Below are 56,311 nucleotides of genomic sequence, written 5' to 3'. Positions count from 1 at the left end.
TCTCGCGCGATGCCTCATAGGCATCCGTGGCGGCATTGGAGAGATAGTGCAGGCCGCGATGCACATTGGCATATTCGTGGCTATAGGCATGCGAGATGGCATCGATCACCACCTGCGGCTTCTGCGCCGAGGCGCCGTTGTCGAGATAGACCAGCGGCTTGCCGTGCACCTTCTCCGCCAGGATCGGAAAATCCCGGCGGATGGCTTCGACGTCGTATGGCGCGGCCGGTACGATCTTGTCCATTGCTATATCCGATCAGGCGTGCTTTTCGAGCCAGGCCGAAATCACGCCTTCCAGCGCCTCGACCAGAGCCTCGTCTTCCAGTTCCTCGATGATCTCGGCGACGAAGGCGTTGACCAGCATCGCCCGCGCCTTGTTCTCCGGAATGCCGCGCGCCATCATGTAATAGAGATGATTGGCGTCGATATCGGTCACCGTCGCCCCGTGGCCGCACTGGACATCGTCGGCAAAGATCTCGAGCTCTGGCTTGACCGAGAATTCGGCATCGTCGGACATCAGCAGCGTGTTGCAGGCCATCTTGGCGTCGGTCTTCTGCGCATCGGGCGCCACCCGGATCATGCCCTGGAAGACCCCCTTGGCGCGGTCGAAGACGACGTTGCGGATCACTTCGGTCGAGCCGGTGTGCGGCACGTCGTGGCCAAGCATCATCGTCACGTCGGTATGGCTCTCACCGCCGAGCAGGTTGATGCCGCGCACCGTCAGGTCGGCGCCCTCGCCCGTCACCTTGATATGCAGTTCCTGGCGCACCAGCCTGCCACCGGCATTGATGACGAACAGGCGAAGCCTGGCGTCCGTGCCGAGATCGATGCGGATCTGGCCGAGATGCGTATCGTCTGCCCCATGCTGCTGCAGGATGATCCAGGTTAGCTCGGCGCCCTCGCCGACAGTGATGTCACTGACATGGGACACGAGTGCCGCATCGCTGGTCACTGCAAGGTGACGTTCGATGACGGTTGCCTTGACACCGGCGCCGAAGGCAACGGGAAGGCGTGTATGTGCCTGCCCGCCGGCATGGACAAACTGGATTTCGAGCGGATCTTCAAGCTCGGTATCGGCAGGCACGTCGACGACATAGCCGTCGCGCACGAAGCTGCCGTTGATGCGGCCGACCGCGTCGTCGCTGCCAAGCGCATCGAGCCCGTCTGCGGCGGAACCGTCGAGCAGATGTTCGCTATAGGCTGAAACGCCAAGACCGTCGGCCGCAGCCTTCTGGTTGGCGTGGCCCTGGATCACCGCCAGCACCGTCGAGCCGGCAACCAGAGGCTCAAGCGCATCGGAGCCGGCATCACCGACCTGCGGCGGCAAGGCGCGCAGCAGGTTTTTCAGATCGGTATAGTGCCAGGCCTCGATGCGGCGCGTCGGCAGGCCGGCCTTCTTCAGGTCGTCGAGAAGCCGGTCGCGTAGCGCCGTCACCGCGCCGTTGCCCGGCAGGTCGCCGATCTGATGGTTGAATGCCTCGATCAACGCCGTTTCGGCCACGGTCAGGCGGCTCGTCGTCTGCATATTCATGGACGTCGTCCTTTCCACCCGAACTCAGGCCGCCGCGCCGATGATGTCGGCATAGCCGTTGGCTTCCAGCTCATACGCCAGCGTCTTGTCGCCCGACTTGATCACCTGGCCTTTGTAGAGCACGTGGACGGTATCCGGCACGATGTAGTCGAGCAGGCGCTGGTAATGGGTGATGACCACGACGGCGCGGTCCGGCGAACGCAGCGCGTTGACGCCGTCGGCGACGATCTTCAGCGCGTCTATGTCGAGGCCGGAATCGGTTTCGTCAAGCACGCAGAGCTTCGGCTCCAGCAGCGCCATCTGCAGGATCTCGGCCCGCTTCTTCTCACCGCCGGAGAAGCCGACATTCAGCGGCCGCTTCAGCATCTCGGTATTGATCTGCAGTTTGCCGGCGGCATCCTTGACGCGACGCATGAAATCCGGCGTCGTCAGCTCGTCTTCGCCGCGCGCCTTACGCTGCTCGTTCAACGCCACCTTCAGGAATTGCATGGTGGCGACACCCGGGATTTCGACCGGATACTGGAAGGCAAGAAAGATGCCCTTGGTGGCGCGTTCTGCCGGATCGAGCTCGAGAATGCTCTCGCCGTTATAGAGAATGTCGCCCTCGGTGACTTCGTAATCGCTGCGGCCGGACAGCACATAGGAGAGCGTCGACTTGCCGGAGCCGTTCGGCCCCATGATCGCGGCAACTTCGCCGGCCTTCACCGTCAGGTTCAGGCCACGAATGATCTCAGTGCCGTCTTCGGCGATGCGGGCATGAAGGTTTCTGATTTCAAGCATCTTTGGTTCCTGCGTTTTCTCTGCGTAGCTCATTAGAGCCTCGCGTAATTTCTAAGGGCGTCGACGTGTTATGCTCGGCGCTATCGCGCCAAAAAACGAATGACACGGAAAACCGTGAGCGTTACGAGCCAAAGCCATTCGAGAATCTGAATAAACTTTCCTGGTTTTTCCATACGCTGCTGGAGAAACACGTAAGGCTGCTCTGGCGGCTTTTCTGTCTCGTATCTGCTTTCGCGGGGGCGAATTTTCGCCAATATTTCCCCTCGCATATTTTCCAGACGTTCAAGAATGCGCTTCTTGTCCGTCTCGTTCATGTCAGCCTACAGAGCCTTCCAGCGAAATGCTGATCAGCTTCTGCGCCTCGATGGCAAACTCCATCGGCAGTTCCTGCAGCACTTCTTTGACGAAGCCGTTGACGATCAGGGCGATCGCCGCTTCTGTGGGGATGCCGCGCTGCAGGCAGTAGAACAGCTGGTCCTCGGAGATCTTCGAGGTCGTCGCTTCATGCTCGAACTGCGCCGTCGAATTCTTCGCCTCGATGTAAGGCACCGTATGGGCGCCGCACTTGTCGCCGATCAGCAGCGAATCGCACTGGGTGAAATTGCGCGCATTCGAAGCCTTGCGGTGGGCCGAGACCTGGCCGCGATAGGTGTTGTTGGAGACGCCTGCGGCGATGCCCTTGGAGACGATGCGGCTCGACGTGTTCTTGCCGAGATGGATCATCTTGGTGCCGCTGTCGATCTGCTGATGGCCATTGGAGACGGCGATCGAATAGAACTCGCCGCGACTGTCATCGCCGCGCAGGATGCAGGACGGATATTTCCAGGTGATCGCCGATCCGGTTTCGACCTGCGTCCAGGAGATCTTCGAGCGGTCGCCGCGGCAATCGCCACGCTTGGTGACGAAGTTGTAGATGCCGCCTTTGCCGTTCTTGTCGCCGGGATACCAGTTCTGCACCGTCGAATATTTGATCTCGGCATCGTCGAGCGCCACGAGCTCGACCACCGCGGCATGCAGCTGGTTTTCGTCGCGCTGCGGCGCCGTGCAGCCTTCGAGATAGGAGACGTAGGCGCCCTCTTCCGCGATGATCAGCGTGCGCTCGAACTGGCCGGTGCCCTTCTCGTTGATGCGGAAATAGGTGGAAAGCTCCATCGGGCAGCGAACGCCCTTCGGTACGAAGACGAACGAACCGTCGGTGAAGACCGCCGAATTCAGCGTCGCGTAATAATTGTCCGTCGTCGGCACGACCGAGCCGAGATATTTCCGGACGAGATCGGGATATTCGCGGATCGCTTCCGAGATCGACATGAAGATCACGCCGGCCTTCTTCAGCTCTGCCTTGAAGGTGGTGACGACCGAGACGCTGTCGAAAACCGCGTCGACGGCGATCTTCGGCTTCTCGACGCCAGCCAGGATCTCCTGCTCACGCAGCGGGATGCCGAGCTTCTCATAAACCTTCAGCAGCTCCGGATCGACCTCGTCCAGCGACTTCGGACCCGGCGTGCTTTTCGGCGCCGCGTAATAATAAATGTCGTTGAAATCGATCTTCGGATAATCGACGCGCGCCCAGGTCGGCTCTTCCAGCGTCAGCCAGCGGCGATAGGCCTCGAGACGCCATTCCAGCATCCACTCCGGCTCCTGCTTCTTGGCCGAAATGAAGCGGATGATATCCTCGGACAGGCCTTTCGGCGCCTTATCCATTTCGATGACGGTTTCGAAACCGTATTTGTACTGGTCGACATCGATCAGGCGGACCTGGTCGATCGTTTCCTGGACGGCAGCCATTTCGTTCTCCAATCTCGCCGGATACAAGGTCCGGCAGCTTGTAGCGCATGGGCAATTCTCTTGCCCTGATGTAGGTGGCCAAAAGGGACTTTTCAGCCCGATTGGCAAGCGAAAATTTGCGTTTCCGCAAGTTTATGACGCGGTCAAGCCGCCTCGCCGGCCGACCTTCGCCGGCAGGCGATCTTCGCAAAAGCCGCAATCGCCCGGTCGATATCCTCTTCCGTCGTCGCAAAACCGAGCGAGATGCGCAGCGCTCCGAGCTTGGCGTCACGGCCCATCGCCGTCAGCACATGGCTTTCGCCGAGCCGACCGGATGAGCAGGCCGAGCCTGCCGAAAGCGCCACACCTTCGAGATCGAAGGCGATCTGCCCGGTCTCGGCCTTCAGCCCCGGCAGGGTGAAGAAGATCGTATTGACGACACGCTCGCCACCCTCGCCGTGGATCATCACATCGGCAGCCGCCTCACGCATGCCGGCTTCCAGCCGCTCGCGCAGCGCGCCGATTTCCACATTACGCGCCTCGAGTTCGTCGGCCGCGGCTTCTGCCGCCGCACCGAAGCCGATCAGCGCCAGTGAGTTCTGTGTGCCGGAGCGGTGACCCCGCTCCTGTCCGCCGCCCTGGATCAGCGGCCGCGGCATCAGCGCCTCGCCGCGGGCAATTAGCGCGCCGGCGCCCTTCGGCCCGCCGATCTTGTGCGAGGAAATGATCATGAAATCGGCACCGATCTTGCCGATATCGAGCCCGATGCGGCCAGCCGCCTGAACGGCGTCGACGACAAAGAGCCCGCCATGGGCGTGGACGATCTTTGCCGCCGCCTCGACCGGCTGGACGATGCCGGTCTCGTTGTTGACGAGCATGATGGCGACCATCGGCAGGCCGGCGGCCTTGTCATGTGCAGCAAGCAGCAGGCCCAGCGCATCGAGATCGACGATGCCGGCCTCCGTCACCGGGACCTCGGTCATCTTCTCCCTGGCAAAGCGGCCGCCTTCGCGCACAGCCGGATGCTCGATTGCCGAAAAGTAGAGGCGGCCGAGCTGAAGCGGCGTGCGGCCCATGCGGAAATCCGGGGTCAGCACCAGATTGGCGGCCTCGGTGGCGCCGCTGGTAAAGACCACATTGCCGGCGTCGGTGCCGACCAGTGCCGCCACTTTGCGCCGCGCGCCTTCGATTGCAGCGCGGGCGGCACGGCCTTCGCCGTGAACGGAATTTGGATTGCCGAAAATGTCGATGGCGCGCATGATCGCCGCGCGTGCTGCGGGGTGCAGCGGCGCTGTGGCATTCCAGTCGAGATAAAGGCGTGGCGGCGCCATGATCTTCAGTCCTGCGCTTGACGACCTTGCTTCAGCACCCGCGGTTCATTTTTCTTGAAATTTCCGCCGGGCTTGCCTTATGACACATTCCACGATGCGTGGATCGCCATGCAAGTTTCGAATTGTTCTAAACTGCGTTTTAGAAAACCTGACAACACTAGTCAAGTCATGTTGTCGTCCAAACGCAGCGCGAACGCGAAATAAAACCCGGAGTACCAATGCCCGAAGTCATTTTCAACGGCCCAGCCGGCCGTCTTGAAGGCCGCTATCAGCCCTCCAAGGAAAAAAGTGCGCCCATCGCCCTGATTCTGCATCCGCATCCGCAATTCGGCGGCACGATGAACAATCAGATCGTTTACCAGCTCTTCTATATGTTCCAGAAGCGTGGGTTCACGACGCTGCGCTTCAATTTCCGGGGCATCGGCCGCAGCCAGGGCGAATTCGACCACGGCGCCGGCGAACTTTCGGATGCCGCCTCGGCGCTCGACTGGGTGCAAAGCCTTCATCCCGATTCGAAGACCTGTTGGGTCGCCGGTTATTCCTTCGGCTCCTGGATCGGCATGCAGCTGCTGATGCGTCGGCCGGAGATCGAAGGCTTCATGTCGATTTCCCCACAGCCGAATACCTACGACTTCTCCTTCCTGGCGCCCTGCCCCTCCTCCGGCCTGATCATCAACGGCGAGGCCGACAAGGTGGCGCCGGAAAAGGACGTCAACGGCCTTGTCGAGAAGCTGAAAACCCAGAAGGGCATTCTCATTACCCATCGCACCGTTTCCAACGCCAACCATTTCTTCAACGGCCAGGTGGAAACGCTGATGGGCGAATGCGAGGACTATCTCGACCGCCGCCTCAACGGCGAACTGGTGCCGGAGCCGGCGGCCAAGCGGATCCGCTAACGCCATAGCCAGAGCCGGTCATCCCCAAGCGGAGCCGGTCCGGGACGCCACCGGCCCCTTTGTGCCGGAACAGATCGCCTACCGTGTTGCAATCTATATTGCAGTGCGGTAGGTTCCTCGCGATCCTAACTAAAGCGAGGTCCGCAATGACCAAGTCGTTCGGGGAAGTCCTGGATAAGTATAGGGGTATCGGTCCGGGGTTCGATTTTCTTCGAATTGGGCTCGCCTTTTCTATCGTATTGACCCATTCCTTTTTGCTGACAAGGAATGATGCCTTCATCAGGGGGTCGGTATTCTGGTTTGCTGAATACGCTCTTGTTCCGATGTTTTTCGCGTTGAGCGGATTTCTGATCGCCGGCAGCGCCCAGCGACTGAGCCTCCGGAACTTCCTGATCAATCGTGGCTTGCGCATCGTCCCGGCACTTGCCGTCGATATCGTCGTTTGTTCGCTGATCATCGGGCCGATCATAACAATCGTCTATCACTCCGAATATTTTACCGATCCGCGATTTTTCAAATACTTCCTGAATATCGTCGGCTGGATCCATTACGAGTTGCCTGGCGTTTTCCAGGATAATCCGAGCCAACGTGTCAACGGCGCGCTCTGGACGGTTCCCTGGGAGATATTCTGCTACATCATCATGTCGTTCCTGATGGTCACCGCCATCGTGAAGACCCGCTACAAGCTGCTTGCCGTGACGGCCGCCTATATCGTCATCGGCCTCATCGTGCAGAAGATGCCCTATCTGTTCCCGGGCTCGATCAAGCCGATCGCGCGCTTCCTGTTCATGAGCCGGGGCTCCCAGCTGATTACGGCGTTCATGATGGGCATCGCCGTCTTTCAGTTTAAAGCGGTCATTCCGTATTCCCGATGGCTATTCGCCGCCGCCTGCCTGGTTTGCATCGTCGCCATTCTCACCCTCGACAGCCGGGCTGTGGAGTCAGTGATCAACCGGCCGATCGTCATCACCTCGCTGGTTTACATGACAGTCTTCCTCGGCCTGTCGGAGGTGCCCATTCCGGCCTTTTTCAGGAAAGGCGACTATTCCTACGGCGTCTACCTCTACCATGACCCGTTCTTGCAGATCTGGATCAGCTCGTTCCCCACGGTCTTTCTCTACCCGAAATACGGTGCGCTGGCGCTCTATCTCGTCGGCTTGCCCTCGGCTCTCGCCGTCGCGGTGCTGTCCTGGCATTTCATCGAGAAACCGATCCTCGGCCTTCGCAAGAAGTTTTCGTTCATCGCCCAGGTCAGGGGCGTCGAGGATGGCAATCAGGCGGGGCGCAAATCCAATGTCCGGCCGATTGCCGTAAAGAGTTAGATCTTTGCCGGCCGCGTGTCAGCGGTGAGTTAGAAAGCCGTGCATGACGACACTGAGCCGCGGCGTCGTGAGGATGATCCTCACGCTCATGGCCTTGCCAGCACCCCGCCGCTGACGGGAGCGGCGACCCCCGTCGTGCCTGGAAATGTCAATGGCAGCCCATCCAGCGAGCGCACGGCGAGATAGGCCCAGGCCTCGGCCTCCATCGCGTCGCCGTCGAAGCCGGCCTCTTCGGCGGTCAATACCTTCGACCCCAGCGCTTCGGCCATGGCCGAAAGTTCCGCCATCAAGGTGCCGTTCAGCCGCCCGCCGCCGCAGACGATATAGGTCGACGGGGTCTCCGGCAGGAAACCGGCGGATTTGACAATCGACGCGGCGGCGACGTGCGCCAGCGTCCGGGCGCCGTCCTCAAGGCTCGCCTCCCCAACCCGAAGCGGTGCGAAATCGCCGCGATCGAGCGAACGCCGGATATTGCCGCGAAAAAACGGGCTTTCCAGATATCGCTCCGCGAGAGCGGCCACCACCTTGCCGCGTCCGCCGATCTCGCCGCCGGGATCAAAGGTTTTGCCGGTCTGCATCTCCACCCACTGGTCGATCAGCGTATTGCCCGGGCCGCTATCGAAGGCCGATATCCGCCCGTCCGTGCCGATGAAGGTCAGATTGGAGATCCCGCCGATATTGACGAAACAGACAGCCTGCCCGGCCTGCTGGAATTTTCCCGCGAGCGCTGCGTGATAGGCAGGCACCAGCGGTGCGCCCTGGCCGCCGTGAACCATATCGTTGGCCCGCATGTCATAGACCAACGATATGCCGGTTCGGCGCGCCAGTTCCTGGCCGTCGCCGATCTGGATCGTCAGCCCCTCGTCGGGTCGATGAAGCACCGTCTGCCCATGGAAGCCGAGAACATCGATATCACCGGCAGCGAACCCGAAACGCGCCAGGAATGCCGTCACGGCAATTGCATGCCGTTGGGTCAACTCGCGCTCGATGTCGCCAAGCTCAGTGGGCCGCTCGTTCCTGTCGGTCAGCGGCCGCGCCAGTTCCAGCGCCCGTTTCAGCCGCTCGCGAAAATCGGCGTCATAGGGTACCCCCATGAACGGGCCACGCTCGATGAAGCCGCGGCCGTCGGTCCTGAGCAGCGCCACATCGATTCCATCCATCGACGTGCCGCTCATCAGGCCGATCGCGGTTCTGATGACATCCATGCGGCTTGCCTCCCATGCGATTCCCGGATGCACTTTTATAAAAACAGTGCTAAACGCGCCGCGATAGATCAACAACAACGAACTTGCGTGAAGCCATATGGGTCAAACGCAGACACCAAGAGACGAAAGCCATGTCCGAGTTCAAGTCCGATTTCCTCCGCACGCTGAAAGAGCGCGGCTTCATTCATCAGGTCTCCGATGAACGCGGCCTCGACGACCTGTTCGCCAAGGAAACCGTGACGGCTTATATTGGCTTCGATCCGACGGCGCCCAGCCTGCACGCCGGCTCGCTGATCCAGATCATGATGCTGCATTGGATGCAGAAGACCGGTCATCGGGCCATTTCGCTAATGGGCGGCGGCACCGGTATGGTCGGCGACCCCTCCTTCAAGGAAGAGGCGCGGCAGCTCATGACCGTGGATACGATCGAAGGCAACATCGCCTCGATCAAGCGCGCCTTCTCCAATTATCTGAATTACGGCGACGGTCCGAAGGACGCGCTGATGATCAACAATGCCGAATGGCTGCGCTCGCTGAACTACCTCGAATTCCTGCGCGATGTCGGCAAGCACTTCTCCGTCAATCGCATGCTGTCCTTCGACAGCGTGAAGACGCGCCTTGACCGCGAACAGTCGCTGTCCTTCCTGGAATTCAACTACATGATCCTCCAGGCCTACGACTTCGTCGAGATCGCCAAGCGCTATGGCTGCCGTCTGCAGATGGGCGGTTCGGATCAGTGGGGTAATATCGTCAACGGTATCGATCTCGGTCACCGCATGGGGACACCGCAGCTTTATGCACTGACATCGCCGCTGCTGACGACGTCGTCGGGCGCCAAGATGGGCAAGTCGGCGACGGGCGCTATCTGGCTGAACGCCGACATGCTCTCGGCCTACGATTTCTGGCAGTACTGGCGCAACACCGAGGACGCCGACGTCTCGCGCTTCCTGAAGCTCTACACGACGCTGCCGATGGATGAAATCGCCCGTCTCTCGGCGCTCGGCGGTTCGGAGATCAACGAGGTCAAGAAGATCCTCGCGACTGAGGTAACGGCGATCCTGCACGGCCGAGAATTCGCCGATCAGGCCGCCGAAACGGCGCGCAAGACCTTCGAGGAAGGCCGCGTCGCCGAAAACCTGCCTTCGGTCGACATCCCTGGCACCGAACTCGACGGCGGCATCGGCCTGCTGTCGCTGATGGTCCGCGCTGGTCTTGCCGGCTCGAATGGCGAGGCTCGCCGTCACATCCAGGGCGGCGCGGTGCGCATCAACGACGAGGCCGTCAGCGACGAGCGCCGGCTGATCGGCAGCAACGAAATCACCGCCGACGGCGTCATCAAGCTCTCGCTCGGCAAAAAGAAGCACATCCTGATCCGCCGCGCGGCGTAAGCGGCTTCAATTGCGAACAAATCAAAGCCGGCGCTCGCGCCGGCTTTTTCTTTGCCCAACTCATGCGTTGGCGCGCACCCCTCACTCAACTCCGGGCCGAGATGCCGCGTCCGTTCGTTCGGCCTCCCGGAATACATAGGGTGGTGGATTGACGTCTGGCGCGTGCGTCACGCGGGACCACCAGCTGATCGAGAAGATCGGCGGTGTCACCGTCGCATCGAGAGGAACCGCCAGTACATGGGCGGAACGGATGAGCTCCGGCGGTTTCAGCCGCTCGCTCTTCTCTGCAGAGTATGACGCATGGTGGCCGGCTGCAGCAGCGGCCACCGCGACCGATAGGAACGAGACTGTCCGAGCGCACTGCATGGCATCCTCCGACATTGCGCCGACCGTTTTGCGGGCCGGGATTCACATTACATCAGAGTTACCTAAAATAGGCAAAGCATCAATGTCGGACTTGTCAGTATAAGTCGGAATTAGCGAACAAGCCGCACGACAATCAGCGCTTTATCGGAACCTTTTCCGCCCGCCGGGATTTGCGACCAGATTGGATTGGAGCGCCGGCATGATCAACGACCTCTGGTATAAAAACGCCGTCATCTACTGCCTGTCGGTCGAGACCTTCATGGATGCAAACGGTGACGGCGTCGGCGATTTTCAGGGGCTGATGCGGCGCCTCGACTATCTCTCCGGCCTCGGCGTGACGGCAATCTGGCTGATGCCCTTCCAGGCTTCACCCGGTCGCGACGACGGTTACGACGTCTCGGATTATTACAATGTCGACCCACGCTACGGCACGCTCGGCGACTTCGTCGAATTCACCCACGGCGCCAAGCAGCGCGGTATCCGCGTGTTGATCGATCTGGTGATCAATCACACATCCAAGGATCATCCCTGGTTCCAGGAGGCCAGGAGCGATCCGCAGTCACGCTATCGCGATTGGTACGTCTGGTCTGAGAAAAAGCCGGCGAATGCCGATCAGGGCATGGTCTTCCCCGGCGTCCAGAAGACCACATGGACCCATGACGAGAAGGCCAAGGCCTATTATTTCCACCGTTTCTACGATCATCAGCCCGATCTCAACACGTCCAATCCCGAGGTGCAGGCCGAAATCCTCAAGATCATGGGCTTCTGGATCCAGCTCGGCGTCTCCGGCTTTCGGATGGATGCCGCCCCCTTCATCATCGCTAGGAAAGGCGCCGATGTCAGCAAGCCGGTCGAGCAGTTCGACATGTTGAGAAAATTTCGCGAATTCCTGCAGTGGCGGCTCGGCGATTCCATCATCCTCGCCGAAGCCAACATCCTGCCGAAGGACAATTTCGAATATTTCGGCGACGATGGCGACCGCATGCAGATGATGTTCAATTTCCAGGTCAATCAGGCGCTGTTTTATGCTCTTGCCAGCGCCGATACGCGACCACTAAAGAAGGCGATGGAGACGACGAAACCGCGCCCGGCAACCGCGCAATGGGGCCTGTTTCTCCGCAACCACGACGAACTGGATCTCGGCCGGCTGTCGGAAAAGCAGCGCGACGCCGTCTTTGCCGCCTTCGGGCCTGAAAAGGACATGCAGCTCTATAACAGGGGCATTCGCCGTCGCCTGGCGCCGATGCTCGGCGGCGACCGCCACAGGATCGAGATGGCCTACAGCCTGCTGTTTTCGCTGCCCGGAACGCCGGTCATCCGTTACGGCGACGAGATCGGCATGGGCGACGATCTCGCTCTGCCAGAACGCAATTGCGCCCGCACGCCGATGCAGTGGTCGACCGAACCGGAAGGCGGTTTCACCAAAAGTCGAAAGCCTGTCTCGCCTGTCATCAAGGACGGCCCCTACGGCTTCCAGCATGTCAACGTCGCCGAGCAGCGGCGCGATGCCAATTCATTGCTGAACTGGACCGAACGAATGATCCGGATGCGCAAGGAAGCTCCTGAGATCGGCTGGGGCGATTTCGCTGTGGTCGACACCGGAAACGACGGCGTGCTAGCGCTTCGTTACGACTGGCGCGGCAATTCCGTGTTGATCCTGCACAATCTGCATGCGCAGCCGGCAGAAGTCACCTTCGATCCGGACAGAGGCAAAGACGGGCGACAGTTGATCGATATCGCCGACGGCGCGAGCAGCGAAGCGGACGAGAAAGGCTGCCACACCGTCGTGCTCGACGCCTATGGCTATCGCTGGTACCGCGTCGGTGGCCTCGACTATCTCCTCAGGCGCAAGGAAATTTAATGCATGTCGACCGGAAGTGTGCAGCGGTTCCGGGAAAACGACATGCATAAAAACAAAGAACTAAAGCGCGCCGCATGATTCAAATTTGATGCGACGCGCTTTAGGTTCCGCGCCCTACTGGAATTCGAAGATCTGCCGGAAGACACCCGGTGCGATGATCGACAGCGGGTTGATCTGCAGGTTTGGCTGGTCGAACTTGCCGGTGAGCTTGAAGGTGATGCCGATCAGGCCGCGGTCGCTGCCGTTGCCGAGGATGACGCCGATCAGCGGCAGTTCGGCAAACAGCCGGTTTAGGCCGTAGGCCGGCATGAAGGTGCCGGTCATGTCCATATTGCCCTTGCGGTCGCGCACCACGCCCTGGAAGGTCGCGCCGATCTGGTCGCCGCGCAGCACGCCATTCTCGATGCCGACCATGCCATCGCGCGAGACGACGCGGGCAAAGCCGCGCTGAAAGCGTTGCGACGAGGTATCGATCTCGCGCTTGACGGCTTCGTTGAGGCTGCGCTGCTCGTTGCCGACAGGCGTCGAGACGATCGAGCGCAGCCGTTGTTCGTTGACGATCGAGAACCGGCGCACGTCGAGCGAACCGTCCCAGCCGCCCTGTGCCGAAAGCCTGATTGCCAGATTGAGCAGGCCGCCCTGCATGTGCTTGTAGAGATCGGCAAAACGCGAGACCGCGCCGGCATCGCCGCTGGTGATGTTGATGACGCCACCGTCCTTCATCTGGCTGACCACGGCTTCACCGCTGTCGGTAACGGCGGAAAAGTTCAGCGCTTGCAGCTTGTCGCCGCGAAGTGACACCTGCGCCTGGAAATTGCCGATCTTCTCATCGTTGAAGCCGATGACGTTTTTCAGCCTGGCGCGCACCGATACGCCGGTGTCGCCGGCATCCCCGTCACCATCGCCATCGCCCGAGCCCGATTTCAGCCGCGCGATAACTGGCCGCGCATCGGCGCTGTCGCCGGAGACCGAGACGTCGAAATTGCCCTTGCTGCGCTTCACCGACAGGGCGAAATCGTCCAGCGAGGAGAGTTTGACGCTGTCGAAATCGGCTGAGATCAGCCCATTTTTGCCGATGTTCATCGATCCGTTGGCGCCGAAACCGTCGCCCTTCAGCCGGAAGTTCTTGATCTGGGTATTGTCGGCCGGGCCGGAGGTTTCGAATTCGGCCGAAGCTGCAATGCCGCTGCCCTTCGACCAGCCGATCCACGGCAGGTCGAGTTGCGACCGGGTAAGCTCGAGCTGAACGTCCTGCCGGTCGTCGTCGATCCGCGTCAGCACCATCTTCACGCTGCCGCCGACGATTCCGGAAAGGCCGGGGATCAGCTTGTTGCGCTGCTCCTCGGAAAGCGTCGCGGTGATCACCCGCTGCCGCTTCGCACTGTCGGATGCCTCGACCGGTTCGGTAAGATCGATATCGGCGGGGACGCCATCGATCTGGGCCTTGGCGTCGAGCGTGATCTGTTTCGGATTGCCGTTCAGCGTACCGTTGAGATTGCTGATCGTGCGGCCGGAAAACGGCTTGCCAAGATCGACATCGGTGAGCTTCATGGCCGCCGTCCATTCGGCCGGCGGCGGGTTCTGCGAGGCGAGCAGGCCGAAATGCGCCTTCACGTTCGCCTCGATCCGCCCCTTGAAATCGTCGGGCGTAAAGCCGGCGCGCTGCAGCACCCGGATCGGTCTGTAGGTCAGAAGCTCGCCGACGGCATCCGCTGCCCCGGAGACCGTAAGATCGATATCCGCCATCAGCGGCTTGTCGTAGGTGGCGGGCATGATGAAGGTTCCCTGCCCGAGACCGACGGATCGGCCGGAGGGGAAAAACGACGTGCCGCTTTTGATCGCGATCGTCGCAACCGGGCCGGCCAGGTCGAAATGGGCCGAGGTGTCACGGATCGGCGGAATGTCGCCGGCAACGTTCATCCGCGCTCCCGTGATGTCGAAGCCGATGCGGATCTGGTTGGCGTCGAGCTTCAACCCCTTGCCGCCGGCTGCCTCGTCCAGCCTGCCGAAGGGAATGAACACGGAGATCGCAGCGTTGGTGACGGTGCCGCCGAAGAGGTTGCCCTGTACCCAGGTGCGCACCTTGGGCGCCATCCAGAATGGCCACATTTGCTTGATCGCCGTCGTCTGCAGTTGTGCCGACTGGCCGGCAAAGCTGATCTCCGGCGATTTGCCCCCGAGCTTGACGTGCAGTGCCCCGTAAAGCGCGCCGAGCGAGCTGGAGACGGCCATATTGGGAAACTGGAATTCCCGCCCGGCGACAAGGTAGCGCCCGGTCGCCTGGATATCGAAAGAGAGCGGCTGCTCGCCGGAGCCGCTGGGGGCTGCCATGCCGCCGCTGACCAGCAGATCGATGCCGAAGCCCTTGCCGGCCTGCGGGTCGAGCTTGTCGAGATCGATCAGCGCGCCGTTGATCGGAAGCGTGGTCGCGCCGAACCGGGCATTCGACCGGGCGATCTCGAGCGTCTGCTTGGCGAAATCATAGACGAGGTTGATCTGCCCGCCCGATAGCTCCTGCGGATCGCCATCCGCATAGATCAGGCCGGGATCGATGTCGATCGTCGCCGCAAGCGCCGGCTCCACGCCATCGCGCCCCCTGGTGGCCGACACCGTCAGGTCGGCAAACGCGCTGAGCCCCTGCCGGATCACGCCTTGATCGTTGCGTTTGAGCGAAAAGGGCGTGAGGTCGGCATGCCTGAGCGTCGCCACCACCTTCGATACGTGGCCGTCTTCCTTCTCGGCCAGTACGTCGAGCTTCGCCACCTCGCCGTTCAGCGCCACCTCGCCGCTCAATTGCAGCGAGGATGGGCCGGCATGGGCAAAGACGAGGTTGTCGACGACCAGCGACAGCGGGCCGTTGGCGGTATCGGCAAGCTTGATAGTTATGCCGGAGATCCGTACCGAATTGGTTGAGCCCCGGGTCACGACGCTGTCGAACATGTCGAATTGCGAGAAGATCTTCTCCGTCGCCGCCGGCATGGCGTCGATGCGCAGATCGTCGAGCGTCAGAGGATTGCCGGAGGGCAAAAGCGCGGTATCGAGCGCGATATCCTCCGCTTCGATGTCGGTGACGGCGATGCGGCCGCGGAAAAGCTGCAGCGGATCGAGCCCCAGGCGCACCGAACCCGTCGTCGACAGGTGCTGGCCGCTCTGCTCATCGATCATATTGACGTTGCGCGCTTCCAGCGCCAGCCGGAAATCCGAGGTGAAACGGATGACGGTGGAGCCGACCTCGGCGTGGTAACGCGGTCCGGCCACGCCGTTCAACGCCCCCTGCGCCTGCTGCGACAGCGGCTTGTCGAACATGCCGTTCTCGACGGTAAAGACGATCGCCGCGAGAACAAGGAGGATCAGGCCCAGAAATCCCGCGGTCAGCTTCGCTGTCCGGCGCATCGGCGAACGCGGCGGCGGGCAATGGACGATGATCGGATCCTCGGCCTGAGCGGACGGCAAGCGGTCCAGCGCAACGATATCCTTCTTGCGAAACGTGACCTTTTCGCCGCGGATGGCTGACATGCGCCTTCGGGCTCTCCCTTTAAATGAAGAATTGAACCCGGCCATGCTGGACGGGTTTCCGTCCACTATATAATTCGGGGAGAGAAAGTGTCATCCACAAACCCGGCAAAAGAAAGGTTTTCCCAATGGCGGTTCCAGGCATCGGCGCCACGGCTCCTGATTTCAACCTTCCCCGCGACGGCGGCGGCCGCGTCTCGCTGGCCGAATTCCAGGGCAGGCCACTCGTCCTGTTCTTCTATCCCAAGGACGATACGACAGGCTGCACCGCCGAATCACTGGCCTTCACCGCGCTGGCAGGCGAGTTCGAGGCAGCGGGTGTGGCCGTCATCGGCATGTCGCCCGATTCGGCCGCCTGCCATGACAAATTCGTCAGGAAACACCGTCTTTCGGTGGCGCTTGCCTCGGACGAGGAAAAGACCACGTTGCAGGCCTATGGCGTCTGGAAGGAAAAGAGCATGTACGGCCGCAATTTCATGGGCGTCGAGCGCACCACTTTCCTCATCCGCCAGGACGGCACGATCGCCACCATCTGGCAGAAGGTGAAGGTGCAGGGCCATGCCGAAACCGTGCTCGAGGCGGTGCGGAATCTGGCCGCGTGACCGGAGATCTTGCGATAACGTCGCTGCGCGGCGGCGCAATCGATGCCATCTGCTCCGCCGATCTCGACCGCAAGACTGCGCTGGCGCAGGAAAGCGCCACCCGCTGGTTTGCCCGCCGGGTGTCGTTGCGCTCGCCGCTCGATGCCGCTTTGCCGGACAGGCCCGGCCGTCCTGACAGACCGCTGCTGACGCCGCCGACCCAGGTGGAAAAGCGCTCGCTGCATACGTTGAAAGGCCGGATCGCCCTGCTGCATGCCATCGCCCACATCGAGCTCAATGCCGTCGATCTGGCGCTCGATATCGTCGCGCGATTCGCAACCGAGCAGGTGCCGAACTCCTTTTTCGACGGCTGGATGCAGGTTGCCTTCGAGGAGGCGAAGCATTTCCGCATGGTGCGCGCCCGCCTCAACGATCTCGGCGCCGATTATGGCGATCTGCCCGCCCATGACGGGCTCTGGCAGGCCGCCCATTCGACGCGCAACGATCTGACGGCAAGGCTCGCCGTCGTGCCGCTGATTCTCGAAGCCCGCGGCCTCGACGTCACGCCGTCGCTGCAGGCAAAGATGCGCCAGACCGGCGATCTCGAAAGTGCCGCGGTCCTCGACGTCATCTACAACGACGAGAAAGGCCACGTCGCCGTCGGCGCCAAATGGTTCCGCTTCCTATGCGCCCGGGAGAAGCGCGACCCGGCAAAAGCCTTCCAGGAGCTGGTGCGCGCCAATTTCCGCGGACCGTTGAAGCCGCCCTTCAACGATCTTGCCCGCGCCGAGGCCGGCCTGACGCCATCCTTCTACCGCGCGCTCGCATCGATCAGCCACGCCTGAAATAGCTGGTATTTCTGGCGCGGGCGGCGACAAAGAAAGCATTCGTTAACCATAAGAGTGTCTAATTTTCCGAAAGAGGCGTAGCGCATCAATCGGGAGAGCCTGCGTGGACAGCGGACATCAGCACCGGGTATTCGGCAGGCGGGCGCAGGAGCATATCCTGATCCTCGCAAGCGGCGATAAGGTCCGCCACATGACGGTCCGGCCGTGGATGGCAGCCCTTGCTGTCTGCCTCGTCGGCGCCTTTTCGATCGGCTATCTCCTAGCCACCTCCTATCTCGTGCTGCGCGACGATCTGATCGGCGCCACCATGGCGCGGCAAACCCGCATGCAGCACGATTATGAAGACCGCATCGCCGCCCTTCGCGCGCAAGTCGACCGCATCACCTCCCGACAGCTCCTCGACCAGCAGGTGGTCGAGGACAAGGTCGACAAGCTGATGGAGCAGCAGATGGCGCTGACCTCGCGCCATGGCAAGCTCGACAATCTGCTCGACCGGGCGGAAAGCTCCGGCCTGACGGAAAAGGACGGCGCTCTCGCTGCCCCCTCTTCGCCCGTTCAGTCCTATGCCCCTGATATCAAGGACAAGCGCGCTTCGCTGACCGGTGGCGGCATCCAGGCGATCGAGAAACAGCTGGCGAGCGGCGCCCCCGCCGATGCGACACCCGACAATTCCACGCTTGCCTATGTGCCGGCCGCCGAGACGGTCGGCGACCGTGCCGACCGCATCTTCTCCAACGTGACGCTGTCGCTGAAGGGTGTCGAACAGGACCAGCGCAACCGCGTCGAGCAGCTGACGAGCGACGCCGGCAATGCCGCCAATGTCATCGGCACCGTGCTGACCCGCTTCAAGATTCCGGTGCCGGAGGAGACTGCGGCGAGGCAAGACGACGATGCCGTCGGCGGCCCCTATGTCGAGCCTGAAAGCAACGACGACTTCAACAATTCGCTGGCAGCGCTCGACGGCGCGCTGACCCGGCTGGAGTCCGTGCGCAGCACCGCCGAATCCCTGCCCTTCCGCAATCCCGCGCTCGGCAAGGACGTGACCAGCCCCTTCGGCAATCGCCGCGACCCTTTCCTCGGCCGGCTCGCGCTGCATTCCGGCATCGATTTCCGCTTCACGCCGGGCGAGAAGATCCGCCCGTCGGCGCCTGGCAAGGTCATCGCCGCCGGCTGGACCGGCGGTTACGGCAACATGGTCGAGGTCGATCACGGCAACGGCATATCGACGCGCTACGGCCATATGTCGCAAGTGCTGGTCAAGGTCGGCGACACGGTCGACCGCAGCGACGTCATCGGCCTTGCCGGCAGCACCGGCCGCTCGACGGGAACGCATCTGCACTATGAGGTGCGCCAGGACGGCCACGCGGTCGATCCAGTATATTTCATGAATGCCGGCCTTAAACTCGCCACCTATATCAAGTAACAGCCGTGAGGTAACCATCGCTTCACTCTGTACCGGGTGCGGCCTCTCTAATTCTTGACTTGCCGGCCATTCGGGGCTATGTCGCGCTGCATTGCGGCATGCAATCCCGCCGACTCGTTCAGAGCTCGGCCGAACCGAAACGGAAACAGTTTTCCCTTTGACGACATTCGCTGACCTTGGCTTGAGCCAAAAAGTGCTATCCGCTGTTACCGACGCGGGCTACACGATCCCCACGCCTATTCAGGCGGGAGCCATTCCCTTTGCGCTCGAGCGCCGCGATATTTGCGGCATCGCGCAGACGGGCACTGGCAAGACGGCATCCTTCGTTCTGCCGATGCTGTCGCTTCTGGAAAAGGGGCGCGCCCGCGCCCGCATGCCCCGTACGCTGATTCTCGAGCCGACGCGCGAACTCGCCGCCCAGGTCGCCGAGAATTTTGAAAAATACGGCAAGAACCACCGTCTCAACGTCGCCCTGCTGATCGGCGGCGTTTCCTTCGAGGACCAGGATCGCAAGCTCGAGCGCGGCGCCGACGTGCTGATTTGCACGCCAGGCCGCCTGCTCGACCATTTCGAGCGCGGCAAGCTTTTGATGAGCGGCGTCGAGATCCTCGTCATCGACGAGGCCGACCGCATGCTCGACATGGGCTTCATCCCCGATATCGAGCGCATCGCCAAGATGATCCCATTCACCCGCCAGACGCTGTTTTTCTCGGCAACCATGCCGTCGGAGATCCAGAAGCTTGCCGATCGCTTCCTGCAAAATCCCGAGCGCATCGAAGTGGCAAAGCCGGCGTCGGCCGCAGAGACCGTGACGCAGCGCTTCGTCGCCTCGCACGGTAAGGACTACGAGAAGCGCGCGGTTCTGCGCGAACTCGTTCGCGCCCAGACCGAACTCAAGAACGCCATCGTCTTCTGCAACCGCAAGAAGGATGTTGCCGATCTCTTCCGGTCGCTGGAGCGCCACGGCTTCTCCGTCGGTGCCCTACATGGGGATATGGATCAGCGCTCCCGCACGATGACGCTGCAGAGCTTCCGTGACGGCAATCTCCAGCTGCTGGTTGCCTCCGACGTCGCCGCCCGCGGCCTCGACATTCCCGATGTCAGCCACGTCTTCAATTTCGACGTGCCGATCCACTCCGAGGATTACGTCCACCGCATCGGCCGCACCGGCCGTGCCGGCCGCTCGGGTGCCTCCTTCACGCTCGTCACCAAGCGCGACACCAAATTCGTCGATGCGATCGAAAAGCTGATCGGCCAAAAGGTCGAGTGGCTGAGCGGCGATGTGAATTCCTTGCCGCCGGCAGAAGAAAGCGCCGAAAGCGAGCGCCCGCGGCGCAACAGCCGCGAGCGTGGCGCAAAGAGTGAACGGGGTGAGAGGGATCGTGGGCGCGGACGCGGCAATCGCAGCGCCTCGGTTCATAAATCTGATAACGACATCCAGGATAATGGCGTAGACGTGATCCAAGCAGCACCAGTAAAGGCCGACATCGTGAAGAACGAGCGCAAAGCAGAGCAGAAGCCGCAAAACAATGCGCGCAACAGCCGGCCTTATCCGGCAAACGATGACAGCCGCGACCGCCGCCGCCATCGCGACCACGACGACGGCCCGACCCCGGTCGGCTTCGGCGACGATATCCCGGCCTTCATGCTGATCGCCGGCAGCGCCAAGATCTGAACGTCCAATGGGTAAGCCCGGTCTCGATTTTCCGGGCTTCGGCGTCGGCCTGGTGATTCTGCGCGACGCCAAGGTACTCCTGTATAAACGCCTGCGTCCACCGGAAGCCGGCTATTGGAATATCGTCGGCGGCAAGGTCGACCACATGGAGCCGGCCGAGCAGGCTGCGCGCCGCGAGGCCGAGGAAGAAACCGGCCTCAAGATCGGTCGGATCGAGAAAATCGGCATGACCGAACAGATCATCGATACCGACCGCCAGCACTGGATTTCGCTTCTCTATCTCGCCTGCGACGTCGAAGGCGAGCCGCAACTGACGGAACCGGACAAGCTTTCGGATTTCGGCTGGTTTCCCCTGACTGATTTACCCTCGCCGTTGTCGGCCTTCACCAAGGCTGCGATCGCAGCGCTGCCCTCAGCCGAACGCGGTCAGCTATCGGCGCGCAGCGACGCCTCATAGGCAAGCCGCACCCATTTCGCCATCAGATCGGGATCGTCGTAAGCCTCGTCGGGGATCGACCAGTAGGGCATCTTCACCGGCTTGCCCTTCTTGCCCTCGTAGCTCCACTGCGTGGCGCCGGCGGCGGCAAATTCAGGGGCGCTCGTCTCGTCGGCCTTCAGCAACATCTCGTCCCGCACTTCGAGCGCGATGATGCGCCCGAGATGATAGATGCCCTTGCCGCCGAACATGCGCTTGACCGTGACGGGACCGAGCCCCTGAAACATTTCCTCGATGCCGGCAGTGTCCATTCTAATCCCTCGAGATCCTGAAAATCACAGCGCGTGATAATCCCGGTTCATATAGACGAGCGCCGCGTGCTTTTCGCTGAAGCGCACGGCCGCGACCTCGCCGAAGATGACATTGTGCGTCGGCATTTCCTTGATGTCGGTCACCCGGCAATCGAAGGCTGCGAGCGCATCGGCGAGCACAGGCGCGCCGGTGACCAGCGTCTCAAAACGAGCGCTGGCGAAACGCTCGCTATCGGCAAGCGACGTCCGTCCGGAAAAGGCGTCGGCAACGCCCTGATGATGAGCGCCGAGCGTGTTCAGCACGAAGACGCCGCTACGGAAAAAGATCTCGTTCTTCGGATTGGTGTTGTTGAGGCAGATCAGCACCGAGGCTGGATTGTCCGAGACCGAGCAGGCGGCGGTGATGGTGACGCCGCGGCGCAACTCGCCCATCGCCGTCGTCACGAGTTGCACATGGCCGGCATAACGGCTCATGGCGTCTCGATAAAGACCGGGGTCGATATGCTGCCTGTTCAACACCTGCTTCTCCCGTGCTTTTCTGCATGGATCGACTTGTTATCGCGCCAATATGGCGAGCATCAGTTACCTTTTCTACAATAGGACCGGTGAAAAGCACTGCTTCACGCTTGTTTTTCTTTGACGATCGCGGCCTTGCGGATAAAAGGGCATGGACGATGGCTTAGGGATCTCCGCCTTTCATGATCAACCTGCGTGGCATAGCAGCCTTTCTGGCGCTGCTGGGAGCGGCGGCGCAAGGCCATGCGGCCGGCGTGACGATCGGCGTCGTCGCCCCTCAAAACGGCCCGCTCGCTTTGCTCGGCGCCCAGATTGCCGCCGGCGCCGGTTTCGAGATCCAGCAGTCCGGCAATACCCTCGTCGCCATCAACGAGACCTGCGAGGACAATAGTGGCGCTGCGATTGCCGATGCGCTGGTTGCAGCCAAGGTGCAGGTCGCGGTCGGCTTTCTCTGTAGCGAGACGCTGGAAGGCGCGCTGCCGAAGCTGAAGGACGCCAACATTCCTGCGATGACCGTCTCGGCGCGCTCCCGCATCCTGATGGAGGATGCGCTGAAAAACGGCTGGCCGCTGTTTCGCCTGGCGCCCGCCGATGGCGCCGAAGCCGCAAAGATCAACGAAGTGATCCTGAAGGACTGGGCCGCAGATCCGATCGCACTGATCGAGGACGGCACCATCCATGGCCGCGAACTGACGGAAGCGGTGCGCAATGCGCTGGAGCAGAACGGCCTGAAGCCGGTCTTTACCGATACCTACCGGCCAGGACAGGAGCAGCAGATCGCTCTCGTGCGCCGCCTGAAACGGGCCGGTGCGAGCAGGGTTTTCATCGGCGGCGATCGCAACGATGTCGCCATCATCGCCCGCGACGCCAAGGCGGAAAACATCCCGCTGTCCATTCTCGGCGGCGATGCCACGCGCGCCGCCGACCAGCCGCTGCCGCTCAATGCCGGCGTACGCGCCGTCGCCCTGCCCGAATACGCCGCTCTGCCGGAAGGCACGGCTGCAGCCGACGCGCTGCGTACCAAAGGCATCGAGCCGGAAGGCTATGTCCTGCCGTCGCTGGCAGCGGCACTGATTGCCGGCCAGGCCGCGGAAGCCGCCGCTGCGGCCGGCAAGCCTTTCCAGGAGGCACTGATGGGCACGACATTCCAGACGCCGGTCGGCGCCATCGTCTTCACCGCCGCGCATGAACTTTCGCAAAACCCGTACCGCCTGCTCGAATGGCGGGGCAACGGCTTTTTTACACCGGCCGCGCCGCCGCAATGAGCAGCGGCGCACCAGCCTTGAATTCGGGCGCCACGGTCAAATGGCGGCCCATACGGAGTGAGATCTGATGACGCTGCCCATTCGCATTGCCCCCTCGATCCTCGCGGCGGATTTCGCCAGGCTCGGCGAGGAGGTGCGCAACGTCACGGCCGCCGGCGCCGACTGGATCCATCTCGACGTGATGGACGGGCATTTCGTGCCGAACATCTCCTTCGGCGCCGATGTCATCAAGTCGCTACGCTCTTATACCTCAGCCACCTTCGACTGCCATCTGATGATCTCGCCGGTCGACGACTATCTCGAAGCCTTCGCCAAGGCCGGCTGCGACCGGATTACCGTCCATGCCGAAGCCGGGCCGCATCTGCACCGCTCGCTGCAGACCATCCGCAATCTCGGCAAGAAGGTCGGGGTGACGATCAATCCGGCAACCCCGCTCAGCGCCATCGAAAACGTGCTCGACGATGTCGACCTCATCCTGATCATGTCGGTCAATCCCGGCTTTGGCGGGCAGAAGTTCATTCCGGCAATGGCTGCCAAGATCGCGGCGGCGAAGTCACTGATCGGTGATCGGCCGATCGAACTCGAGGTCGATGGCGGCGTCACGATGGAAACGGCGCCGGCGATCGCCCGCGCCGGCGGCAACGTCCTCGTCGCCGGCTCGGCAATTTTCAAGGGCGGTACGGTCGAGAACTATCGCCGGACCGTCGCCGATCTGCGTCAGGCAGCCGAAGGGGCACGAACATGACAAAGAGTCTGATCATCGGTGGCCTGTTTGCCGCCGCATTGGCCGGCCTGCCCGGCCTGTCCCTTGCCGGCGACATCGCCAATATCCAGCCGATCGGCTTTTCCGCCGACGGCAAGGTCTTCGGATTTCAGGAATTCGGCATCGAGGAGAGTGGCGGCGTCCCCTACTCCAACACCTATTTCGTCGATACCGACAGCGGCCAGTATCTCGAGGGCACGCCCTTCCACACCGAGATGACCGACAAGGACGCCAATCTTTCCAAGGCGCGGCGGCAGAACCTGACGGCGGCGCGCAGCCAGATGGACAAATACGATCTGCTCACCAATCCCGGCCTGATCGCCGCCTTCAATCCGCCGACCGAACTCGGTTCTCCCTCGAAGACCATCCGCTACACGACGCTTGCGACCGACGGCCCGCCGAAATCGCCCTATACGCTTTCGCTCGGTGAGATGCCGGTGCCGACGCCGAAGGATTGCGCGGCTGTCGACAAGCGGGTCCTCGGCTTCAGCCTGCAGATGATCGAGAAGCAAGGCGCTCCGAACCGCCAGGCGGCGCGGCAGGCGACCGCGGTTCCGGCCGATCGCGCCTGTTCGGTCGAATACCGGATCGGCGGCGCGATGGTCTATCAGCCGGAGGCCGGAAACCAGGTTCACATCGCCCTTATCCTGGCCTTCGACGCCGACAGGAACGGACGCTGGATCGCCGTTCCGGTTCATCCCTGAGCCCGGAGATCGCCCAAGGATGGATGGCTCGAGCCCGGATCGCCCCAGGACAGATCGCCCGAGGATGGATCGTCTAAGAGCTGCACGGCCGCCCTACCCCGATCTGATAGCCGGCGCATTGTTTTGGGGCACGCAGATGCTCGCCTCCGCCATGCTTGGCCTTTACCTGCGCAACGGCCTGCAGACGAGCCGGCTTGCCGAGGTCGCCGCGCTCTATTTCGCCGGCGGCCTGTTCGCCTGGCCCTTCGCCCTGCCGGTCGCCCGCTTCTTCGCCTATGGCAAGCAGCCGGAAGCGCGTTTTGCCGCCTTCTTCGTGACGCTGACGGCAGCGACGATCGCAATGACCGCCTTCCTCTTCGCCATGGAATACCGGCTCTTCTATTCGCGCTGGCACGCGCCCTTCGGCAGTTTCGTCTGGGCTTTTCAGTTCGTCTTCACCAGCGTCAGCGCCGTCTACCAGTTCCTGGTGATCGGTCTTCGCCTTTTCCTGCCGCTCGGCCTCGTCTGCCTTGTCGCCAGCAGCTATCATCTTGCCAAACGCATGCGTTGAGATTGCCGCCCGTCTTTGCTACACGAGCGCTAACCTCGATGAAGCAAACCTCTTGAAGTGAAGGCAGCCGCCCATGATCCCGCGTTATTCCCGCCCCGAAATGGTCGCCATCTGGTCTCCCGAAACCAAGTTCCGCATCTGGTTCGAGATCGAAGCGCATGCCTGCGACGCGCTGGCCGAACTCGGCGTCATCCCCCAATCGGCGGCAAAAACGATCTGGGAAAAAGGCGGTGCGGCAACCTTCGATGTCGACCGCATCGACGAGATCGAGGCCGTCACCAAGCATGACGTTATCGCCTTCCTGACCCATCTTGCCGAGATCGTCGGCCCGGATGCACGCTTCGTCCACCAGGGCATGACCTCATCCGACGTGCTCGACACCTGCTTCAACGTCCAGTTGGTGCGCGCCACCGATATCCTCATCGCCGACATCGACCGGCTGCTCGAGGCGCTCAAAACCCGCGCCTTCGAACACAAGGACACCGTCACCATCGGCCGGTCGCACGGCATTCACGCCGAGCCCACCACCTTCGGCGTCAAGCTGGCGCTCGCCTATGCCGAATTCGAGCGCTGCCGCCAGCGCCTCGTCGCCGCCCGCGAGGAAGTCGCGACCTGCGCCATCTCGGGCGCCGTCGGCACCTTCGCCAATATCGATCCGCGCGTCGAGGAACATGTCGCCGAGGCGCTTGGCCTGAAGGCGGAGCCGGTCTCGACCCAGGTCATCCCTCGCGACCGCCACGCCATGTATTTCGCCACCCTCGGCGTCGTTGCCTCCTCGATCGAGCGCCTGGCGACCGAAATCCGCCACCTGCAGCGCACCGAAGTGCTGGAAGTGGAAGAATATTTCTCGCCCGGCCAGAAGGGCTCCTCGGCCATGCCGCACAAGCGCAATCCGGTGCTGACCGAAAACCTCACCGGCCTCGCCCGCATGGTCCGCTCCTACGCCATGCCGGCCATGGAAAACGTCGCCCTCTGGCACGAGCGCGATATATCCCACTCCTCGGTCGAACGCATGATCGGCCCGGATGCGACCGTCACTCTCGACTTCGCCCTCTCGCGTCTCGCCGGCGTCATCGAAAAGCTGCTGGTCTACCCCGAGAACATGGAGAAGAACCTCAACAAATTCCGCGGCCTCGTCCACTCCCAACGCGTCCTCCTGGCTCTGACCCAAGCCGGCGCCTCCCGCGAGGACGCCTACCGCCTGGTGCAGCGCAACGCCATGAAGGTCTGGGAACAGGGCAAGGATTTTTTGGAGGAGCTGCTCGCCGATGGTGAGGTGCGCGCTGCTCTCTCAGAAGAAGATATCCGGGAGAAGTTCGATCTCGGCTACCATACCAAACATGTGGACACGATCTTTCGCCGTGTGTTTGGGAACGCATGAGCGACTAACCGCAATGATACGGCGGCGCCCTTGCAGGCGCCGTCCTAGGGCGTCTGAAACACGTGCGATTGTGGTGATTAATTTTTCTCAAGCGGCCGTTGTTTCTGCTTCGCCGGCTTGGCTGAGGCTCGTCGCTTACGCAGCACCTCCTTTTTCGGCACCACCACATTGGCGGCCTCCGATATCCGGCAAGCCTCCGTCTCGCCCCTGCCCTTGGCAGCCTTGGCGACAAGTCGGTCGAGATGCTTCAACTCATCCTCGTCGAGATTTTCGATGCCGATGAAGCGGTTCTCGGCATGGCTCGTCAGGATGATTTCGTTGAGTTTGGCCTGGATCGCCCTTGTGTCGCGCGTCTGAGCGTTCTGCAACACGAAAACCATCAGGAAGGTGATGATCGTCGTGCCGGTGTTGATGACCAGCTGCCAAGTTTCCGAATAATCGAAGAAGGGGCCGAGTAACGCCCAGATCACGACGGCGATGAGCGCCAGAATGAAGATGACGGGTTTGCCCGCCCATTCCGATATCTTGGTTGCGAAGCGGGCGAACAGATGCTGCATCGTCACCTCCGAAATCCTCCCACAAGCCGGTCACACACAACGCGGCGAGAGGTCTCGAGGTTCCGGGAACGGGCGAAGCTTTGAATTCCGGGGATCACGATAATTCGAGATCCCCGGAAACCTTCGATTACACGCCTTCGCGCGCAATCAGCTTGCGATAAAGATGCCAGGTCGCATGGCCAAGAATCGGAATAACCAGCGCCAGTCCGGCAAAGACCGGGATCGTGCCGATCACGAGCAGTGCCGCAACGATCAGGCCCCAGAGCAGCACTGGCACCGGATTGGCAATCGTCGCCCGGATCGAGGCGAGGACGGCGGCCACCGCTCCGACATCGCGGTCGAGCAACAGCGGAAAGGTAATCACGGATATCGACAGCACGACGAGCGCAAAGACGAAGCCGATCAGATTGCCCCAGATGATCAGCTGCATGCCCTCGGCCGTGCCGAAGACCTGGCGGAAGAAATCCGCCATGCTGCGCGGAAACACTTCACCGAGCAGGTTGCTGTAGAGCGTCTGCGCCGTCACCAGCCAGACGACGAAAAGCGCACAAAGCATCAGCCCGACTGCGACGATCGACGGCAGCGCCGGCGAATGGCGTACGTCGAGCGCATGCGTCCATGACGTGTCGAGGCCGGCCTCGCGCCGGCGGCTGATCTCGTAAAGGCCGATCGCTGCGATCGGGCCGATCAGCACGAAACCTGCCATCAGCGGAAAGACCATCGGCAAAAGATTGGCGCCCGATGACCAGAGCGTCAGGAAGACGCCGGCAATCGGGTACATCAGGCACAGGAACACATAATGCGACGGTTTCTCCATGAAATCGTCGTACCCGCGCTTCAGCGCGTCGAAGACGTCGGCGATACTGATGCGATTGACAACGGGCCGCGCTAAGCTTTCGCCTGCACCCGTCATGACATGAAATGCCGCCATGGCTTTCTCCTCCTCAGCCGAGACCTGGTCGGCGGCGGACACGCAATCGGCGGGCAAGCCGACACGAAATCCGCAACCGGCACTGGAGCAATATAGCAAACCAAAACGCCCGTGTCGCTCTCTCCCTTCACGTCCCCTCTTGACATCTTGGCCGAGCTTTCTCACATCGGCGGCACTATGAAAGCCTCAGACGCAGATATCCTCATCATTCCCGGCTACACCAACTCAGGGCCGAGCCACTGGCAGAGCCGCTGGGAGGCAAAGCTCAGCACGGCGCGGCGCGTCGAACAGGCCGAATGGACAAAGCCCGTCCGCGAGGACTGGATCGCCCGTATCGCCGAGGAAGTGAACGCCTCGACCCGTCCGGTCATCCTCGTTGCCCATTCGCTCGGCGTGGCCTCGGCGATCCACGCCATCCCGCATTTCCGCAAGCCGGTGGCGGGCGCCTTCCTCGTCGCCCCACCCGATGTCGCCAATCCCGACATCCGCCCGAAGCACCTGATGACCTTCGGCCCCTACCCGCGTGATCCGCTGCCCTTCCCGTCGATCACGGTGGCGAGCCGCAACGATCCGTTCGGCAGCTACGAACATGCCGACGATATCGCCGGCAGCTGGGGCTCCTTCATCGTCGATGCCGGCGAGGCAGGCCATATCAATGCCGATTCCGGTCACGGCCCCTGGCCCGAGGGCACGATGGTCTTCGCCCAGTTCCTAAGCAAGCTCTCCGCCTGATTGAGAAAAACAGGCTGCCCCGCTAGTTGCGCAAGTGCTTTCTAAGTCTTTCTTAATGGAATGACAGCAGACTGCACCGAGGTGAATTAAGCGAGACTGCCTGTGAAGAAAGCCCATCCAGAGGCCGATGATCCGCATAACGAGGCCTTAGCGGCCGAGGCAGGCGTCGGCAACGGGGCAGACGATGATTCCGACCTAGCGGAGCGGGAGAGCCGGTGGAACCATGCGCTCGTCGGCTCCGGCCTTGGCGTATGGGATCACAACTACCGTCTTGATCGCAAATATTACTCGCAGACGTGGAAGACCATGCGCGGCATGGCGCCCGACGAGGAAGCCGCTGGCGATTACGACACCTGGCTGCAGCTCGTCCATCCCGATGACCGCGATTTCGTCATCCACGCCATCGACCGGCAAAACGCCGGCGACCCGGATTACCAGGTCTTCGAATATCGCGAGCGCCACAGGGACGGTCACTGGATGTGGATCGACTGCCGCGGCGCCTGCGTCGAATGGAACGAGAGCGGCGTACCGTCGCGGATCGTCGGCACCGATACCGATATCACCGCCCGCAAGGAGGCCGAGGAGACGCTGTCGCGTTTGTCGCGCCGGCTCGATCTGGCGCTGGAGATTTCCCGCATCGGCGTCTTCGAGGCGGATATCGAGAATGAGACCGTCGAATGGGATGAGCGTCTCATCGCCATATACGGGCTGCAGGGCGCCCCACGCCAAATCGCCAGCGACGCCTGGGCGAAAAGCCTGCATCCCGATGACCGCGAGCGCGTGCTGGGCTTGTCCGACCGCAGCGTCGAAAGCGGAAGTGACTTCCAGCAGGAATACCGCATCATTCGCGGCGACGGCGCCGAACGCGTTATCCGCGCCCGCTCGGCCTTCTTCGTCGACGGCAACGGCCACCGCAAGCTGATCGGCGCCAATTGGGACGTCACCGGGGAGGTCGCGCTCCGAAACGAGCTGCAGCGCGCCAAGGATCTGGCCGAGGCCCGCAACCGCGAACTCGAAGCCGCCAAGGAGAGCATCGAGCACCTGGCGCTGCACGATTATCTCACCAGCCTGCCGAACCGCCGTTATCTCGACAAGATGCTGGACGAACGCTCCGCCGAATGCCGGGCCAAGGGCCTGGCGCTGGCGATCCTGCATATCGATCTCGACCGCTTCAAGCAGATCAACGACACGCTCGGCCACCGGGCCGGCGACGCCATGCTGCGGCATGCCGCAACCGTACTCAGAAATTCCGTCCGTGCCGCCGATTTCGTCGCCCGCATCGGCGGCGACGAATTCGTCATCCTCTGCATCGTCGATCCCGCATCGAAGAAGATCGGCGGCCTTGCCGAACGCGTCATCCGCGAATTGCGCAAACCCGTCCGATATGAGGGGCACGACTGCCGCTTCGGCGCCAGCATCGGCATCGCCATCGACAGCGGACCGACACTCGACGCCAAGCAGATGCTGCTCGATGCCGATATCGCGCTCTATCGTGCCAAGGGCCTGGGCCGCAATCGCTTCGAATTTTTCTCGGCTGCTGCCCGCCGCGACATCATCTCCGCCAAGCACCTCGCCGACGAGATCCTGATCGGCCTCGAGCGCAATGAATTCGTGCCCTTCTATCAGCTGCAGTTCGATGCCCGCACGCTGGATGTCGCAGGCGTCGAAACACTTGCCCGCTGGCAGCATCCGGTGCATGGGCTGCTGACGCCCGACCGCTTCCTCGATATCGCCGAAGACCTCGACGTCGTCTCGACCATCGACGCCCTGATCCTGGAGCGCGCCATGGCCGATCGCCGCGTCTGGATCAAGGACGGGCTGTCGGTTCCGAAAATATCGGTCAACGTTTCGGCCAGACGGCTCGCCGATCCCGATCTCGGTAAGAAACTCCGCGCCCTGAAAATCCAGCCCGGCACGTTCGCCTTCGAATTGCTGGAATCGATCTCGCTCGACGATTGCGACGAGGCGGTGGCCGCCAACCTGAAAAAGCTGCGCAAGCTCGGCATCGACATCCAGATCGATGATTTCGGCACCGGCCATGCCTCGATCGTCAGCCTGCTGCGCTTGAGCCCGAAGACATTGAAGATCGACCGCGAGCTGATCCGCATGCTGCCGCAATCGGCCGAGCAGCGCAAACTCGTCGGCTCGATCATCGACATCGGTCGCTCGCTGAACATCCTCGTCATCGCCGAGGGTGTCGAGACGGCCGATCATATCCGCATTCTCGAAGAACTCGACTGCGACACGCTGCAGGGTTATGCGCTTGCCCGGCCAATGCCGGCCATGCAGATCCCTTCCTTCATCCGTGCCGGAAGCTGGCGTCACGGGCAAATCGCCGCGCGCGCCCTGCAGACGCAGCTTCGTCACGCGCTGCCGAGCAGAGCCGCCAAATAAAGACCTGCATAAACCTCCCGCCATTTCGCCGTCATTTCACCGTATGGGAAAAGGCGGTAGACTCGTCTTGCGAATTCATTCGATTCTCTTGGCGGTATTTCGTAAAATCCGGAAGCCGGAACCACGAAATCCGGAAACCGGGGCCAGAAATCCCGAAACCGGCGAAGGAGGGACAGGCGGATTGTGAAACACACTCTTTTCCTTTAAGGGGACGCCACGAGATCGATCCACTCGCGCTATCCCAAGAGCGCCAACAATAGAGAATGACCACGATGAACCGTCGCCGCCGTATCTACGAGGGCAAGGCAAAGATCTTGTATGAGGGCCCGGAACCGGGCACTTTGATCCAGTTCTTCAAGGACGATGCCACCGCCTTCAACAAGAAGAAACACGAAGTCATCGATGGCAAGGGCGTCCTCAATAACCGCATCTGCGAATATATCTTCAGCCATCTGAACAAGATCGGCATCCCTACTCATTTCATCCGCCGGCTCAACATGCGCGAGCAGCTGATCAAGGAAGTAGAGATGATCCCGCTGGAGATCGTCGTGCGCAACGTCGCCGCCGGTTCGCTCGCCAAGCGCCTCGGGATCGATGAAGGCGTGGTACTGCCGCGCTCGATCATCGAATTCTATTACAAATCAGACGCGCTTGACGATCCGATGGTCTCCGAAGAGCACATCACCGCCTTCGGCTGGGCCAATCCGGCCGAGCTCGACGACATCATGGCGTTGGCCATCCGCGTCAACGACTTCATGACCGGCCTCTTCCTCGGCGTCGGCATCCAGCTCGTCGACTTCAAGATCGAATGCGGCCGCCTCTTCGAAGGCGATATGATGCGCATCATCCTTGCCGACGAAATCTCGCCGGACAGCTGCCGGCTCTGGGATATCGAGACCCACGAGAAGATGGACAAGGATCGTTTCCGCCGCGATCTCGGCGGGCTGCTCGAAGCCTATTCCGAAGTTGCCCGCCGTCTCGGCATCATCAATGAAAATGAGCCTGTGCGCGGCACCGGCCCGGTTCTGGTCAAGTAAAGCAGGGAAGACAAAGTGATCAAGGCTCGTGTCACCGTCACGCTGAAAAACGGCGTTCTCGATCCGCAGGGCAAGGCTATCGAAGGCGCGCTTGGTGCCCTCGGCTTCTTGGGCGTCGGCCATGTAAGACAGGGCAAGGTCTTCGACCTGGAGCTGGAAAGCGCCGACAAGGCCAAGGCAGAGGCCGACCTCAAGGCCATGTGCGAAAAACTGCTCGCCAACACGGTAATCGAGAACTACGCGATCGCGATCGACTGACGATCAGAGACCCGTGGTCCGGCGGACTTTGAGGATTTGGCGTCATGACGAAGACAAAGCTGGAGACGGAAGTCTCGAAATTTATGAGCTATGTTTTGCGCCATGCGCCTGATGCCGCGGGTTTGACGCTCGATGCCGAAGGCTGGGTATCGTTCGATGCGCTCGAAAAAGCGGTGGCATCGAAATACGATGTTTCCCGCGCCGATATTGTCGAGATCGTCGAAAACAATCCGAAGAAGCGCTTCACTCTCGCCGACAACAAAATTCGCGCCAATCAGGGTCATAGCGTCGAGGTCGATCTCGCCTTGAACCCGGTGGAACCGCCCGCAGCACTTTATCACGGCACGTCTCTGACGAACTGGCAGGCGATCGAGCGCGAAGGCTTGAAGAAGATGCAGCGGCACCACGTTCATCTGTCGGCGGATGTCGAAACCGCGAAAATCGTCGCAATGCGCCGCAAGGGTGAGTATGTCATCCTGCGTGTGGACGCGGCCCGCATGTTTTCAGAAGGCCATTCTTTCTTTGTCTCCGACAATGGGGTATGGCTCGCCGAAAGCGTTCCAGTTCAATATCTTTCGCCAGACGCGGGGACCCCATGAAATCAGCCGTCGTTCAACTTCCGGGCCTCAACCGCGACCGCGATATGATCGCCGCCTTGACCAAGATTTCCGGGAAGCCCCCGGTGACGATCTGGCAGACGGAGACTGAGATCCCCGATGTCGACCTGATCGTTATCCCCGGCGGCTTCTCCTATGGCGATTACCTGCGCTGCGGCGCTATCGCGGCCCGCATGCCGGTCATGCAGGCAATCATCGACAAGGCGGCAAAGGGCGTGAAGGTGCTCGGCGTCTGCAACGGCTTCCAGATCCTCGTCGAGGCCGGCCTGCTGCCTGGCGCGCTGATGCGCAATGCCTCGCTGAAATTCGTCTGCCGCGAGATCAAACTCGAAGTCGTCAATGCCGAGACGGATTTCACCCGTGCTTACGCGCAAGGCCAGGTCATCCGCTGCCCGGTCGCTCATCACGACGGTAATTACTTCGCCGACGAAGCAACGCTGGCTCAGATCGAAGGCAATGGTCAGGTGGTCTTCCGTTATGCCGAGGGCACCAATCCGAATGGCTCGATCAGCGACATCGCCGCGGTCATGAACGAAAAGGGCAACGTTCTCGGCATGATGCCGCATCCCGAGAACCTGATCGAAGCCGCCCATGGCGGTTCGGACGGCCGCGGCCTCTTCGCCTCGGCGCTCGACGTCATCGCCGCCTGATCTACAGCGCCGCGCCTCTTTTCAGATACGCGAACATCGCTGTGGCACTTTGAATTCATAATCCTTTTATCCGGATCCGGAGCAAGATCGATGCGCCCTCGCCATTCTGTCGCTAACGCTGCCCTGCTCGCCACTCTCGCAGCCATGGTCGCAGCCTGCCAGACGCCGGCGCCGACGACGGGTCCGAACCGCGCCGCGCTGCCGACGATGGAACGCGTTGCGCTCGCCGCCAATGCCTGCTGGTTCAAGTCGGGCGATCCGGCTTTTGCTGCGTACAAGCTTGCGCCGGAACTTAATTCCTTCTCCGGCCGCCCGCGCATTCTGGTCGTCCACAAGGGCAGCCCGGAAAGCCGGCCGCTGCTCGTCGTTCAGGCCGAGGGAAGCCCGTCGCGCCTCCAGGCCTTCGGTCCGATGATGTCGGAGCCGGTCGCCGGCCGTATCGCCGCCGACGTCAATCGCTGGTCCGGTGGCAATAAGGCCTGCAGCTGACCGCTGCGATCAGCGCCCAGGCTCGATCAATCCCAGAAGAACGACTTGCCGACTTCGCGCGCGGCATCGGACTGCGACACGCCGATATCCTTGAGTTCGCTCGCCGTCAGATTTCTCAGTGCCCGGCGGCCTTCCCGCTTCTGATTCCAAAAAAGAATCGCCGCCCAGATCCGCCCCAAACGTGTCGTCGCCTCGGCAGGCGCGTCGGGCAGGACGATCTGTCTCCTATCGTCGTAAGAGACAATCGGTACAATCGGCATTTTGATCTCAAGCAAGGCAGACATTCCAGAAATCCTCTCGGTTGTCCGTTGGAATTGACTCTTAATCTTGACAGGGGCAATGTGACAATATAGGTAATTGTCACCATGACAAATTGGCTTCCCGATCTCTCCCGCGGTTCCGGTCCGGTCTATCTCCGGCTTGCCGACAGCATCGAAACTGCCATCGCCAGCGGCGCCCTGCCCGCCGGCAGCAAATTGCCGCCGCAACGCAACCTCGCTTACGATATCGGGGTGACCATCGGCACGATCGGCCGCGCCTATGCATTGGTGCACGAGCGCGGCCTGGTCGCAGGCGAGGTCGGGCGCGGCACTTATGTGCTGAACCGTTCAGAAACCCAGCCTGGGGAACAGACCGACCCGCTGACTGTCTCGCTTGGCGGCACCCGCGTCCAGGACGCGCCTGCAGACAAGATCCGCTTTGATACCACTGCCGCCCCGGACCTTGGCCAGGGAAAGATCATATCCGGCATCCTCGCCAAAATCGGTGAGCAGCATCTCGCCGAGATTTCATCCTATTCCCGCACTTTTCCGCGCAACTGGTTTGAAGCCGGCCGCCTCTGGCTTGCCCGCGGCGGCTGGACGCCGGAGGCCGAAAACATCGTGCCGACACTCGGCGCTCATGCGGCGGCGATCGCCGTCATCGCCGCCGTCTCGGCGCCGGGCGACAAGATCGTCTTTGAGGATCTCACTTACACCCAGGTCAGCCGCAGCGCCCGCCTTCTCGGCCGCCGCACGCTGACTGTCGAGTCCGATGAACTCGGCGTGATCCCGGACGATTTCGAGCGGCTCTGCCAGCAGCAGCATCCGAAGATCGCCTTCCTGATGCCGACCGTCCACAATCCCACCGTGGCGATCATGCCCTACGAGCGGCGCGCGGCAATCGCCGCAATCGCCAGGAAACACGGCGTTTGGCTGATCGAAGACGATCTCTACGGCGGCATGGCCGACGATGAGACGCCACTGCTCGCCTCGCTTGCCCCCGATCGAACGTTCCTCGTCAACGGCTTGTCGAAATCGGTGGCCGCTGGTGTGCGCGGCGGCTGGGTCGCATGCCCGCCACATTTTGCCCAGCGCATCCGGGTGACGCACAAGATGATCACCGGTGGTCTGCCCTTCATCCTGGCGGAGACCTGCGCGCGCCTCGTTGAAAGCGGTATCGCCCACGAGATCCGCAAGCAGAGCGTCGAGGAACTCTCCCGGCGCGTCCGGCTTGCCCGGGAGCAATTGCAGGGCTTCGATTTCACGTCGCACCTGCACGCGCCCTTCCTCTGGCTGAAATTGCCGGAGCCCTGGATGTCGGGCACCTTCAAGAATGCCGCCTTCCGAGACGGCGTGCTCGTCGACGACGAGGACGAGTTCAAGGCAGCCCGCGGGGAGAAATCCTATCATCGCGTTCGCATCGGTTTTTCCTCGCCGAAGACGGGGCAGGAACTGATCTCCGGCCTGATGATTCTGCGCCGGCTGCTGGAAAATGGCGGTTCCGCCTATGACGGTGAAATATGACGTGTTGCAGATACACGTCATAATTTAGAAAAACGCCAGAGCCTGTTCACAGCGCTTCACTGACTCAACCTCCATGTTACCTCTTTGTTATTCGCGCCTAACGCGAATCAAAGGACAGGATATGAGGGTCGGCTTCGGAAGAATCGCGTTGGTTTTTTGAGTGCCGCGTCAGCAGCAGCGGTAACCCGAACCTTGATGGCAGGTTCGGCAAATGCCGGCGAGCAGATATTCGATGAACTGCGTTTTGGGGTTTCGACCTCGGTGCAATCGGGCCATTCCAGGGAAGACGGCGTCTTTCCTGAGATTACCGCTCTCTTCGATCCTTTCGGATCTGACACGGCCGTCGGCTGGCAGCAGCAGTTGTTACACCCCCGTGTCCATCTCGGCACCTCGATCGGCACGTCGGGCGAGGTCCCCCAATTCTTCACAGGTTTCGCCTGGACGGTCAATTTCAACGAGAAGCTCTTTGCCGAAGCCGGCTTCGGCGGCGTTATCCATACGGCGATCTCAAGGGCAATGGCGATGGCCCGGAACTCGGCTGTCGCGTTCTGTTCCGCGAATATGCCGGCGCCGGCTACCGTTTCAATCCTCACTGGAACCTGATGGCCCAGATCGCCCACTCCTCGCATGCCAATCTCTGCGACGGCCCGAACGACGGCGTGACACGCGCCGGCCTGCAGGTTGGCTACAAGTTCTGACCGGTTTGACCCCTTGTGGGAAAAGCCTGCCCGCCCTCTGTTGACGGCAAGCTTTTTTCTGTCGCGCGTCGCCGCTACATAAGCTAAAGACAGCGCAAAACGCGCCAGGGACTTTCCGCTCATGACCATTCCAAACACCATGCCGATCACGCCGGAACTCATTGCAAGCCATGGCCTGAAACCGGACGAGTACCAGCGCATTCTCGATCTGATCGGCCGCGAACCGACTTTTACCGAACTCGGTATCTTCTCGGCCATGTGGAATGAGCACTGCTCCTACAAATCCTCGAAGAAGTGGCTGCGCACGTTGCCGACCACGGGGCCGCGCGTCATCCAGGGCCCGGGCGAAAATGCCGGCGTGGTCGATATCGATGATGGCGATTGCGTCGTCTTCAAGATGGAGAGCCACAACCACCCCTCCTATATCGAACCCTACCAGGGGGCCGCGACCGGCGTTGGCGGCATCCTGCGCGACGTCTTCACCATGGGTGCGCGCCCGATCGCCGCCATGAACGCGTTGCGCTTCGGCGAGCCGGATCACCCGAAGACCCGCCATCTGGTCTCCGGCGTCGTCTCCGGCGTCGGCGGCTACGGCAATTCCTTCGGCGTGCCGACCGTCGGCGGCGAAGTCGAGTTCGATGCCCGCTATAACGGCAACATCCTCGTCAACGCCTTTGCCGCCGGCATCGCCAAATCCAACGCCATTTTCCTGTCCGAGGCCAAGGGCGTCGGCCTTCCGGTCGTCTATCTCGGCGCCAAGACCGGCCGCGACGGCGTCGGCGGCGCGACGATGGCATCGGCCGAATTCGACGAATCGATCGAGGAAAAGCGCCCGACCGTTCAGGTCGGCGACCCCTTCACCGAAAAGTGCCTGCTCGAAGCCTGCCTTGAGCTGATGCAGACCGGCGCCGTCATCGCCATCCAGGACATGGGTGCGGCCGGCCTCACCTGCTCGGCCGTCGAAATGGGCGCCAAGGGCGATCTCGGCATCCTGCTCGAGCTCGACAAGGTGCCGGTGCGCGAAGAGATGATGACCGCCTACGAGATGATGCTGTCGGAAAGCCAGGAGCGCATGCTCATGGTGCTACAGCCGGAGAAGGAAGCGGAAGCCAAGGCGATCTTTGTCAAATGGGGCCTCGACTTTGCCATCGTCGGTAAAACGACAGACGACCTGCGCTTCCGCGTCATGCATCAGGGCGAGGAAGTCGCCAATCTGCCGATCAAGGATCTCGGCGACCAGGCGCCGGAATATGACCGCCCCTGGCGCGAATCCGGCAAGCAGGCTCCCCTGCCCGCTAATCTCGTCGCAGCCCCTGAGGATTACGGCCAGGCGCTGCTCCAGCTTGTCGGCTCCGCCAATCAGTCGAGCCGCCGCTGGGTCTACGAGCAGTACGACACGCTGATCCAGGGCAATTCGCTGCAGCTTCCGGGCGGCGATGCCGGTGTCGTGCGCGTCGACGGCCACCCGAGCAAGGCGCTCGCCTTCTCCTCCGACGTCACCCCGCGTTATGTCGAGGCCGACCCCTTCGAAGGCGGCAAGCAGGCAGTCGCCGAGTGCTGGCGCAACATCACCGCGACGGGTGCCGAGCCGCTCGCCGCCACCGACAATCTCAATTTTGGCAACCCCGAAAAGCCCGAAATCATGGGCCAGTTCGTCGAAGCGGTGAAGGGCATTGGCGAAGCCTGCCGCGCGCTCGACTTCCCGATCGTCTCAGGTAACGTCTCGCTCTACAACGAGACCAACGGCGTCGCCATCCTGCCGACCCCGACAATTGCGGGCGTCGGCCTGCTGCCGGATTGGCGCCAGATGACCCGCATCGGCTCCGCCAATGACGGCGACAAGGTGATCATGATCGGCGTCGACGGCAGCCACCTCGGCCAGTCGGTCTACCTCCGCGATGTGCTCGCCAGCCGCGAAGGTCCGGCACCCGAAGTGGATCTGTTTGCCGAGCGGCGCAACGGCGATTTTGTCCGCTCCGTCATCCGCAACGGCCAGGCGACCGCCTGCCACGATATTTCGTCGGGCGGCCTTGCTGTGGCGCTCGCCGAAATGGCCATGGCATCGAACAAGGGCCTGATGATCGATCTCGACGAAGGCAAAGGCGCGCCGCATGCGCTGCTCTTCGGCGAAGACCAGGCTCGCTACATCTTGACGGTGCCTGCCGACGTGGCAAATTTCGTCTGCGCCAATGCAGAAGGCGCCGGCGTTCCTTTCCGCCGCCTCGGCACGGTCGGCGGGACGGCGCTCGTCGTCGGCGATCTGATCGCGCTGCCGATTCAGCAATTGCGCGATGCCCATGAATCGTGGTTCCCTGATTTCATGGAAGGCCGCGGCGAACTCGCCGCGGAATGATGCGCAAGGAGTAACGATCATGGCCATGAAACCCGGCGATATCGAAGACATGATCAAGGCTGGGATTCCCGGTGCCAAGGTGACGATCCGCGATCTGGCGGGCGACGGCGATCATTACGCCGCCGAAGTCGTCGCCGAAGTCTTCCGCGGCAAGAGCCGCGTGCAGCAGCACCAGATGGTCTACGAGGCGCTGAAGGGCAATATGGGCGGCGTGTTGCACGCGCTGGCGCTGCAGACCTCCGCGCCGGAATAGGCTCGTCCTGTGGATAAACGACGCCTGGCGCTTGGGTCTAACCCCTAACTTAAATGTGGCATCCAAGTAGATATTAATGCCGAATCCCGTGCGGCATGAACGTTTCGCGTGGTTTATCTTGCTGGAAAAATCTTCATGAAGCACTCTGCGCACTCACCTGTCGCGGAATGCTTGTTTTCGCGACGTCGCAAAATCCAGTCGCAAAACTGCCGCCTTAATTGGAAGTTTTGCTACGCCTGTCTTGAATATCACCGGCTAAATAGCTCTCCAGCCCATCCAGCAGCGCGCTCCAGCCGTGTTCTCGCCCTTCAGCGCCGTCGCTCGGCGGGATGACGCATAACTGTTCCACGTAAGTCAGCTTCGTCCCGCCGCCATGGTCGGAGAACAGCAGGGTCGCCAGCGACACCGTATGGATACGACCATTGAGGGCCATCGAATAGGCAAACACAATCCTCTTGGATTCCTTGATCTCGAAATAGTGCGTCTGGTTGGTGTGGGTTCCCATGTCCGTGACAAAGCTGCTGCGCTCGGCTCCTCCCTCGCGAAAGTCGCATTCCGCCAGTCCTTCACCGAACCATGCTTTCTTCTTTTCGGGAATCGCCCACGCCGCCCAGACGTGATCCACGCAATTGGAAAAAACGCGCTCGATGGTAATCGATCTGTGCTCTTGTTCTGTTTTTGTCACTTTACTGCTCCTGATTTAGGAAGTTGCCAAGTCTGTCGAAACGTTCCTCAAGCCCGGCGCGGTGCTGACGGACCCAATGTTCCACCCGCATCAGCGAGTCTGGTACGAGGCTGACCGTTCTCACTCGCCCGGATTTGCTTGACGCGATGACGCCCGCGTTTTCGAGTACGCGGAGGTGCTTCAGGAACGAGGGGCCTGCCATATCGAACGGCCGCGACAGATCGGTCACCGAGGCAGGTCCATCCACGAGCCGTTCGACGACTGCGAGCCGGGTCGGGTCGGACAAAGCCCCGAAAATCTTCGGGACGCTCACATCATAGGTATCCATATGGCTATCTTTACAGAGAGCTGATGGATCGGTCAAGATAGATATCCATACGGCTACCTTTTTTTGACTGGGCACGCTTTGAGCAAGGGATATGAAGCTTGTTCGCACTTGTTTGTCGCAAGATTTCTAACTTCCGCGACAAACGGCCGGCACTGAACTTTCCTGTCAATGTCGCAAGAAACTGCTCGCAAAAGTGGGAGTTTCGCGACAGGGATTTGCGACGGGGCTGGGGCGCTCAGCCGGGCATTCGCTTTTCATCGGGGCTGGCGAAGACCGATGCCGGCATCGGCCCTGATGTCATCAGCGTGAAATCGAAGGGCGCCTTCAGGTCCGGCCCGAGCACATATTGCCGGTGGACGCGCAGCTGGTCCTTGCGGATCTTGCGATAGTGTTTGCGCGTCAGCATCTGCTTGACGCGGATAAGGATGATCTTTGCCTCGTTTGCATCCGGATGGCCACACACGGAAACGACGGGCACCTTGTAGAAATTGATCGAGTCCGTCAGACACTGCACGTCGAGCCAGGAAATGTCCTCGCACCGGGCAATCAGCCCGACGCGGGCACGCAGCTGCGTTGCCGATGACAGCAGCGCGCATTGCAGGATGGCGCTGCCGAGGGTCGCAAACACCACGCGCTTGCCCTTGAAGATCTCCGGCTCCCTTTCCAGCAATATGCCGATGACATGGGCGGCAACGTTCGACCCCATGCTGTGCGAGGAGATCACATATTCGTCCGCCTCTTGCGCCAGCGCCTTGCGCACGGCAGCCGCCCGGTCTTCCAGCCAGTCGTTGAAATCCGTCCGGTCCATGCGGCCGAGCGCCACCGCCATTTTCCAATCGGCAAACAGATGCAGCGTATGGAAGCGTTCGGAAAACGGCAGGAAGGCGAAGATGAAGAAGCAGAGCGCGAGCGGCCCGCTCCACAGCATGTGCCACGGTGAAAAGCCGAGACCATAGGGCAGCACAGCGATTTGCACCGTCAGCGCAATCGCCAGCGCCGTCAGCAGGAACGGAAAGAGGAAGAATAGGCCGAAGCGCCAGGCATGGCGGAAATATCCCCGCATGCCGCCTTCCAATATGATCTGGGCGCAACTGCGGAAACCCGTAATGATCTGGCTCAGCGTATTGCCGCCGCGCAGCCGGCTTACCAGCGCGTCGTGATCGACCATGTGGATCCAGCTCTTCGTCTGCCAGCCAGGAGAACCAGTGCCTGCCTCGGGCGCCGTGCCGGCTGCCTCAGGCGCCGCGTCAACGGCTGCCTCGGGCGCCGCGTCAGCGGCTGCCCCGCTGCCCGTCGTGACCTCGAAACTGAGGGGATCGCTTCCCGCTGCAGGCGCCCCCACCTCAACTGAATAGCCCCAGACGGCAGCACTCTGCTTGGCAGAACGTTCGTAACGCGCCCTGTGGGCGGCGCCGTCAAGCGGCTCAAATCCGGCGAAGTGTAGGACGACCCGCTTTTCGATCAGTTTCATTCCACCTTCCGGCCGGGCGAATGGCCGGCATGTTGCTTGTGATCCTCGCTGCTTTGCCGCTGATATCGGCAAAAAAGCAGCTCCGGCCTCGAAGCCGTCTTGCTAACGGAACTCTTCCGGAATTCAATAGCACCCATGTCGTTTCCACCACGAACGGAGGGTTTTGTGGCCGATCTCGTCAAAGAATTGATATCAGGCGTCGTCGATAGCGTGCTGAAGGAAATCCTCAAGAAAACCACCGGCCGCGCCACGACGAAGCGCAAGAAGAGTAAAACGCGCGGCGCGTCGACGACGGCTGCAGCGCGCAAGCCAGCCTCGACCGCCCGCAAGACGGCGACGACACGCAAGCCCGCCCGCAAACAGGTGAGCAAGCGCCGCACTGCCGCCGGCCGCAGCCGCCAGCGCAGCAGCTAATGCATGTTGCCCGGAAGTGTGCAGCGGTTCCGGGATAACGACATGCATAAAAACAAAGGACTAAAGCGCGTCGCATGAATCAAGTTTGATGCGACGTGCTTTAGTGCCCGGTGCCTTCGCGGGCACCGATCTTGCAGATTTTTTGGGGGGGGCCTGAGCCAGTGAAACGTATTTTGAAAATTGTCCTCGCGGCCGTTGTCGCGATCTGTCTCATCGCCGTCGCCGGCGTCTACGCCCTGTCGGAGATGCGCCTTTCCAGAACCTACGATATCGCGGCCTCCGATTTTGCCGTCAAGACGACGCTGTCCCCGGAAGAGGCCGAACGCCGCGCCCGCACGCTGATGTGCGGCGGCTGCCATCACGATGCCGGCAACGTGCTGATCGACGAGCCCGGCGTCGGTCGCATCGTCGCGCCGAACCTGACCCGCCTGGTGCCCATGTACAGCGATGCCGAGCTCGTGCGTCTCATTCGCCACGGCGTCAAGAAGGACGGCACCGGCGTCTTGATCATGCCGGCTGGTAATTTCGCCAATATTACTGACGACGACATGGCAGCACTTATCGCCTGGCTTCGCACCCTGAAGCAACTTCCCGACGCCGTTGCGGGAGGAACACAATGGGGGCCGCTCGGCCGAGTGGGCCTGGCGCTCGACAAGATCCCCTTCGAGGCAGATCTGGTGCTTGCCGTCATCGCCCCCGCCGCCACGCGCCCGGCCGATATCGGTGAATATGCCTTTAGGACCGATTGCAGCCACTGCCACAATCTCGATACGGCGAAACAGTCCGAAGCCTTTCTTGCCCCGGCGCTGAAGCCCCTGGCACAATCCTATTCGGCTGCCGATTTCAAGAACCTGCTGCGCACCGGAAAGGGTGTCGGAGGCCGCGACCTCGGCGTGATGACCCAGGTTTCGCAGTGGGATTTCAAATATTTCACCGATACTGAAATCGAACAGATTCAGGCTTATCTCACCCACCAACCGTAACGTGCCAGCAACAGCCCCGGAGAGGCCTGCGATAATTGGTCTTTTTTTGGTTTGGGCGGCTGGAATTCCTGCTGCCGCATGCTATCTAAAGACAACGATTGAAACGGCGGGCCTTTAACCCGCCTGTTGAAAGGATTTGGTTCTATGAGCGGCATTAACGAATTCATCGCCAACGAAATCAAGAGCAACGACGTCGTCCTCTTCATGAAGGGCACGCCGCAGTTTCCGCAGTGCGGTTTCTCCGGGCAGGTCGTGCAGATGCTCGATTACATCGGCGTCGACTACAAAGGCGTCAACGTGCTCGCCGATTCGGAGATCCGCCAAGGTATCAAGGAATATTCCAACTGGCCGACGATCCCGCAGCTTTACATAAAGGGTGAATTCGTCGGCGGCTGTGACATCGTCCGGGAAATGTTCCAGGCCGGTGAGTTGCAGCAGCATCTCCAGGAAAACGGCATCACCGTGCGCGGCGCCGCCTGATCGGTCACCGGGCGTCCGCCCGGTTTCCAAATCTGTAATCTTGAGTCCGAGGCGCTGCGGCTAGCAGCGCCTTAGCCTGTTTATGGGAATTTCATTGTGACAGATTCATCACAAGCCGTGTCCGCGGGCCGCCTGCCCATGGGCAAGCGAGAATTTATCGCGCTCGCCGCCTTCCTGATGGCCGTCAACTCTCTGGCGATCGATATCATGCTGCCGGCCTTGCAGCAGATCGGCGCGAGCCTCGGCGTCGAGAGCGAAAATCATCGCCAATTCGTCGTCTCCACCTATCTGCTCGGTTTCGGCTGTGCCCAGCTGTTCTACGGACCGCTGTCTGACCGTTTCGGCCGCCGTACGCCGCTCTTGATCGGTCTCGTCATCTACATTCTCTCCGCCATCAGTATCGTCTTCGTCCCCACCTTCGCCGGCTTGCTCGCCCTGCGCTTTGTCCAGGGCGTCGGTTCGGCGGCAACCCGCGTCATCACAGTCTCCATTGTCCGCGATATCTATGGCGGCCGGCAGATGGCCGAAGTCATGTCGCTGATCATGATGGTCTTCATGATCGTGCCGGTGATTGCGCCCGGCACCGGCCAGATCGTCATGTTCTTCGGCAACTGGCATCTGATCTTCCTCTTCATCGCCGCCATGGCGACTGGTATCGCCGTCTGGGCCTATCTCCGTCTGCCGGAAACCCTGCACCCCACCAATGTCCGCCCCTTCACCGCCCGCTCGATCTTCGGCGCATTCAAGCTGGTGCTGACCAATCGCACGGCGCTTTGCTACACCATCGCCAGCACCTTCATCTTCGGCGCGCTGTTCGGCTTCATCAATTCCGCCCAGCAAGTCTATGTCGGCATTTACGATCTCGGCGTCTATTTCCCCTTCGCCTTCGCCGGCGTGGCGATCTTCATGTCGCTGTCGTCCTTCTTCAATTCGCGCTTCGTCGGCAAACTCGGCATGCGCCGCCTGTCGCACGGCTCGCTCATCGGCTTCATCGCCATCAACACCATCTGGCTGATCGTCCAGATGGCGAGTTCCGAGCCGATGCCCTTTGCTCTATTCATCTCCTTCTTCGGCCTTGCCATGTTCCAGTTCGGCTGGATCGGCTCGAACTTCAATTCGCTCGCCATGGAGCCGCTCGGCCACGTCGCCGGCACCGCCTCCTCCGTGCTCGGTTTCATGAGCACGGTCGGCGGCGCCCTGATCGGTGCCGGCATCGGTCAGGCCTTCGACGGCACCGCATTGCCGATGGTCGCGGGTTACTTTTTCGTGTCGATAATCGGCCTCGTCTTCGTGCTGATCGCCGAGAAGGGCCGCCTCTTCCAACAGCAGAACCCGGCCGTCTGAACGGCCGGCCTCCTCCGCATCCGGGATTTCACCACATGACGCTGCCGCATAAGCCGCACCAGGAAAACCAGGGCTCCCGCCGCATCGGGATGGGCTTTGGCGAATTCGTGGTCACCATCGCCCTCATGACCGCCAGCGTCGCCATGGCGATCGACAGCATGCTGCCGGCATTGCCCAATATCGGCCATTCCCTCGGCGTCACCAATCCCAACGACGCGCAGCTGATCATCGGCGTGTTCTTCCTGGGCTTCGGAGTCTCGCAGATATTCTTCGGCAGCCTTTCGGATACGTTCGGCCGCCGAAACATCCTGCTCGGCGGCCTGGTTTGCTACGTCTTCGGAATGCTGGCCGCCGCAGCGACAGGCAGCTTCGAAATGCTGCTCATCATGCGTTTCGTCCAGGGTATCGGCGGTGCGGCCGTGCGCATCACCACCATGGCCATGGTGCGCGACTGCTTCGGCGGCCGCGAGATGGCCCGTGTCATGTCCTATGTGATGATCGTCTTCATGATCGTGCCGATCGTTGCCCCATCCGTCGGCCAACTCATCATCCTCTACGCCAATTGGCACTGGATCTTCATCCTGCTCGGCATCATCGCCATGATCCTGTTCGTCTGGGCTTTTCTGCGGCTGAAAGAATCGCTGCCGCCGGAAGAGCGGTTGCCGCTGTCGGTTGGCTCTGTCGTCGACGGCTTCAAGACCGTGCTCACCAACCGCATCACCTGCGGTTACATGATCGGTCTCACCATGTTTACCGGCGTCATCAGCGCTTACGTGATCTCGGTGCAGCAGGTGTTCGGCGAGGTTTATGGCCTTGGCGACTGGCTGCCAATTGCTTTTGCCGCGACCGCCGGCGGCATCGCTGTGGCCAATTTCGCCAACGGATTCTTCGTCCGCACATTCGGCATGCGCCGCATCTCGCACGCCGCCCTGCTGATCTTCACGGCGCTGTCGGCAGCAGGCTTCTTCTATTCGCTGGCCGGCAAGCCGGATTTCGCCATCGCCTACGGCATCTTTACTATCGTGCTGATGATGTTTGCCGTGATCGCCACCAATTTCACCGCCATCAGCCTCGAGCCGATGGGCAATCTCGCCGGCACCGCCACCGCGATCACTGGCTTCGTCTCGACGACAGCAGGCGCCATCCTCGGCGGCCTGGTCGGCCAGATGTTCAACGGCACGGTGCAACCGCTCTTCGGCGGCTTCGCGCTCTTTGGCGCAGTCACGATCGCGGCCACGCTCTGGGCGGAGAACGGCAAACTCTTCACGCATCCTGGAGATAGCCCGCAGCTGGATCCAGGTGCTGCCCACTTCTGACACCGAAAACGATTGGCGGCAGTGCGCGAAGGCATCCCAGTGAACGACCGAATTCTGATCAGGCCCTACACGCCAGGCGACGTGGACGCTACAATTGACATTTTCCTGCGCGCCATTCGAGAAGTCTCGTCGAAGGACTATTCAGCGACTGAGATCGAGGCCTGGGCAAAGGTGGAAGACCGCAGCCGATGGGCGGAGCGAAGGATCAGCAGGCCTGCCTGGATCGCGGAATTTGACGGAAAGCCGGCAGGATTTTCGGATCTGACTGGCGACGGCTGCCTGGACATGATGTTCGTGCACCCCGACTTTCAGGGGCTCGGCATCGCAAGCCGTCTGTTGAGAAGGGTCGAGGATGAAGCGCTGAGGCTCGGCTTTGGCCGAATCTACACGGAAGCCAGCCGAACGGCCAGACCGTTCTTCGAGCGCAAAGGCTTCTGGGTGGTTACAAAGCAGATCGTCGCGAAACGCGGCCAAAGCCTGGAGAACTTCCTCATGGAGAAGCTCTATGGATAATTTTCGGCAAGTAGAACGAATGCCGCAGCGGACATTTCATGCCTTCAGACAGTGAACACCTCACGCCGCAGCACCTCCCACGAGGCCTTGTCAGGGGCAATCAGCAGCCCACCATCAAGATGATGCGGCAGGTAGGGCGAGCCGTCGAGACGCGCCGCATGGGCACCTGCCTCCTGCGAGATCAGCGTGCCGGCCAGGTGATCCCAGGGCATCAGCTTGTTGTACATCAGGTAATGCACATGGCCGCCGGCAAAGGTGCGGTATTCGTGAGCGGCACAGCGGTAATTGGTGAGGAAGCGCACTTTGGCGAGATTGCCGAGCACATCGGCCCGCTTCTCCTGCGGCAGGTAACCGGTCGAGGCCATGCCGACCATCTGCGCCAGCGCGACAGGCTCGGCCACGCGCAGCCGCTGCGCCTCGCCATCCGGCCGGCGCAGCCAGGCGCCGCTGCCCTTTTCCGCCATCACCCAGTCGTCGCCCATCGGATCGTAGATGATGCCGGCAATGGTCTCGCCGCCTGATATGACGGCGGCCATGACGCCGAAGGCCGGGATGCCGGAGGCGAAATTGAACGTGCCGTCGACCGGATCGACGACGATCGCCAGATCAGCATCGGCAAGCCTGCCGAGCAGCGCCGGGTCGGCCGCGACCGATTCCTCGCCGACGAACAGCGCCTCCGGCCAGAGCTGTGCGGCTTCCGTCTTGATCATCCGCTCGGCCTGCTCGTCGGCCTCGGTGACGAGATCGGTCGCCTCGCTCTTGGCGCGCACCTCATCCTGGCGGAGCCGGCGGAAGCGCGGCAGGATCTCCGCCTTCGCCGCGCGGCGCAGCAGGTCGGCAAGAACGGTCACGTCGACAGTCACAGTCATGTCAAATCCTTTCGGTCCGGCTTTTTAGGAGGGGCCTTAGATCAGTTGCCGATGATCTCGCGCCGGATCAGCTGCCAGCTGTCCTTATCGGGTGCAGAAATGATGCCGCCCGTGGTCTCGCCGGGGCGATAGGGCGTGCCGTCGAATTTCGCCGTATGGCCGCCGGCCTCCTGATGCGCGAGCACGCCGGCCAGGTGATCCCAAGGCATAAGCTTCGCATGGCCGATGAAATGCAGCTTGCCGGAGGCGACCATCCAATATTCATGGGCCGAGCAATTGAAGGCGAAGGTCATTTTGATCTTCGCCATGTTGGCTGAGATGCGCGAGCGATCCGGATCCTCCATATGCCCCCACGAAATGCCGCCGACCATCTGGTTCAAGGAAGCGGGTTCAGCCACTTTCAACTTTGTCGACTGCCCATCCTGCCGCGTCAGGAAGGCGCCCGCGCCCTTGATCGCCGTCACGGTGTCGCCGAGAACGGGATCGTGAATGATGCCGGCGACGGTTTCACCCCTGACAGTCACCGCAAGGATCGTCCCGAAGACCGGAAGCCCGGCGGCGAAATTGAACGTGCCGTCGACAGGGTCGATAACGAAGGCAAGTTCGGCATCGGCAAGTGCCGGCACGACGGACCGGTCAGCGTCATAGGCTTCCTCACCGACGATGAGCGCTGAGGGAAAGCGCTCTTTCAGGGCCGCGGTAATCCTATGTTCGGCAAGCAGGTCCGCCTGCGTCACCAGATCGGTTGCCGAGGTCTTTTCCGAAACATCGTCAGCACCGAGATTGCGGAAACGCGGCATGATTTCTGCACGCGCAGCCTCCCTGACACAATCGCCGAGAAAGAGAATATCCTGATCTGAAATGGTCATGCGAAATCCTGTACTTCATCCAATAGGCAGTCTGCATAGCCGGCCGTTCATGAAGGATCGGTGACACCACTTCATAATTCCTCAAATCGGAACCGATTTAAGGAATTATGCAGCAATTCAAAGTGTTACAGCGTCCCCTTGCGCGTCTGAAAAGACGCGCGACGCTGTAAGGGCGGAAAAGTCGAAGAGTTTTGGATCGAGCAGGTGCGACGGGTTCACATGTGAAAGCGCCCGCAGCATCGTATCCTTACGCCCCGGCATGCGCCGCTCGATATCGGCGAGCATATCCTTCATCGCATTGCGCTGCAGCCCGTCCTGCGAACCGCAGAGATCGCAGGGAATGATCGGAAACTGCATGGCGGCGGCAAATTTCGCGAGGTCGTCCTCGGCGGCATAGGCGAGCGGCCGAAGCACCATCAGATCGCCTTCATCGTTCAGAAGCTTCGCCGGCATAGAGGCAAGCCGTCCACCGTGGAAGAAGTTCATGAAGAAGGTTTCGAGAATGTCCTCGCGATGGTGGCCGAGCACCAATGCGTCGCAGCCCTCTTCGCGGGCGACGCGGTAAAGATTGCCGCGGCGCAGCCGCGAACAGAGCGAGCAATAGGTCGCCCCTTCCGGCACCTTCTCCTTCACGATCGAATAGGTATCCCGATACTCGATCCGATGCCGCACGCCGATTTTGGTCAGATAATCCGGCAATACATGTTTTGGAAAGTTCGGCTGCCCCTGGTCGAGATTGCAGGCAATGAGCTCGACCGGCAATAGGCCGCGCCACTTGAGATCAAGCAGTAGCGCCAGCAGACCGTAGGAGTCCTTGCCGCCGGAAAGGCCGACCAGCCAGCGTCTCTGCCCCTTCAGCATATCGAAATCGTCGAAGGCCTGGCGCACCAGCCTGAGCAGCCGCTTGCGCAGCTTGTTGAACGAGACCGAGCGCGGCGCATCGGCAAAAAGCCCATGGCCGACGCCGCCGTCGGCTTCGCCGCTTTCCAGATCATCCGCAATATTGGCTGCGATATTCATTGCGTCGTCCTATCGAGATCTGTCTGCCTTAGCAGAAACGAGTTCGGTAACACAGCGTCAATCGCCGAAAACCGACCAGCCGGTGCGCGCCGCGAGCATTTCCAGCGCCACGGCGCCGAGCTGCGAATTGCCGACCTTGTTTAGCCCCGGCGACCAGACCGCGATCGAGGCAATGCCCGGCGCCACCGCGAAGATGCCGCCGCCGACGCCGCTCTTTCCGGGCAGGCCGACATGATAGGCAAAGTCGCCCGAGCCATCGTAATGGCCGCAGGTCAGCATCAGCGCATTGATGCGCCGCGCCCGCTTCGGCGAGACCACCGAGTGGCCCGTCACCGGATTGCTGCCGCGCGCCGCCAGGAACAGGCCGGCGCGGGCCAGCTGCTCGCAGCTCATCGACAGGGCGCATTGATGGAAATAGACGCCGAGCACATGGTCGACGGGATGGTCGAGATTGCGGTAGGCGCGCATGAAGTTGGCAAGCGCGACATTGCGATATCCCGTCTGCGTTTCCGAGCGGGCCACCCTGTCATCGATGCTGATCGACTCGTCATCGGCGAGATAACGCACGAAGCGCAGCAGCTCGCCGATTGCCTCGCGCGGCGCATGGCCGGCCATGACGACGTCGCTGACGGCGATCGCGCCGGCATTGATGAAGGGATTGCGCGGGATGCCGCCCTCGTGCTCGAGCTGGACGATCGAGTTGAAAGCCGATCCGGAAGGTTCGCGCCCGACGCGCTTCCAGAGCCCCTCACCGACCTTGCCGAGCGCCAGCGTCAGCATGAAGACCTTCGATATGCTCTGGATCGAGAAGGCGGTATCGGCGTCGCCGACGCGATAGACCTTGCCGTCGACGGTGACGATCGCCATGCCGAACTGCCTCGGATCGACCTTGGCAAGCTCCGGAATATAGTCGGCGACCTTGCCCTCGCCGATGCGCGGCAGGATATCGCTATAGATACTATCGAGGGTCGCCTGCAAATCCGCCATCGCTTCTCTCCAGATAACAAAAAAGCCGCCCGAAGGAGCGGCTTTTCCATATGCGAAAACGCCTGGTTTTGATTAACGCGAATAAAATTCGACGACCAGTTGCGGTTCCATGATGACCGGGAACGGAACGTCGCTGAGCGTCGGGACACGGCCGAAGGTGGCGACCATCTTGTGGTGATCGGCCTCGATATAATCAGGAACGTCGCGCTCGGCGAGGCTGACGGCTTCCAGAACCGTCACCATCTGCTTCGACTTTTCGCGAACTTCGATGACGTCGCCGGCCTTGCAGCGGTAGGAACCGATGTTGACGCGCACACCGTTGACGGTGACGTGGCCATGGTTGACGAACTGACGGGCAGCAAACACCGTCGGAACGAACTTGGCGCGATAGACGATCGCGTCGAGACGCGATTCCAACAGGCCGATCAGGTTTTCCGAGGTATCGCCCTTGCGGCGGTCGGCTTCGGCGAAGATCGCGCGGAACTGCTTCTCGCGCAGGTCACCGTAGTAGCCCTTGAGCTTCTGCTTGGCGCGCAGCTGCACACCGAAGTCCGAAAGCTTGCCCTTGCGGCGCTGGCCGTGCTGGCCCGGGCCGTATTCGCGGCGGTTCACCGGGGACTTAGGACGGCCCCAGATGTTTTCGCCCATACGGCGGTCGATTTTGTACTTGGACGATTCGCGCTTGCTCATCGCATTTCCTTTCAAAGGTTTCTGTCGGTTTGTTGCCAAACCGCGCGAAGGAAACACGCCCTCCTCTGAACTCTTGCGAGATCTGACAGGATGTTCCGGTTAGCGAACAGGAACGATCCACGGGACATGTCAAATGAAACACCGGACATTGCTGCCCGGTGCTTGGGGCGGTCTTTAGAGGGCCGTCATGAAATTGTCAACAGCGGCAAAGCCCGAAAGCGCCACTATTCCGCCGCCAGCGGCTGATCGCCTGTATCGGGCGCGTTGGCGTCGCCCGGCGCCGTCTGGCAGTTCATATCCGGGAACGCGACAATACGCCTGCCGGAAAAATCCGTGTGCACGACAATGCTGCCCTGCTCCTCAAAATAGCCGAGCAGGCGGCGGGCGCGGCGGGCGGAATGGGTACCGTAGGCGCGGGCGATGCGCGCGTCCGACGGGCACGGCTCGCCGCGGACGGCCGCCCTGGCGAGCATCAGGAAAACGCCCTGCAGGTCGTCGGTGACATTAGTTGACAGCGACAGCGCCGTTGCCCAGGCATCGCTCGCTGCCGTTTCCGCATCGACGCCGGAGCGCGAGATTGCCACACGCCGACGGAAATCCGGCAGCGCGATCGGCGGTCCCGGCACGCGGCGCATCCGCAGCCGGACGAGAAAATCCTGGTAGAGCACCGAATCGGTGCGGAAGGCAGAGGTGGGATCGTCGAGTATTTCGGCAAGCACGCCGGCAAGGCGCTCCTCCCGCTCCTCGGCGGAGACCTCTATTTGGCTCGCCCTCGCCTCGGCCGGCGCTGCGGATGCCGCCGGCGTCGAGCGCGAGAGTTCAGCGAGAATGTCGGTCGTTGGCCGCGGCGCCGGCGGGGCGCGGCGCACCGGCGGACGGAGAAACTCCTCCGGATCGGGCGTGAAGATCAGATCCTCGACATCCTGGGGCGCATCCGGCAGCGGCATCAGCTTCGGGCTGGAAGAGCGCGCCGAGGTTTCCACCGCGCCGATCTGGATCGGCAGCGGCCGGCGCGAAAGCGCCGGTCCAAGCGCAACGAAATTGCCGCGCTTCAGGTCCCGGAACATCTCGGCCTGGCGCCGGTCCATGCCGAGCAGGTCGGCGGCGCGCGCCATATCGATATCGAGAAAGGTGCGGCCCATCAGGAAGTTGGAGGCTTCGGCTGCGACGTTCTTGGCGAGCTTGGCGAGCCGCTGTGTCGCGATGACGCCGGCAAGCCCGCGCTTGCGGCCGCGGCACATCAGGTTGGTCATTGCCCCGAGCGACATTTTGCGCGCATCTTCCGAGACGTCGCCGCCGACCGACGGTGCAAACATCTGCGCCTCGTCGACGACGACGAGAACCGGATACCAGTATTCGCGATCGGCATCGAACATGCCGTTGAGAAAGGCTGCGGCCGCCCGCATCTGCTGTTCGATGTCGAGACCTTCGAGCGTCAACACGCAGGAAACGCGATGCTGGCGGATGCGGTTAGCAATGCCGGCCAATTCCGCCTCGGTGCGCTCGCCATCGACGACGACATGGCCGAACCTGTCGCTGAGCGTGACGAAATCACCCTCAGGATCGATGATGACCTGCTGCACCCATTGCGCCGATTGTTCGAGCAGGCGGCGCAACAGATGCGACTTGCCCGATCCGGAATTGCCCTGCACCAACAGACGGGTCGCCAGCAGCTCCTCGATATCGAGCGTCGCCGGGCTGCCGGACGCCAATCCCATATCGATGCCAACCTGCAATGCTGATCCTCGCGACGAAGAGACTCACTTGAACGAAACACCATTCTTCCGAAACGGCTGCGCCCCGTCTATCAAAGAATGCGCTTATTTTCAGGGCCAGATTTCGCCAACCCACAAGACAATTCCCCTCACGCCCTCAACCCAAAACCCTGCATTAGCCGCCGCGTCGCAAAATCCTGCTGGCCGGAGGTGAAGACGGCGAAGTCGAAATTGTCGGGATGTACGGCATCGGCGATCAGCGGCACCAGCGTGCGGGCGCGGCGCGCGATCGCCTCGGCCGGATCGAGCCAGTCGACCGGCCACGGCGCAAGCCGCCGGAACAGATTGGCCATGAATGGATAATGCGTGCAGGCAAGCACGACGATATCGGTCTTGTGACCGTCCTTCTCGACGAAGCATTGGTCGATTTCGGCAAGCACGGCCTCGTCGGAGACGGCGTCGCCGCGAATATAGGCTTCTGCCATCCGCGCCAGGTTCTCTGAGCCGACGAGGCGGACGTGGCATTGCTGCGCGAAGGACTGGATGAGATCGCGCGTATAGGCCCGCTTCACCGTGCCCGGCGTCGCAAGCACCGAGACCAGGCCCGAGCGCGTACGCTCCGCCGCCGGCTTGATCGCCGGCACGGTGCCGATGAAGGTCATCTGAGGATAGGCGGCGCGCAGATCGGCGCCGACCAGCGTGAAGGCCGTATTACACGCAATGATGCAGACCTCGGGATCGTGATCCGTCAACAGCTTGCCGAAAAGCCCGACAACCCGTTCCTTCAGCGCCTGTTCCTCCCAGCCGCCATAGGGAAAGCCGGCATCGTCGGCGACATAGATGAAGCCGCGTTCCGGCATCAGCACGCGTGCCTCCCGCAGGACGGTCAGTCCCCCGATGCCGGAATCGAAGACGAGGATCGGTTTCAGCTCATGCGTCGGTGCTGTCATCAGGCGGTGTTTCCTTGGCCGCTATCGGGAACCGGCCGCCGCGCGGGCTCTTGCGCGAAAAACGGTCGAGGGAGGAGATGACGCCGCGCAACACGCTGATTTCCTGCTCCGTGAAAGCCCGGCGAGATAGGACTGCACGCAGATTGTCGATCATTTTCGGCTTTTTCCCGGCAGGATGGAAATATCCCCGGGCATCAAGCGCCTCTTCCAGCTGGTCGAACAGGCCAAAGAGCTGCTCCTTGGTCGAAGGCGTCTGTCCCATCGCCTGGAAGGGCACGGCACCGATATCGCCCATACCGGATTTCATCCATTCATAGGACATCAGCAGCACCGCCTGGGCGATGTTCAACGAGGCAAAGGCCGGGTTGACGGGAAAGGTGACGATCTCGTCGGCAAGCGCCACTTCCTCGTTGGTCAGCCCCCAGCGCTCGCGCCCAAAGAGGATGCCGGTGCCCTCGCCCGCCCGGAACCTCGCCCGCAGTGTTTCGGCAGCGGTGACCGGCGAGCGGACCGGCTTGAAGCCGTCGCGCTCACGCGCCGTCGTCGCATAGACGAAGTTGAGGTCGGCGACCGCCTGCTCCAGCGTGTCGTAGACCTTGGTCGCCGCGATCACATGATCGGCCTTGGAAGCGGTCGCTTGCGCCTTCTCGTTCGGCCAGCCGTCGCGCGGATTGACGAGACGCAGTTCGGCAAGACCGAAATTCGCCATGGCGCGCGCCACCATGCCGATATTCTCACCCATCTGCGGCTCGACCAGAATGATGGCCGGCCCTTCGGCCAGAAGTTGACGCTCGCTGTTCGTGCCTGCCATGGTCCTATCCCTGTTTCGAGCGCGCAATAGCCTCGCCCGGCGCAAACGGCAAGACGTCGGCCTGCGGATAGAGCCTTTCCAACGCCGAACCGATCATTTCAAGCCCCAGCCTGGCACCCGCGCGCGACAGCGGCAGATGCCGGCCTGTCGTTCGCAATATCTTGCGCTTGATCAGAAAACAGTTCGAACCACGCGGGGCTACCGTATCGATCATCGCCAGCTCCGCCGCGATTACGCTCTTCAGAGTGTCGTCAGCTGCCGGCGCGTCGCAGCTCTTCGCCAGGATGCGCGCCCAGTAGGTGCAGGACAGGAAGATCGCCAGTGTCTGGCGGATCTGGCCCGGCCGGGTCACCACCGACCAGGACGAGCCGAGCGGCCGTGCTGTCACGGTCACATCCCGGTAGCAGGCATCGATCTTCTGCGACAGAGCGATCAGCTCGAAGCCGCTCTTACCCTCGCCGATCGCGCCAAGCAGCTCACGCAGCGCTTGGAACCAGCGGGCGAGTGCGGCATCGAGTGCGCCGCGTGTGCGCGTGGGGAAGACGAGGAAGGCGACCGCCGTTCCGGCCGCCGCGCCGATCATGGTCTCGCCGATGCGCAGCTTCAATAGATCGAGCGTCAGCACACCGGTCATGCCGTAGACCAGGCAGAGCACGATCGAGATGAAGAAGGTCATCGTCGCGTAGGAAACCTGCAGGAAATAGAAGGCGAGGAAGATACAGACGACAGCAACCGGAATGGCGATATCAGACTCGCCTGAAAGCAGCGTTGCCAGCACAAGGCCGATCGCGATCCCGAACACGGTACCGAGGGAGCGCGACAATGCCCTCATCGCCGTATCGCCGCGCGAATTGGTGTTGGTGAAAACGAGGAAGGAAGCAAGCACCGCCCAGAACCAGCGTTCGCGCGACAAGAGCAGGCCGAAGCTCATGGCGATTGCCGAGGCGACCGTAATCTGCAGCGCCAAGCGCAGCAGCGGGTTGGCGAATGAAAAATCGATCGGCTGGGATTGCGCCGTGTCGCTGACCGTATCGATGCCGGAAAAACCGCGGGCCTGTCCCTCGTCGATCGCCTGCGTCAGTTGCTGCCGCGCCTCGCCGAGCCAGAGAAGCGCCCTCACCGTTTCGCCTTGCGGCTGGTCCCTGATCGTTTCGGCCATTCCCTCAAATCTTAGAAGTTCCGATTTGTCGGCCTCGATCACGGCGTGAATGAGCGCGAATGGCGGTGGGCTCTGGAAGCTCAGCACGATCGCGCTCTCGGCGGCAAGATGCGCATCGAAGAGCCGGATCGCCAGTTCGGCGGCGGGGTCGGCGGCACCGTCGAAGACGCCTGCCGGCGGGCGCGGGATGAAGGTCTCCGCCATCAGCACCACCTCCTTCAGCCGGTCTTCCAGCTGGCGCAGTTCCTGCCGATCGGCTTCGCCAATCTCTGCACTCCCGGCAAGGGCGGCGAGTTTGAAGAGAATCTGGTTGATCCGGCCGCGCACGCTTTCGAGCGAGCGCAGCAGGTCGCGCCGCCAGTCGTCGGGCAGCAGCACCGCCCTCACCAGATGGCCGACCAGCACCGCAACGACGGGACCGATCGCCACCGCCGGCAGATCGACTAGCGAAGGCCGGAAATAGGCGCCCATGAAATAGGAGGTGAAGGCGAACATGCCGATCGCAAAACCGCGCGGCCCGAACACGCGACCCGCAGATGCAAGC

At 61.6% G+C, this 56,311-nt stretch carries 56 protein-coding genes and 1 pseudogene (2 of these 57 only partly in view); 31 read left to right on the top strand and 26 right to left on the bottom strand.

Translation table 11 applies throughout. From position 1 onward, the window contains the following. From HJB84_RS24025 to HJB84_RS24000, 6 genes are all read right to left on the bottom strand, one after another. A protein-coding gene (locus tag HJB84_RS24025; protein WP_221117106.1) for a cysteine desulfurase crosses the window boundary here: on the bottom strand, nt 1–244 show its 5' portion. It extends 998 nt beyond the left edge of the window; 244 of the gene's 1,242 nt are visible here — the first part of the coding sequence; its start codon is at nt 242–244; its stop codon lies off the left edge, out of view. Between the two features lie 12 nt (nt 245–256). Next, the gene (gene sufD, locus HJB84_RS24020) at nt 257–1,531 is read right to left on the bottom strand and encodes a Fe-S cluster assembly protein SufD (RefSeq protein WP_221117105.1); all 1,275 of its coding nucleotides are present in this window, start codon (nt 1,529–1,531) and stop codon (nt 257–259) included. A gap of 24 nt (nt 1,532–1,555) precedes the next feature. Then, nucleotides 1,556–2,311: a Fe-S cluster assembly ATPase SufC gene (gene sufC, locus HJB84_RS24015; RefSeq protein ID WP_221117104.1), complete on the bottom strand. Its 756-nt coding sequence runs from the start codon at nt 2,309–2,311 to the stop codon at nt 1,556–1,558. Nucleotides 2,312–2,391: 80 nt separating this feature from the next. Next, the gene (locus HJB84_RS24010; protein ID WP_221117103.1) at nt 2,392–2,625 is read right to left on the bottom strand and encodes a hypothetical protein; all 234 of its coding nucleotides are present in this window, start codon (nt 2,623–2,625) and stop codon (nt 2,392–2,394) included. 1 nt (nt 2,626) lies between these two features. After that, entirely contained in the window at nt 2,627–4,096 is a 1,470-nt protein-coding gene (sufB, locus tag HJB84_RS24005; RefSeq protein ID WP_207580600.1) for a Fe-S cluster assembly protein SufB, read from the bottom strand. A gap of 143 nt (nt 4,097–4,239) precedes the next feature. After that, nucleotides 4,240–5,406: a cysteine desulfurase family protein gene (locus HJB84_RS24000; protein ID WP_207580601.1), complete on the bottom strand. Its 1,167-nt coding sequence runs from the start codon at nt 5,404–5,406 to the stop codon at nt 4,240–4,242. A 218-nt stretch (nt 5,407–5,624) separates the two neighbouring features. Here HJB84_RS24000 and HJB84_RS23995 point away from each other — a divergent pair, with 218 nt between their 5' ends. Together HJB84_RS23995 and HJB84_RS23990 are read left to right on the top strand one after the other, a co-directional pair. Then, nucleotides 5,625–6,302 (top strand): alpha/beta hydrolase, encoded by a 678-nt coding sequence (locus HJB84_RS23995; RefSeq protein WP_007629230.1) that lies wholly within the window; start codon nt 5,625–5,627, stop codon nt 6,300–6,302. Nucleotides 6,303–6,448: 146 nt separating this feature from the next. Continuing rightward, nucleotides 6,449–7,624, top strand: a complete 1,176-nt coding sequence (locus HJB84_RS23990; RefSeq protein ID WP_221117102.1) for an acyltransferase — start codon at nt 6,449–6,451, stop codon at nt 7,622–7,624. 86 nt (nt 7,625–7,710) lie between these two features. Here the strand turns inward: HJB84_RS23990 and HJB84_RS23985 are convergent, their stop codons facing one another. After that, nucleotides 7,711–8,829, bottom strand: a complete 1,119-nt coding sequence (locus HJB84_RS23985; RefSeq protein ID WP_207580603.1) for an anhydro-N-acetylmuramic acid kinase — start codon at nt 8,827–8,829, stop codon at nt 7,711–7,713. A gap of 131 nt (nt 8,830–8,960) precedes the next feature. Here HJB84_RS23985 and tyrS point away from each other — a divergent pair, with 131 nt between their 5' ends. Further along, entirely contained in the window at nt 8,961–10,217 is a 1,257-nt protein-coding gene (gene tyrS, locus HJB84_RS23980) for a tyrosine--tRNA ligase (protein WP_207580604.1), read from the top strand. 81 nt (nt 10,218–10,298) lie between these two features. Here tyrS and HJB84_RS23975 read toward each other — a convergent pair whose 3' ends face one another. Further along, a complete protein-coding gene (locus tag HJB84_RS23975; RefSeq protein ID WP_207580605.1) occupies nt 10,299–10,583 on the bottom strand; it encodes a hypothetical protein in 285 nt (94 codons plus the stop codon). Nucleotides 10,584–10,782: 199 nt separating this feature from the next. Between HJB84_RS23975 and HJB84_RS23970 the strand changes: the two genes are divergently transcribed. Next, nucleotides 10,783–12,444, top strand: coding sequence for an alpha-amylase family protein (locus HJB84_RS23970; RefSeq protein WP_207580606.1), 1,662 nt, complete (start codon nt 10,783–10,785; stop codon nt 12,442–12,444). Between the two features lie 114 nt (nt 12,445–12,558). Here the strand turns inward: HJB84_RS23970 and HJB84_RS23965 are convergent, their stop codons facing one another. After that, entirely contained in the window at nt 12,559–15,960 is a 3,402-nt protein-coding gene (locus HJB84_RS23965; RefSeq protein ID WP_221117101.1) for an AsmA-like C-terminal domain-containing protein, read from the bottom strand. A 125-nt stretch (nt 15,961–16,085) separates the two neighbouring features. Here HJB84_RS23965 and HJB84_RS23960 point away from each other — a divergent pair, with 125 nt between their 5' ends. From HJB84_RS23960 to HJB84_RS23940, 5 genes are all read left to right on the top strand, one after another. Beyond that, entirely contained in the window at nt 16,086–16,559 is a 474-nt protein-coding gene (locus HJB84_RS23960) for a peroxiredoxin (protein WP_207580608.1), read from the top strand. After that, nucleotides 16,556–17,383 (top strand): ferritin-like domain-containing protein, encoded by an 828-nt coding sequence (locus HJB84_RS23955; protein WP_207580609.1) that lies wholly within the window; start codon nt 16,556–16,558, stop codon nt 17,381–17,383. The genes HJB84_RS23960 and HJB84_RS23955 overlap by 4 nt, the downstream gene beginning before the upstream one ends. Nucleotides 17,384–17,489: 106 nt before the next feature. Then, a complete protein-coding gene (locus HJB84_RS23950) occupies nt 17,490–18,809 on the top strand; it encodes a peptidoglycan DD-metalloendopeptidase family protein (RefSeq protein WP_221117100.1) in 1,320 nt (439 codons plus the stop codon). Between the two features lie 157 nt (nt 18,810–18,966). Further along, a complete protein-coding gene (locus HJB84_RS23945) occupies nt 18,967–20,484 on the top strand; it encodes a DEAD/DEAH box helicase (RefSeq protein ID WP_207580611.1) in 1,518 nt (505 codons plus the stop codon). A 7-nt stretch (nt 20,485–20,491) separates the two neighbouring features. Continuing rightward, entirely contained in the window at nt 20,492–20,941 is a 450-nt protein-coding gene (locus tag HJB84_RS23940) for an NUDIX domain-containing protein (protein ID WP_207580612.1), read from the top strand. Here the strand turns inward: HJB84_RS23940 and HJB84_RS23935 are convergent. Beyond that, entirely contained in the window at nt 20,911–21,231 is a 321-nt protein-coding gene (locus HJB84_RS23935; RefSeq protein ID WP_164014291.1) for a TfoX/Sxy family protein, read from the bottom strand. The genes HJB84_RS23940 and HJB84_RS23935 overlap by 31 nt on opposite strands. 24 nt (nt 21,232–21,255) lie before the next feature. Continuing rightward, entirely contained in the window at nt 21,256–21,750 is a 495-nt protein-coding gene (locus tag HJB84_RS23930; protein WP_207580613.1) for a flavin reductase, read from the bottom strand. Nucleotides 21,751–21,929: 179 nt separating this feature from the next. On the opposite strand from HJB84_RS23930, the gene HJB84_RS23925 reads away from it, so the two are divergent. From HJB84_RS23925 to purB, 5 genes are all read left to right on the top strand, one after another. After that, nucleotides 21,930–23,012: an ABC transporter substrate-binding protein gene (locus HJB84_RS23925; RefSeq protein WP_221117099.1), complete on the top strand. Its 1,083-nt coding sequence runs from the start codon at nt 21,930–21,932 to the stop codon at nt 23,010–23,012. Nucleotides 23,013–23,079: 67 nt separating this feature from the next. Next, nucleotides 23,080–23,757 carry a ribulose-phosphate 3-epimerase gene (gene rpe, locus HJB84_RS23920; protein ID WP_207580615.1) on the top strand — a complete coding sequence of 226 codons (678 nt, stop codon included), beginning with the start codon at nt 23,080–23,082 and terminating at the stop codon, nt 23,755–23,757. Then, nucleotides 23,754–24,479, top strand: coding sequence for a DUF2259 domain-containing protein (locus HJB84_RS23915; RefSeq protein ID WP_221117098.1), 726 nt, complete (start codon nt 23,754–23,756; stop codon nt 24,477–24,479). The genes rpe and HJB84_RS23915 overlap by 4 nt, the downstream gene beginning before the upstream one ends. Before the next feature lie 64 nt (nt 24,480–24,543). Beyond that, the gene (locus tag HJB84_RS23910) at nt 24,544–25,029 is read left to right on the top strand and encodes a hypothetical protein (RefSeq protein ID WP_221117097.1); all 486 of its coding nucleotides are present in this window, start codon (nt 24,544–24,546) and stop codon (nt 25,027–25,029) included. A gap of 73 nt (nt 25,030–25,102) precedes the next feature. Beyond that, entirely contained in the window at nt 25,103–26,410 is a 1,308-nt protein-coding gene (gene purB / locus HJB84_RS23905) for an adenylosuccinate lyase (protein ID WP_207580618.1), read from the top strand. 77 nt (nt 26,411–26,487) lie between these two features. Here purB and HJB84_RS23900 read toward each other — a convergent pair whose 3' ends face one another. Together HJB84_RS23900 and HJB84_RS23895 are read right to left on the bottom strand one after the other, a co-directional pair. Beyond that, entirely contained in the window at nt 26,488–26,967 is a 480-nt protein-coding gene (locus HJB84_RS23900; protein WP_221117096.1) for a low affinity iron permease family protein, read from the bottom strand. Between the two features lie 127 nt (nt 26,968–27,094). After that, a complete protein-coding gene (locus tag HJB84_RS23895) occupies nt 27,095–27,898 on the bottom strand; it encodes a DUF2189 domain-containing protein (protein ID WP_207580620.1) in 804 nt (267 codons plus the stop codon). A gap of 177 nt (nt 27,899–28,075) precedes the next feature. Between HJB84_RS23895 and HJB84_RS23890 the strand changes: the two genes are divergently transcribed. From HJB84_RS23890 to HJB84_RS23860, 7 genes are all read left to right on the top strand, one after another. Beyond that, entirely contained in the window at nt 28,076–28,630 is a 555-nt protein-coding gene (locus tag HJB84_RS23890) for an alpha/beta hydrolase (protein ID WP_207580621.1), read from the top strand. A 96-nt stretch (nt 28,631–28,726) separates the two neighbouring features. Further along, complete coding sequence (locus HJB84_RS23885; protein ID WP_221117117.1) at nt 28,727–31,024, top strand: EAL domain-containing protein; 2,298 nt, start codon at nt 28,727–28,729, stop codon at nt 31,022–31,024. A gap of 272 nt (nt 31,025–31,296) precedes the next feature. After that, the gene (gene purC / locus HJB84_RS23880; RefSeq protein ID WP_003540062.1) at nt 31,297–32,061 is read left to right on the top strand and encodes a phosphoribosylaminoimidazolesuccinocarboxamide synthase; all 765 of its coding nucleotides are present in this window, start codon (nt 31,297–31,299) and stop codon (nt 32,059–32,061) included. Between the two features lie 15 nt (nt 32,062–32,076). Next, nucleotides 32,077–32,319, top strand: coding sequence for a phosphoribosylformylglycinamidine synthase subunit PurS (gene purS / locus HJB84_RS23875; protein WP_221117095.1), 243 nt, complete (start codon nt 32,077–32,079; stop codon nt 32,317–32,319). A 44-nt stretch (nt 32,320–32,363) separates the two neighbouring features. Next, nucleotides 32,364–32,918 (top strand): RNA 2'-phosphotransferase, encoded by a 555-nt coding sequence (locus tag HJB84_RS23870; protein ID WP_221117094.1) that lies wholly within the window; start codon nt 32,364–32,366, stop codon nt 32,916–32,918. Then, nucleotides 32,915–33,586, top strand: a complete 672-nt coding sequence (gene purQ, locus HJB84_RS23865) for a phosphoribosylformylglycinamidine synthase subunit PurQ (protein ID WP_207580625.1) — start codon at nt 32,915–32,917, stop codon at nt 33,584–33,586. The genes HJB84_RS23870 and purQ overlap by 4 nt, the downstream gene beginning before the upstream one ends. 90 nt (nt 33,587–33,676) lie before the next feature. After that, nucleotides 33,677–34,075 carry a hypothetical protein gene (locus HJB84_RS23860; RefSeq protein ID WP_207580626.1) on the top strand — a complete coding sequence of 133 codons (399 nt, stop codon included), beginning with the start codon at nt 33,677–33,679 and terminating at the stop codon, nt 34,073–34,075. 26 nt (nt 34,076–34,101) lie between these two features. Here the strand turns inward: HJB84_RS23860 and HJB84_RS23855 are convergent, their stop codons facing one another. Further along, nucleotides 34,102–34,359 (bottom strand): DUF1127 domain-containing protein, encoded by a 258-nt coding sequence (locus HJB84_RS23855; protein ID WP_207580627.1) that lies wholly within the window; start codon nt 34,357–34,359, stop codon nt 34,102–34,104. An 81-nt stretch (nt 34,360–34,440) separates the two neighbouring features. On the opposite strand from HJB84_RS23855, the gene HJB84_RS23850 reads away from it, so the two are divergent. From HJB84_RS23850 to HJB84_RS23835, 4 genes and pseudogenes are all read left to right on the top strand, one after another. After that, complete coding sequence (locus HJB84_RS23850) at nt 34,441–35,859, top strand: PLP-dependent aminotransferase family protein (RefSeq protein ID WP_221117093.1); 1,419 nt, start codon at nt 34,441–34,443, stop codon at nt 35,857–35,859. A 121-nt stretch (nt 35,860–35,980) separates the two neighbouring features. Continuing rightward, a pseudogene (locus HJB84_RS23845) lies at nt 35,981–36,557 on the top strand (acyloxyacyl hydrolase). Between the two features lie 121 nt (nt 36,558–36,678). Continuing rightward, a complete protein-coding gene (purL, locus tag HJB84_RS23840) occupies nt 36,679–38,910 on the top strand; it encodes a phosphoribosylformylglycinamidine synthase subunit PurL (protein WP_207580629.1) in 2,232 nt (743 codons plus the stop codon). Nucleotides 38,911–38,929: 19 nt separating this feature from the next. Further along, nucleotides 38,930–39,163, top strand: coding sequence for a BolA/IbaG family iron-sulfur metabolism protein (locus tag HJB84_RS23835; RefSeq protein WP_003586236.1), 234 nt, complete (start codon nt 38,930–38,932; stop codon nt 39,161–39,163). Between the two features lie 214 nt (nt 39,164–39,377). Here HJB84_RS23835 and HJB84_RS23830 read toward each other — a convergent pair whose 3' ends face one another. The 3 genes from HJB84_RS23830 to HJB84_RS23820 form a co-directional block, all read right to left on the bottom strand. Continuing rightward, nucleotides 39,378–39,848 carry an SRPBCC domain-containing protein gene (locus HJB84_RS23830; RefSeq protein ID WP_221117092.1) on the bottom strand — a complete coding sequence of 157 codons (471 nt, stop codon included), beginning with the start codon at nt 39,846–39,848 and terminating at the stop codon, nt 39,378–39,380. A gap of 1 nt (nt 39,849) precedes the next feature. Beyond that, a complete protein-coding gene (locus HJB84_RS23825; protein WP_259671157.1) occupies nt 39,850–40,176 on the bottom strand; it encodes a helix-turn-helix transcriptional regulator in 327 nt (108 codons plus the stop codon). Nucleotides 40,177–40,411: 235 nt separating this feature from the next. Further along, nucleotides 40,412–41,647 carry a hypothetical protein gene (locus tag HJB84_RS23820; protein ID WP_221117091.1) on the bottom strand — a complete coding sequence of 412 codons (1,236 nt, stop codon included), beginning with the start codon at nt 41,645–41,647 and terminating at the stop codon, nt 40,412–40,414. 165 nt (nt 41,648–41,812) lie between these two features. Between HJB84_RS23820 and HJB84_RS23815 the strand changes: the two genes are divergently transcribed. From HJB84_RS23815 to HJB84_RS23790, 6 genes are all read left to right on the top strand, one after another. After that, nucleotides 41,813–42,061 carry a hypothetical protein gene (locus tag HJB84_RS23815; protein WP_207580632.1) on the top strand — a complete coding sequence of 83 codons (249 nt, stop codon included), beginning with the start codon at nt 41,813–41,815 and terminating at the stop codon, nt 42,059–42,061. Nucleotides 42,062–42,222: 161 nt separating this feature from the next. After that, nucleotides 42,223–43,044 carry a c-type cytochrome gene (locus tag HJB84_RS23810; protein WP_207580633.1) on the top strand — a complete coding sequence of 274 codons (822 nt, stop codon included), beginning with the start codon at nt 42,223–42,225 and terminating at the stop codon, nt 43,042–43,044. A gap of 144 nt (nt 43,045–43,188) precedes the next feature. Continuing rightward, the gene (gene grxD / locus HJB84_RS23805) at nt 43,189–43,524 is read left to right on the top strand and encodes a Grx4 family monothiol glutaredoxin (protein ID WP_207580634.1); all 336 of its coding nucleotides are present in this window, start codon (nt 43,189–43,191) and stop codon (nt 43,522–43,524) included. A gap of 138 nt (nt 43,525–43,662) precedes the next feature. Next, a complete protein-coding gene (locus HJB84_RS23800) occupies nt 43,663–44,868 on the top strand; it encodes a multidrug effflux MFS transporter (protein ID WP_221117115.1) in 1,206 nt (401 codons plus the stop codon). A 35-nt stretch (nt 44,869–44,903) separates the two neighbouring features. After that, nucleotides 44,904–46,184, top strand: a complete 1,281-nt coding sequence (locus tag HJB84_RS23795; RefSeq protein WP_221117090.1) for a multidrug effflux MFS transporter — start codon at nt 44,904–44,906, stop codon at nt 46,182–46,184. 39 nt (nt 46,185–46,223) lie between these two features. Continuing rightward, entirely contained in the window at nt 46,224–46,697 is a 474-nt protein-coding gene (locus HJB84_RS23790) for a GNAT family N-acetyltransferase (protein WP_221117089.1), read from the top strand. A gap of 44 nt (nt 46,698–46,741) precedes the next feature. Here HJB84_RS23790 and HJB84_RS23785 read toward each other — a convergent pair whose 3' ends face one another. The 9 genes from HJB84_RS23785 to HJB84_RS23745 form a co-directional block, all read right to left on the bottom strand. Next, nucleotides 46,742–47,566 carry an inositol monophosphatase family protein gene (locus HJB84_RS23785; protein WP_207580637.1) on the bottom strand — a complete coding sequence of 275 codons (825 nt, stop codon included), beginning with the start codon at nt 47,564–47,566 and terminating at the stop codon, nt 46,742–46,744. Nucleotides 47,567–47,607: 41 nt separating this feature from the next. After that, nucleotides 47,608–48,435 carry an inositol monophosphatase family protein gene (locus HJB84_RS23780; RefSeq protein ID WP_221117088.1) on the bottom strand — a complete coding sequence of 276 codons (828 nt, stop codon included), beginning with the start codon at nt 48,433–48,435 and terminating at the stop codon, nt 47,608–47,610. 117 nt (nt 48,436–48,552) lie between these two features. After that, nucleotides 48,553–49,455, bottom strand: a complete 903-nt coding sequence (gene ttcA / locus HJB84_RS23775) for a tRNA 2-thiocytidine(32) synthetase TtcA (RefSeq protein WP_221117087.1) — start codon at nt 49,453–49,455, stop codon at nt 48,553–48,555. A 57-nt stretch (nt 49,456–49,512) separates the two neighbouring features. Next, entirely contained in the window at nt 49,513–50,442 is a 930-nt protein-coding gene (locus tag HJB84_RS23770; protein ID WP_207580640.1) for a glutaminase, read from the bottom strand. Nucleotides 50,443–50,514: 72 nt separating this feature from the next. Continuing rightward, nucleotides 50,515–51,132 (bottom strand): 30S ribosomal protein S4, encoded by a 618-nt coding sequence (gene rpsD / locus HJB84_RS23765; RefSeq protein ID WP_007629312.1) that lies wholly within the window; start codon nt 51,130–51,132, stop codon nt 50,515–50,517. 224 nt (nt 51,133–51,356) lie between these two features. Then, nucleotides 51,357–52,868 carry an ATP-binding protein gene (locus HJB84_RS23760; RefSeq protein WP_207580641.1) on the bottom strand — a complete coding sequence of 504 codons (1,512 nt, stop codon included), beginning with the start codon at nt 52,866–52,868 and terminating at the stop codon, nt 51,357–51,359. 128 nt (nt 52,869–52,996) lie between these two features. Further along, nucleotides 52,997–53,797 carry a glutamate racemase gene (murI, locus tag HJB84_RS23755; protein ID WP_207580642.1) on the bottom strand — a complete coding sequence of 267 codons (801 nt, stop codon included), beginning with the start codon at nt 53,795–53,797 and terminating at the stop codon, nt 52,997–52,999. Then, entirely contained in the window at nt 53,778–54,608 is an 831-nt protein-coding gene (locus tag HJB84_RS23750; RefSeq protein WP_207580643.1) for an RNA methyltransferase, read from the bottom strand. The genes murI and HJB84_RS23750 overlap by 20 nt, the downstream gene beginning before the upstream one ends. Before the next feature lie 4 nt (nt 54,609–54,612). Beyond that, on the bottom strand, nt 54,613–56,311 hold the 3' portion of the coding sequence (locus tag HJB84_RS23745) for an FUSC family protein (RefSeq protein ID WP_221117086.1). 341 nt of this gene lie beyond the right edge of the window; only the last 1,699 of its 2,040 coding nucleotides appear in the window; its start codon lies off the right edge, out of view; it ends in the stop codon at nt 54,613–54,615.

It is taken from the genome of Rhizobium sp. NZLR1b (assembly GCF_019685155.1).
GTDB lineage: Bacteria > Pseudomonadota > Alphaproteobacteria > Rhizobiales > Rhizobiaceae > Rhizobium.
The sequence above is the reverse complement of the archived record's forward strand: the minus strand, read 5'-3'. Positions and strand labels throughout refer to the sequence as shown.

What these genes read in the sequence shown, in the direction of transcription:
- HJB84_RS23750 (WP_207580643.1), bottom strand. Translation starts at nt 54,608, where the DNA reads ATGGCAGGCACGAACAGCGAGCGTCAACTTCTGGCCGAAGGGCCGGCC.
- HJB84_RS23910 (WP_221117097.1), top strand. Translation starts at nt 24,544, where the DNA reads ATGGATCGTCTAAGAGCTGCACGGCCGCCCTACCCCGATCTGATAGCC.
- HJB84_RS23820 (WP_221117091.1), bottom strand. Translation starts at nt 41,647, where the DNA reads ATGAAACTGATCGAAAAGCGGGTCGTCCTACACTTCGCCGGATTTGAG.
- HJB84_RS23965 (WP_221117101.1), bottom strand. Translation starts at nt 15,960, where the DNA reads ATGTCAGCCATCCGCGGCGAAAAGGTCACGTTTCGCAAGAAGGATATC.
- HJB84_RS23825 (WP_259671157.1), bottom strand. Translation starts at nt 40,176, where the DNA reads ATGGATACCTATGATGTGAGCGTCCCGAAGATTTTCGGGGCTTTGTCC.
- HJB84_RS23800 (WP_221117115.1), top strand. Translation starts at nt 43,663, where the DNA reads ATGGGCAAGCGAGAATTTATCGCGCTCGCCGCCTTCCTGATGGCCGTC.
- HJB84_RS23795 (WP_221117090.1), top strand. Translation starts at nt 44,904, where the DNA reads ATGACGCTGCCGCATAAGCCGCACCAGGAAAACCAGGGCTCCCGCCGC.
- HJB84_RS24010 (WP_221117103.1), bottom strand. Translation starts at nt 2,625, where the DNA reads ATGAACGAGACGGACAAGAAGCGCATTCTTGAACGTCTGGAAAATATG.
- HJB84_RS23985 (WP_207580603.1), bottom strand. Translation starts at nt 8,829, where the DNA reads ATGGATGTCATCAGAACCGCGATCGGCCTGATGAGCGGCACGTCGATG.
- HJB84_RS23850 (WP_221117093.1), top strand. Translation starts at nt 34,441, where the DNA reads ATGACAAATTGGCTTCCCGATCTCTCCCGCGGTTCCGGTCCGGTCTAT.
- sufD (WP_221117105.1), bottom strand. Translation starts at nt 1,531, where the DNA reads ATGAATATGCAGACGACGAGCCGCCTGACCGTGGCCGAAACGGCGTTG.
- grxD (WP_207580634.1), top strand. Translation starts at nt 43,189, where the DNA reads ATGAGCGGCATTAACGAATTCATCGCCAACGAAATCAAGAGCAACGAC.
- tyrS (WP_207580604.1), top strand. Translation starts at nt 8,961, where the DNA reads ATGTCCGAGTTCAAGTCCGATTTCCTCCGCACGCTGAAAGAGCGCGGC.
- purL (WP_207580629.1), top strand. Translation starts at nt 36,679, where the DNA reads ATGACCATTCCAAACACCATGCCGATCACGCCGGAACTCATTGCAAGC.
- HJB84_RS23870 (WP_221117094.1), top strand. Translation starts at nt 32,364, where the DNA reads ATGACGAAGACAAAGCTGGAGACGGAAGTCTCGAAATTTATGAGCTAT.
- rpsD (WP_007629312.1), bottom strand. Translation starts at nt 51,132, where the DNA reads ATGAGCAAGCGCGAATCGTCCAAGTACAAAATCGACCGCCGTATGGGC.
- HJB84_RS23895 (WP_207580620.1), bottom strand. Translation starts at nt 27,898, where the DNA reads ATGGCGGCATTTCATGTCATGACGGGTGCAGGCGAAAGCTTAGCGCGG.
- rpe (WP_207580615.1), top strand. Translation starts at nt 23,080, where the DNA reads ATGACGCTGCCCATTCGCATTGCCCCCTCGATCCTCGCGGCGGATTTC.
- HJB84_RS23990 (WP_221117102.1), top strand. Translation starts at nt 6,449, where the DNA reads ATGACCAAGTCGTTCGGGGAAGTCCTGGATAAGTATAGGGGTATCGGT.
- HJB84_RS23925 (WP_221117099.1), top strand. Translation starts at nt 21,930, where the DNA reads ATGATCAACCTGCGTGGCATAGCAGCCTTTCTGGCGCTGCTGGGAGCG.
- purB (WP_207580618.1), top strand. Translation starts at nt 25,103, where the DNA reads ATGATCCCGCGTTATTCCCGCCCCGAAATGGTCGCCATCTGGTCTCCC.
- HJB84_RS23900 (WP_221117096.1), bottom strand. Translation starts at nt 26,967, where the DNA reads ATGCAGCATCTGTTCGCCCGCTTCGCAACCAAGATATCGGAATGGGCG.
- HJB84_RS23785 (WP_207580637.1), bottom strand. Translation starts at nt 47,566, where the DNA reads ATGACTGTGACTGTCGACGTGACCGTTCTTGCCGACCTGCTGCGCCGC.
- purC (WP_003540062.1), top strand. Translation starts at nt 31,297, where the DNA reads ATGAACCGTCGCCGCCGTATCTACGAGGGCAAGGCAAAGATCTTGTAT.
- sufC (WP_221117104.1), bottom strand. Translation starts at nt 2,311, where the DNA reads ATGCTTGAAATCAGAAACCTTCATGCCCGCATCGCCGAAGACGGCACT.
- HJB84_RS23835 (WP_003586236.1), top strand. Translation starts at nt 38,930, where the DNA reads ATGGCCATGAAACCCGGCGATATCGAAGACATGATCAAGGCTGGGATT.
- HJB84_RS23855 (WP_207580627.1), bottom strand. Translation starts at nt 34,359, where the DNA reads ATGTCTGCCTTGCTTGAGATCAAAATGCCGATTGTACCGATTGTCTCT.
- HJB84_RS24000 (WP_207580601.1), bottom strand. Translation starts at nt 5,406, where the DNA reads ATGGCGCCGCCACGCCTTTATCTCGACTGGAATGCCACAGCGCCGCTG.
- purQ (WP_207580625.1), top strand. Translation starts at nt 32,915, where the DNA reads ATGAAATCAGCCGTCGTTCAACTTCCGGGCCTCAACCGCGACCGCGAT.
- sufB (WP_207580600.1), bottom strand. Translation starts at nt 4,096, where the DNA reads ATGGCTGCCGTCCAGGAAACGATCGACCAGGTCCGCCTGATCGATGTC.
- murI (WP_207580642.1), bottom strand. Translation starts at nt 53,797, where the DNA reads ATGACAGCACCGACGCATGAGCTGAAACCGATCCTCGTCTTCGATTCC.
- ttcA (WP_221117087.1), bottom strand. Translation starts at nt 49,455, where the DNA reads ATGAATATCGCAGCCAATATTGCGGATGATCTGGAAAGCGGCGAAGCC.
- HJB84_RS23780 (WP_221117088.1), bottom strand. Translation starts at nt 48,435, where the DNA reads ATGACCATTTCAGATCAGGATATTCTCTTTCTCGGCGATTGTGTCAGG.
- HJB84_RS23915 (WP_221117098.1), top strand. Translation starts at nt 23,754, where the DNA reads ATGACAAAGAGTCTGATCATCGGTGGCCTGTTTGCCGCCGCATTGGCC.
- HJB84_RS23940 (WP_207580612.1), top strand. Translation starts at nt 20,492, where the DNA reads ATGGGTAAGCCCGGTCTCGATTTTCCGGGCTTCGGCGTCGGCCTGGTG.
- HJB84_RS23995 (WP_007629230.1), top strand. Translation starts at nt 5,625, where the DNA reads ATGCCCGAAGTCATTTTCAACGGCCCAGCCGGCCGTCTTGAAGGCCGC.
- HJB84_RS23860 (WP_207580626.1), top strand. Translation starts at nt 33,677, where the DNA reads ATGCGCCCTCGCCATTCTGTCGCTAACGCTGCCCTGCTCGCCACTCTC.
- HJB84_RS23960 (WP_207580608.1), top strand. Translation starts at nt 16,086, where the DNA reads ATGGCGGTTCCAGGCATCGGCGCCACGGCTCCTGATTTCAACCTTCCC.
- HJB84_RS23770 (WP_207580640.1), bottom strand. Translation starts at nt 50,442, where the DNA reads ATGGCGGATTTGCAGGCGACCCTCGATAGTATCTATAGCGATATCCTG.
- HJB84_RS23890 (WP_207580621.1), top strand. Translation starts at nt 28,076, where the DNA reads ATGAAAGCCTCAGACGCAGATATCCTCATCATTCCCGGCTACACCAAC.
- HJB84_RS23975 (WP_207580605.1), bottom strand. Translation starts at nt 10,583, where the DNA reads ATGCAGTGCGCTCGGACAGTCTCGTTCCTATCGGTCGCGGTGGCCGCT.
- HJB84_RS23935 (WP_164014291.1), bottom strand. Translation starts at nt 21,231, where the DNA reads ATGGACACTGCCGGCATCGAGGAAATGTTTCAGGGGCTCGGTCCCGTC.
- HJB84_RS23970 (WP_207580606.1), top strand. Translation starts at nt 10,783, where the DNA reads ATGATCAACGACCTCTGGTATAAAAACGCCGTCATCTACTGCCTGTCG.